This is a genomic window from Streptomyces sp. NPDC039480, from assembly GCF_055597165.1.
In genome coordinates this window covers 514531-571355 of record NZ_JBVITX010000001.1, presented here as the reverse complement: position 1 = coordinate 571355, position 56825 = coordinate 514531, and the positions used below count along the sequence as shown (strand labels likewise).

The 56825-nt window shown below is 71.9% G+C and carries 49 protein-coding genes and 1 pseudogene (2 of these 50 only partly in view); 11 read left to right on the top strand and 39 right to left on the bottom strand.

Annotated features, from left to right (window positions below; translation table 11 throughout):
• The 3 genes in view from glgC to ACZ56E_RS02245 are tightly spaced (at most 48 nt apart) and all read right to left on the bottom strand, a layout consistent with a single transcriptional unit that may run on beyond the window.
• Positions 1-173 carry the start of a glucose-1-phosphate adenylyltransferase gene (glgC, locus tag ACZ56E_RS02255; RefSeq protein ID WP_468607532.1) on the bottom strand. The gene continues 1048 nt to the left of window position 1, outside the view, so the window shows 173 of its 1221 coding nt (coding positions 1-173); it begins with the start codon at positions 171-173; the stop codon falls past the left edge of the window.
• A 29-nt stretch (positions 174-202) separates the two neighbouring features.
• Positions 203-1369, bottom strand: coding sequence for a glycogen synthase (gene glgA / locus ACZ56E_RS02250; RefSeq protein ID WP_471209981.1), 1167 nt, complete (start codon positions 1367-1369; stop codon positions 203-205).
• A gap of 48 nt (positions 1370-1417) precedes the next feature.
• Positions 1418-2173 (bottom strand): (2Fe-2S)-binding protein, encoded by a 756-nt coding sequence (locus tag ACZ56E_RS02245; RefSeq protein ID WP_471209978.1) that lies wholly within the window; start codon positions 2171-2173, stop codon positions 1418-1420.
• A gap of 247 nt (positions 2174-2420) precedes the next feature.
• On the opposite strand from ACZ56E_RS02245, the gene ACZ56E_RS02240 reads away from it, so the two are divergent.
• Positions 2421-3476, top strand: a complete 1056-nt coding sequence (locus ACZ56E_RS02240) for a DMT family transporter (protein ID WP_471209975.1) — start codon at positions 2421-2423, stop codon at positions 3474-3476.
• Positions 3477-3540: 64 nt separating this feature from the next.
• Here the strand turns inward: ACZ56E_RS02240 and ACZ56E_RS02235 are convergent, their stop codons facing one another.
• The 9 genes from ACZ56E_RS02235 to ACZ56E_RS02195 all read right to left on the bottom strand — a co-directional run bounded on the left by ACZ56E_RS02235 (position 3541) and on the right by ACZ56E_RS02195 (position 14839).
• Positions 3541-4827 carry a transglycosylase family protein gene (locus tag ACZ56E_RS02235; protein WP_471209973.1) on the bottom strand — a complete coding sequence of 429 codons (1287 nt, stop codon included), beginning with the start codon at positions 4825-4827 and terminating at the stop codon, positions 3541-3543.
• Positions 4828-4960: 133 nt separating this feature from the next.
• Entirely contained in the window at positions 4961-5941 is a 981-nt protein-coding gene (locus ACZ56E_RS02230) for an acetylxylan esterase (RefSeq protein WP_471209970.1), read from the bottom strand.
• A 646-nt stretch (positions 5942-6587) separates the two neighbouring features.
• Positions 6588-7250, bottom strand: coding sequence for an aspartate/glutamate racemase family protein (locus ACZ56E_RS02225; protein ID WP_471209967.1), 663 nt, complete (start codon positions 7248-7250; stop codon positions 6588-6590).
• Entirely contained in the window at positions 7247-7675 is a 429-nt protein-coding gene (gene panD / locus ACZ56E_RS02220; RefSeq protein WP_471209964.1) for an aspartate 1-decarboxylase, read from the bottom strand. Before panD ends, ACZ56E_RS02225 begins: the two co-directional genes overlap by 4 nt.
• 174 nt (positions 7676-7849) lie before the next feature.
• Positions 7850-8128, bottom strand: a complete 279-nt coding sequence (locus ACZ56E_RS02215; RefSeq protein WP_471209962.1) for a hypothetical protein — start codon at positions 8126-8128, stop codon at positions 7850-7852.
• Positions 8129-8214: 86 nt separating this feature from the next.
• Entirely contained in the window at positions 8215-12636 is a 4422-nt protein-coding gene (locus ACZ56E_RS02210; RefSeq protein ID WP_471209960.1) for a DUF6531 domain-containing protein, read from the bottom strand.
• A 7-nt stretch (positions 12637-12643) separates the two neighbouring features.
• Entirely contained in the window at positions 12644-12955 is a 312-nt protein-coding gene (locus ACZ56E_RS02205; protein WP_471209957.1) for a hypothetical protein, read from the bottom strand.
• An 88-nt stretch (positions 12956-13043) separates the two neighbouring features.
• A complete protein-coding gene (locus ACZ56E_RS02200) occupies positions 13044-14144 on the bottom strand; it encodes a hypothetical protein (RefSeq protein WP_471209955.1) in 1101 nt (366 codons plus the stop codon).
• Positions 14141-14839, bottom strand: a complete 699-nt coding sequence (locus tag ACZ56E_RS02195; protein WP_471209952.1) for a hypothetical protein — start codon at positions 14837-14839, stop codon at positions 14141-14143. Before ACZ56E_RS02195 ends, ACZ56E_RS02200 begins: the two co-directional genes overlap by 4 nt.
• Positions 14840-15212: 373 nt before the next feature.
• Here ACZ56E_RS02195 and ACZ56E_RS02190 point away from each other — a divergent pair, with 373 nt between their 5' ends.
• Positions 15213-15818 carry a dihydrofolate reductase family protein gene (locus ACZ56E_RS02190; protein ID WP_471209949.1) on the top strand — a complete coding sequence of 202 codons (606 nt, stop codon included), beginning with the start codon at positions 15213-15215 and terminating at the stop codon, positions 15816-15818.
• 85 nt (positions 15819-15903) lie between these two features.
• Here ACZ56E_RS02190 and htpG read toward each other — a convergent pair whose 3' ends face one another.
• The 3 genes from htpG to ACZ56E_RS02175 form a co-directional block, all read right to left on the bottom strand.
• A complete protein-coding gene (gene htpG / locus ACZ56E_RS02185; protein WP_471209946.1) occupies positions 15904-17787 on the bottom strand; it encodes a molecular chaperone HtpG in 1884 nt (627 codons plus the stop codon).
• Between the two features lie 136 nt (positions 17788-17923).
• The gene (locus tag ACZ56E_RS02180) at positions 17924-19099 is read right to left on the bottom strand and encodes a spore photoproduct lyase family protein (protein WP_471209944.1); all 1176 of its coding nucleotides are present in this window, start codon (positions 19097-19099) and stop codon (positions 17924-17926) included.
• 210 nt (positions 19100-19309) lie between these two features.
• The gene (locus tag ACZ56E_RS02175; protein WP_471209941.1) at positions 19310-20995 is read right to left on the bottom strand and encodes an amidase family protein; all 1686 of its coding nucleotides are present in this window, start codon (positions 20993-20995) and stop codon (positions 19310-19312) included.
• Between the two features lie 284 nt (positions 20996-21279).
• On the opposite strand from ACZ56E_RS02175, the gene ACZ56E_RS02170 reads away from it, so the two are divergent.
• From ACZ56E_RS02170 to ACZ56E_RS02160, 3 genes are all read left to right on the top strand, one after another.
• On the top strand, positions 21280-22125 hold the full coding sequence (locus ACZ56E_RS02170) for a VOC family protein (protein ID WP_471209938.1): 846 nt from the start codon (positions 21280-21282) through the stop codon (positions 22123-22125).
• 319 nt (positions 22126-22444) lie between these two features.
• Complete coding sequence (locus ACZ56E_RS02165; protein WP_471209937.1) at positions 22445-23584, top strand: baeRF2 domain-containing protein; 1140 nt, start codon at positions 22445-22447, stop codon at positions 23582-23584.
• Between the two features lie 195 nt (positions 23585-23779).
• Positions 23780-24262, top strand: a complete 483-nt coding sequence (locus tag ACZ56E_RS02160; RefSeq protein WP_471211484.1) for an SPW repeat protein — start codon at positions 23780-23782, stop codon at positions 24260-24262.
• A gap of 116 nt (positions 24263-24378) precedes the next feature.
• On the opposite strand, the pseudogene ACZ56E_RS02155 reads toward ACZ56E_RS02160, so the two are convergent.
• Positions 24379-25405: pseudogene (locus ACZ56E_RS02155) on the bottom strand (DNA topoisomerase IB).
• Between the two features lie 207 nt (positions 25406-25612).
• Between ACZ56E_RS02155 and ACZ56E_RS02150 the strand changes: the two are divergent.
• Positions 25613-28150, top strand: a complete 2538-nt coding sequence (locus ACZ56E_RS02150) for an ATP-dependent Clp protease ATP-binding subunit (protein WP_471209934.1) — start codon at positions 25613-25615, stop codon at positions 28148-28150.
• 51 nt (positions 28151-28201) lie between these two features.
• Here ACZ56E_RS02150 and ACZ56E_RS02145 read toward each other — a convergent pair whose 3' ends face one another.
• The 4 genes from ACZ56E_RS02145 to ACZ56E_RS02130 all read right to left on the bottom strand — a co-directional run bounded on the left by ACZ56E_RS02145 (position 28202) and on the right by ACZ56E_RS02130 (position 31429).
• Positions 28202-28471, bottom strand: coding sequence for a DUF6480 family protein (locus ACZ56E_RS02145; RefSeq protein ID WP_471209931.1), 270 nt, complete (start codon positions 28469-28471; stop codon positions 28202-28204).
• Between the two features lie 76 nt (positions 28472-28547).
• A complete protein-coding gene (locus tag ACZ56E_RS02140) occupies positions 28548-29567 on the bottom strand; it encodes a glycosyltransferase family 9 protein (RefSeq protein WP_471209928.1) in 1020 nt (339 codons plus the stop codon).
• Positions 29551-30534 (bottom strand): NAD-dependent epimerase/dehydratase family protein, encoded by a 984-nt coding sequence (locus ACZ56E_RS02135; protein WP_471209925.1) that lies wholly within the window; start codon positions 30532-30534, stop codon positions 29551-29553. Before ACZ56E_RS02135 ends, ACZ56E_RS02140 begins: the two co-directional genes overlap by 17 nt.
• Positions 30535-30682: 148 nt before the next feature.
• Positions 30683-31429 (bottom strand): SDR family oxidoreductase, encoded by a 747-nt coding sequence (locus tag ACZ56E_RS02130; protein ID WP_471209922.1) that lies wholly within the window; start codon positions 31427-31429, stop codon positions 30683-30685.
• Between the two features lie 580 nt (positions 31430-32009).
• On the opposite strand from ACZ56E_RS02130, the gene ACZ56E_RS02125 reads away from it, so the two are divergent.
• The gene (locus ACZ56E_RS02125) at positions 32010-33293 is read left to right on the top strand and encodes an MFS transporter (RefSeq protein WP_471209919.1); all 1284 of its coding nucleotides are present in this window, start codon (positions 32010-32012) and stop codon (positions 33291-33293) included.
• 114 nt (positions 33294-33407) lie between these two features.
• On the opposite strand, the gene ACZ56E_RS02120 is transcribed toward ACZ56E_RS02125, so the two are convergent.
• The 17 genes from ACZ56E_RS02120 to ACZ56E_RS02040 form a co-directional block, all read right to left on the bottom strand.
• Positions 33408-34499, bottom strand: a complete 1092-nt coding sequence (locus tag ACZ56E_RS02120) for a glycosyltransferase family 9 protein (protein WP_471211482.1) — start codon at positions 34497-34499, stop codon at positions 33408-33410.
• On the bottom strand, positions 34496-35914 hold the full coding sequence (rfaE2, locus tag ACZ56E_RS02115) for a D-glycero-beta-D-manno-heptose 1-phosphate adenylyltransferase (protein WP_471209916.1): 1419 nt from the start codon (positions 35912-35914) through the stop codon (positions 34496-34498). Before rfaE2 ends, ACZ56E_RS02120 begins: the two co-directional genes overlap by 4 nt.
• Positions 35911-36561 carry a D-sedoheptulose-7-phosphate isomerase gene (locus tag ACZ56E_RS02110; protein ID WP_471209913.1) on the bottom strand — a complete coding sequence of 217 codons (651 nt, stop codon included), beginning with the start codon at positions 36559-36561 and terminating at the stop codon, positions 35911-35913. Before ACZ56E_RS02110 ends, rfaE2 begins: the two co-directional genes overlap by 4 nt.
• Positions 36562-36709: 148 nt before the next feature.
• The gene (locus ACZ56E_RS02105) at positions 36710-37993 is read right to left on the bottom strand and encodes a glycosyltransferase (RefSeq protein ID WP_471209910.1); all 1284 of its coding nucleotides are present in this window, start codon (positions 37991-37993) and stop codon (positions 36710-36712) included.
• Entirely contained in the window at positions 37990-38955 is a 966-nt protein-coding gene (locus ACZ56E_RS02100; RefSeq protein WP_471209907.1) for a glycosyltransferase, read from the bottom strand. The genes ACZ56E_RS02105 and ACZ56E_RS02100 overlap by 4 nt, the downstream gene beginning before the upstream one ends.
• A complete protein-coding gene (locus ACZ56E_RS02095; RefSeq protein WP_471209906.1) occupies positions 38952-40148 on the bottom strand; it encodes a glycosyltransferase family 9 protein in 1197 nt (398 codons plus the stop codon). The genes ACZ56E_RS02100 and ACZ56E_RS02095 overlap by 4 nt, the downstream gene beginning before the upstream one ends.
• The gene (locus ACZ56E_RS02090) at positions 40145-40846 is read right to left on the bottom strand and encodes an HAD-IIIA family hydrolase (RefSeq protein WP_471209903.1); all 702 of its coding nucleotides are present in this window, start codon (positions 40844-40846) and stop codon (positions 40145-40147) included. The genes ACZ56E_RS02095 and ACZ56E_RS02090 overlap by 4 nt, the downstream gene beginning before the upstream one ends.
• Positions 40843-41937, bottom strand: coding sequence for a glycosyltransferase family 2 protein (locus ACZ56E_RS02085; protein ID WP_471209900.1), 1095 nt, complete (start codon positions 41935-41937; stop codon positions 40843-40845). Before ACZ56E_RS02085 ends, ACZ56E_RS02090 begins: the two co-directional genes overlap by 4 nt.
• Positions 41937-43598: a carbamoyltransferase family protein gene (locus ACZ56E_RS02080; protein WP_471209898.1), complete on the bottom strand. Its 1662-nt coding sequence runs from the start codon at positions 43596-43598 to the stop codon at positions 41937-41939. The genes ACZ56E_RS02085 and ACZ56E_RS02080 overlap by 1 nt, the downstream gene beginning before the upstream one ends.
• 160 nt (positions 43599-43758) lie before the next feature.
• Entirely contained in the window at positions 43759-44721 is a 963-nt protein-coding gene (locus tag ACZ56E_RS02075; protein WP_471209897.1) for an NAD-dependent epimerase/dehydratase family protein, read from the bottom strand.
• Positions 44722-44959: 238 nt separating this feature from the next.
• Positions 44960-45376, bottom strand: a complete 417-nt coding sequence (locus tag ACZ56E_RS02070; RefSeq protein ID WP_471209896.1) for a CBS domain-containing protein — start codon at positions 45374-45376, stop codon at positions 44960-44962.
• A gap of 94 nt (positions 45377-45470) precedes the next feature.
• Positions 45471-45824 carry a DUF6479 family protein gene (locus ACZ56E_RS02065; protein ID WP_471209893.1) on the bottom strand — a complete coding sequence of 118 codons (354 nt, stop codon included), beginning with the start codon at positions 45822-45824 and terminating at the stop codon, positions 45471-45473.
• A 93-nt stretch (positions 45825-45917) separates the two neighbouring features.
• Positions 45918-47117 carry a metallophosphoesterase gene (locus tag ACZ56E_RS02060; RefSeq protein WP_471209890.1) on the bottom strand — a complete coding sequence of 400 codons (1200 nt, stop codon included), beginning with the start codon at positions 47115-47117 and terminating at the stop codon, positions 45918-45920.
• 132 nt (positions 47118-47249) lie between these two features.
• On the bottom strand, positions 47250-49151 hold the full coding sequence (locus ACZ56E_RS02055) for an ABC transporter ATP-binding protein (RefSeq protein ID WP_471209887.1): 1902 nt from the start codon (positions 49149-49151) through the stop codon (positions 47250-47252).
• Positions 49152-49208: 57 nt separating this feature from the next.
• Positions 49209-50066, bottom strand: a complete 858-nt coding sequence (locus ACZ56E_RS02050; RefSeq protein ID WP_471209884.1) for a GNAT family N-acetyltransferase — start codon at positions 50064-50066, stop codon at positions 49209-49211.
• A 72-nt stretch (positions 50067-50138) separates the two neighbouring features.
• Complete coding sequence (locus ACZ56E_RS02045; protein WP_471209881.1) at positions 50139-51455, bottom strand: CynX/NimT family MFS transporter; 1317 nt, start codon at positions 51453-51455, stop codon at positions 50139-50141.
• A complete protein-coding gene (locus tag ACZ56E_RS02040) occupies positions 51448-52257 on the bottom strand; it encodes a FadR/GntR family transcriptional regulator (RefSeq protein WP_471209878.1) in 810 nt (269 codons plus the stop codon). The genes ACZ56E_RS02045 and ACZ56E_RS02040 overlap by 8 nt, the downstream gene beginning before the upstream one ends.
• Before the next feature lie 212 nt (positions 52258-52469).
• Between ACZ56E_RS02040 and ACZ56E_RS02035 the strand changes: the two genes are divergently transcribed.
• Entirely contained in the window at positions 52470-53360 is an 891-nt protein-coding gene (locus ACZ56E_RS02035; RefSeq protein WP_471209875.1) for a glycoside hydrolase family 19 protein, read from the top strand.
• Positions 53361-53426: 66 nt separating this feature from the next.
• Here ACZ56E_RS02035 and ACZ56E_RS02030 read toward each other — a convergent pair whose 3' ends face one another.
• On the bottom strand, positions 53427-53975 hold the full coding sequence (locus ACZ56E_RS02030; protein ID WP_471209872.1) for a TetR/AcrR family transcriptional regulator: 549 nt from the start codon (positions 53973-53975) through the stop codon (positions 53427-53429).
• Between the two features lie 157 nt (positions 53976-54132).
• Here ACZ56E_RS02030 and ACZ56E_RS02025 point away from each other — a divergent pair, with 157 nt between their 5' ends.
• From ACZ56E_RS02025 to ACZ56E_RS02015, 3 genes are all read left to right on the top strand, one after another.
• Positions 54133-54636: a nuclear transport factor 2 family protein gene (locus ACZ56E_RS02025; protein WP_471209869.1), complete on the top strand. Its 504-nt coding sequence runs from the start codon at positions 54133-54135 to the stop codon at positions 54634-54636.
• A gap of 128 nt (positions 54637-54764) precedes the next feature.
• Entirely contained in the window at positions 54765-55181 is a 417-nt protein-coding gene (locus ACZ56E_RS02020; protein ID WP_471209866.1) for a CBS domain-containing protein, read from the top strand.
• A gap of 183 nt (positions 55182-55364) precedes the next feature.
• The gene (locus ACZ56E_RS02015; protein ID WP_471209863.1) at positions 55365-56762 is read left to right on the top strand and encodes an NADP-dependent succinic semialdehyde dehydrogenase; all 1398 of its coding nucleotides are present in this window, start codon (positions 55365-55367) and stop codon (positions 56760-56762) included.
• Between the two features lie 46 nt (positions 56763-56808).
• Here ACZ56E_RS02015 and ACZ56E_RS02010 read toward each other — a convergent pair whose 3' ends face one another.
• Positions 56809-56825 carry the 3' end of a DUF5133 domain-containing protein gene (locus ACZ56E_RS02010; protein WP_471209860.1) on the bottom strand. 211 nt of this gene lie beyond the right edge of the window, so the window shows 17 of its 228 coding nt (coding positions 212-228); its start codon lies off the right edge, out of view; the stop codon is at positions 56809-56811.

The following is a 56825-nucleotide window of genomic DNA, read 5'->3' as shown; positions in this document are numbered from 1 at the left end:
ACGCAGACGCGCAGGATGTCGGCGTTGACGAGGTTGGAGAGCACGAAGTCGACGAGGCGGTAGGTGCCGCCGAACGTGACCGCTGGTTTGGCCCGGTCGGCGGTGAGCGGCTGGAGCCGCTTCCCCTCCCCGCCGGCGAGGACGATTCCGAGCACCGAAGGTCCACCGCGCATCCCAGCCCCCTGATTTGGTCGGCTATCGGCTATCTGTCGGCGTGCAGGATCTTCTCGTACACCTCGACCGTGCGCCGGGCCACCGCTCCCCAGCCGAACTCGCCGAGCGCACGCTCGCGCCCGGCCGCGCCCATCGCCGCGGCCCGTCCCGGGTCGGTCGCCACTTCGTTCAGGAGCAGTCCCAGTTCGCGCTCGAAGCCTTCGGGGTCGCTTTCGTCGTACGGGACGAGTACCCCCGTCGTGCCGTCCCGAACGACTTCCGGGATGCCGCCGACCCGGGAGGCGACGACGGCCGTGCCGCACGCCATCGCCTCCAGGTTGACGATGCCCAGCGGCTCGTACACGGAAGGGCAGACGAACACGGCGGCATGCGTCAGGAGTTGGACGACCTGAGGGCGAGGCAGCATCTCGGGGATCCACTGGACGCCCGCCCGGGTCCTGCTCAGCTCCTCGAAGAGGGTGCGGAATTCGAGGTCGATGCCGGGGGTGTCGGGTGCTCCTGCGCACAGGACGAGCTGGATGTCGGCGTCCAACTTCCGTGCGGCCCGCAGCAGATGGGGCACGCCTTTCTGGCGGGTGATGCGTCCGACGAACAGGACGTACGGCCGTCCCGGGTCGATGCCGAGCCGCTCGATGACGTCGGTGCCGGGGTCGGGGCGGTACAGGTCGGTGTCAATGCCGTTGTGCACGACGTGGACCTTCGCCGGGTCGACGGCCGGATAGCAGGCGAGGATGTCCTCGCGCATCGCGCCGGACACCGCGATCACGGCGTCGGCGGCCTCGGCCGCGGTGCGCTCGGCCCAGCTCGACAGGGTGTATCCGCCGCCCAGTTGCTCGGCCTTCCAGGGGCGCAGCGGCTCCAGGGAGTGCGAGGTCATGACGTGCGGGATGCCGTGCAGCAGCTTGCCGACGTGGCCGGCGAGGCTCGTGTACCAGGTGTGGGAGTGGATGAGCTCGCGGTCGGCGAGCGCCGCCGCCATGGCGAGGTCCACGGAGAAGGTGCGCAGCGCGTCGTTGGCGCCGTCGAGCGCGGGCCACGCGCCGTGCCGCACGAGCCCGTCGGCCGCGCCCTCTCCCCAGCAGTGCACGTCGAGGTCCGTGAGGGACCGCAACTCCCGTGCCAGGAACTCGACATGCACGCCGGCGCCGCCATAGACGTCCGGCGGATACTCCCGGGTGAGCAGGCCCACCTTCACGTAGCACCCTCCGTCGTCCGTCCGATGCCCGGCCGCGCCACCTCATGGTCACCCAGACGCGGCCCCGGGGGAAGACCGCTGCGGCGGGCGGTCGAAGCAGCAGTCGCCGCACAGCCCGCCGCCGGGGCACCGGTAGTAGAGGCAGCAGCTGCGGCGCCGGAACGCCGTGCCGCGCAGGGTGCCGGTGCCGCGCAGGTCGGGGTGGTCGAAGAGCTCGGCGGCCAGGCTCAGGGCCCGCTCACCCACGTCCGGGCGCCCCGATCGCGCGGCCCAGCCGTGCAGTTCGCGGGCCGCACCCGCGAGCGCGGATCCGGCGTTGCCCCACAGCAGCCCGGCGGAGATCCGGTACCGGGCCCGCAACGCCTCGGACAGCGGCGCCAGATGGCCGTACTGCACGACGTCCCGGATGGTCCCGGCATCACCGGGCAGCGGGTCTACGCGGGTCAGCCACAGGTCGTCGGGCGAGGTGCCGTCGGCGTCCCAGCCGAGCAGTTCGGGGTCGAGGTCGGGCACCCGGCCGTACAGTGCGGCGGAGCCGAGCGCCACGGACCAGAGCCGGGCGGCGAGCCCCAGCTGCGCCACGGACACCGCGATGCGGTCCTCCGGGGCGCCGAGCCGCCGCGCGACCTTGTCGACCCGGAAACCGATCGGATCACCGGATTCCGAACCGGTCGGATCACCGGGTTCCGGAACCCTGTACACCGCTGCCAGCGGCCGGACTCCGCGGTCGTGCGCCGGGCTCACGCGCAGGGCGAAGAAACCGCCGACGGAGCCGAGTTCTGCCAGGTCAATGTGGGTGGTCACGGGAGAAGTACAGCAAGCCGCGCGGCGCCGTCCGCCCTCGGGGTGCCCATGGGGGTCACTCTCCGCGCCCAAGAGGTAACCCCTCCTGGGGAGGACACGGCAAAGGCAGTACTCCATCGGCAGTAGGACCAATTGCCTGCTCAGGTACGACGACTTAAAGGGATTCCCGCGTCATCGTTGTCAGTATGGAAGCAGACCGTTCGTCCGGCCGGGATCACCGGGAGCACCGCACCCCGCGGAGCACGTCATGAGTGCTCTGGCGCTTTCCGTGGTGCTGTCCCTCGTCTCAGCCGTGGCGTACGCCGGCGGGGCGATCCTGCAGGAGCGCGTGGCGGCGACGACGCCGGACCAGTACGCGCCGCTGCGCCGCGGCGCCTGGTGGGCCGCGATCGCCCTGAACGGTCTCGGCGCGCTGCTGCACGTGGTGGCGCTCGCCTACGGCCCGCTCAGCCTGGTCCAGCCACTGGGCGCCCTGACCATCGTGTTCGCCCTGCCGATGGCGGCCGTGTTCGTACGGCGCCGGGCCGGGGCCACCGCCTGGCGGGGCGCGCTGATGGCGACGGTGGGGCTCGTCGGGCTCCTGTCGCTCACCTCGACGTCCGACTCGCAGACGCTGGCCGACACGGAGCGCGTCATGCTCGGGCTCGTCACGGGCGGCGGCGTGGTCGCGCTGATGCTGGCGGCGCACGCGGTACACCGGCACCCGGTGGTGCGCAGCGTGCTGCTGGCCTGCGCGGCCGGTGCGGCCTTCGGTATCGCGTCGGTGTTCACGAAGACGGTGGCGGTGGACTGGGACCGCCGCGTCGGGCTCGTCGAGCAGCTGCCCACGCTCGGGGCGATCGCCGTACTCGCGGCGGCCGGTCTGCTGCTCTCGCAGGCCTCTTACCGGGGTGCGGGGCTCGCGGCACCGCTGTCGACGGTGACCGTGGTGAACCCGGTGGTGGCGGCCGCGGTCGGTCTGACCCTCTTCGGAGAATCCTTCCAGCACGGCGCGACGGGCACCGTCCTGGCGCTCGGCAGCGGTGTCGTGGCCGCCTGCGGTCTGATCCTGCTGACGACCGAGCGGATCGCCCGGGAGGCGGCGAGCAGCACCCCCGTGGCCGAGGGCGGCCCGGTGGCGCGGGGCGGCCCGTCCGCGCCGCGGCCGGACGCCGCCGAGACCGCGGCGGACGCGGGGGACGACCCTGGCCCCGGCCCGTGCCCCGCCGACGCGCTGCCCGCGGTGCCCTCGCAGCAGCCGACGGCGGCCCACCGCAGGACGCGCCCGCGGCAGCCGAGGCGCCGCGAGCGCATGGTGTCCTGACGGTTTGGGTCGGGACGGGGCGTGTGAGGCCCGCACGGAGCGTGTCAGACCGACACGCCGCGTGTCAGATCCGTACGCCGCGTGCCCGCAGGTAGGCGAGCGGGTCGATGTCGGAACCGAAGCCGGGCCCCGTCCGCACCTCGAAGTGCAGATGCGGGCCCGTGCTGTTCCCGGTGGAGCCTGAGCGGCCGATGCGCTGTCCGGCGCCGACCTGCTGCCCCGCCTTCACGGAGAGCGCCGACAGGTGCCCGTACTGGCTGTACTTGCCGTCGGTGTGGCGGATGACCACCTGGTAGCCGTAGCTGCCGCCCCAGCCCGCGGAGACGACCCGGCCCGTCGCGACGGCCTTCACGGCCGTCCCGGTGGGCACGGCGAAGTCGACGCCCGTGTGGTAGCCCTTCGACCAGGAGCGGCCCGCGGCGCGGTACGGCGTGCTGGGTGAGGCGGCGACGGGGGCGGAGGCGCCGGACGTGGCCCGCTCCGCCTGCGGGGCCGTGGCCCGCTGCTTCTCGCGCTTCTTCTGGGCGGCCGCCTTGTCGGCCGCCTGCTTTTCGGCGGCCCTCTTCTCGGCGGCTTTTCTCTCGGCGGCTTTTCTCTCGGCCGCCTTCCTCTCGGCCGCCCTGCTCTCGGTGGCCTTCCGGTCCTCCGCAGCCTTCTCCGGGGCCCGCCCCTTGGTGCCGCCGCCCTGACCGTGGACGGAGAGGCGCTGCCCCGGTGTGATCAGGTCGGGGTCGCCGCCGATGACGCGCCGGTTGGCTTCGTACAGGCGCTGCCAGCCGCCCCGGACCCGGCGTTCTTCGGCGATGCCGGAGAGGGTGTCGCCGTGGATCACGGTGTACATCTCGGCGCTGCCCGCGGTGGACTGCGGGGTCGTCTCGGGCTTGACGTCCCTGACGTGGCGTCCGGGCCGCTCGGGCTTGCTCGGGGCCTTGGCCGGTGCCGCCTTGCCGGGGCTGACGTCGGGTGTGCCGCCGCCCCGGGTGAGGCCGGCCTTCGCCGAGCAGACCGGCCAGGCGCCGGGGCCCTGCGCGTCGAGGACCTTCTCGGCGACGGCTATCTGCTGGGCCTTGGTGGCGCGGTCGGCCCGCGAGGCATAGGCCGTGCCGCCGTACGCCTCCCAGGTGGACTGCTTGAACTGGAGGCCGCCGTAGTAGCCGTTGCCGGTGTTGATGCTCCAGTTGTTGCTGGACTCGCAGGCCGCCACCTTGTTCCAGGTGTCGACGTCGGCGGCGCCCGCGGTGCCCGTGACGGTCAGCGGGAGCGCCATGCCCGCGCCGCCCGCCGTGACGGTCAGCGACGCACGGTTGATGCGGTTCGGCTGATACCGGCGATGCCGGCCCCGTACGGCCATTGGGAGCCCCCTCGGACACACGTCATCACGGATTGCACACGGCGGACACACGACAAGCCCGCAAGTTAGCCGGTCGGCCAATCCGTGACAAGGGCGTGGAGCCGAGGGGGAGTTGAACAGCCGGTGGTACTCGTCAGCCCCTCAAGTGCTCCTGAAGCCACCGGAGTTGCACGCCCTGCTGGTAGGGGCCGCCACCCTCGTGATCGTTGAAGGCGTACACCTCCATCGAACGCTCGCTCCCCGCATACGTGTTGAAGGCGGCGAACACCGTGGACGGCGGGCAGGTCAGATCCTGCAGGGCCGCGGAGAAGAGGGCGGGCGCCCGCCCCCGGGCGGCGAAGTGGACGCCGTCGAAGTACGACAGGGTCTGGAAGACACGTTCCGGGCCGTCCCTGCGGGCCTTCAGGTAGGACGCGATCTCGCTGTAGGGGGGCCGGTCCGTGAGGGTCGTCGCGCGCGGGAAGTCGCAGAGGAAGGGGACGTCGGGCAGTACGGCGGCCAGGTCCGGCACGAGTCCGCCGACGGCGAGGGCGAGTCCGCCGCCCTGGCTGACGCCGAGCACGGCGACCCGTGCGGCGTCCACGAGCGGATGGGCGCGGGCGGCCTCGACGGCGCGCACCGCGTCGACGTACAGGCGCCGGTAGTAGTAGTCGTGCGGGTCCTCGATGCCGCGCGTCATGAAGCCGGGGTGCGCGGGTCCGCTGCCCACCGGGTCCGGGGTGTCGCCCTGCGCCCATCCCCCGCTGCCCTGCCCGCGGGTGTCCATCACGAAGTGCGCGAAGCCGGCCGCGGCCCACAGCAGGTGCATGTGGGGCAGGCCGCGGCCGCCGCCGTACCCGATGTACTCGACGACGGCGGGCAGCGGCTCGCCGTCCTCGGCGCCGGCGGGCAGAACCAGCCACCCCTTGATGGGATGGCCCCCGAACCCGGCATACGTGACATCGAAGACCCGCACGCCGGTCAGCGGCAGCTCCACCGCCTCGAACCGCACGTCCAGCTCGTGCTCCCGCGCCTCCAGCAACGTCTTCTCCCAGAAGGCGTCGAAGTCGTCGGGCTCGGGCACGTCGGGGCGGTATCGGCGCAGTTCATCAAGGGGCAGGTCGAACTGTGGCACGGGCGACTCCTCCTGGGCTCATGTCCTGGGAGGGTTCACGCTATGCCAGCGGATCTCCGCCCGACAGGGAGTATTCCCGGCCAGGGGGTGTGAGGGTGGGGCTGCTGCCGGGGGGGCGGTCGGGAGGGCCGGTAGGGAGCACCGGCGCGGGGTGAGGCCCGGGCGGGAGCGGGGTGAGGCCCGGGCGGGAACGCGGGCGGGCGCAGGCCCATCGGCCCACGCCCACCCGCGCGCCCACCCTCTGCGCTTGTCTGCGCTGGTCTGTGCTCAGCGCATCGGGCCCGGCTGGGGCTCCGGCGCCGGGTCGGGGCCCGGCGGCTGCGGGACCGGGGACGGCGGTGGCTCCGGGCTGGGCCGGGGCTCGGGGTTCGGCACGGGGTCCGGGTTCGGGAAGGGCCGCCCCGGCTCCGTCGGCGGCACCGGGTCAGGGTCCGGGAAGGGCCTGACCGGCCCCGGCTTCGGTGCGGGATCGGGGAACGGTTGAGTCATTGCACTCCTCCAGCCAGTGGTACGCCAGCGGCTCCTCCCCGCGTACCCGACACCCCCGGACCCAAGCCTTCCACGGTTCCCCGCCCCGCGCCCGCGACCACCCGCCACCCGGGTCGACCCCAGGCAGGGCCCCAGCCGTGCCCCGCCGCTCCGGTGCCTAGCCGACGGCCAGCGCGGCCGCCGCTGCGAGCCCGGGGCGGGGACTGGACAGCACCGGCACCCGCGCCCGCACATCCGGGACGAGCCTCTCCGCCCCCGCCATGGAGGCCTGCGCCAGCACGATGGCATCGGCGTCGCGCACCCCGCGCACCGCCTGGGCGACACCCTCGGCGTACCCCTCGGAGTCCCCGGCCTCGAACCGCGCCCACACTCCGTCGACCACCTCGGCCCGCACCGACACGTCCCGCCCGGCGCGCCGAGCCTCCTCCTCGACCAGCGCCGAGGTCGGCCCGACCGTGGACGCGACCGTGGCGAGGACGACGACCCGGGGTCCCGCGGCGACGGCCGCGGCCGCCATGGGCCGGTCGACCCGCACGACGGGAACCCCGACGTCGGCGCCCACGGTCTCGGCGATACCCCCGATGGTGGAGCAGGTGCACAGCACGGCGGCGGCCCCGCCCTCCGCGGCCCGCAGGAGGGCGACCCGCACGTCGGCGGCGACCGCGTCCGGCCCTTCCTTCCGCGCCCGCGCCAAAAGCTCCTCCACCACGTGGTGGCGCAGCCCGAGCTCCGGGTGCTCGGCGTCCCGCAGCTCCTCGAAGACGGGGACGTGAACGGACGACGTGTGGAGGAGCCCCAGCGTCACCGGGCGGCGGATCACGCGGAGGCCGCCCGGCTGAGCGGATTGCGCACCATGTCGGCCCCGCCGGGCACCGGCTCAGCCGCGTCGTCGCCGAGAGCCACCACACGGTTGCCCCCGTCGACGTGCACGACACGCGGCCGCAAGGCCCTGGCCTCGGCGTCCTCGACCTGGGCGTAGCTGATGATGATCACCTTGTCGCCGGGGTGCACGAGGTGGGCGGCCGCGCCGTTGATCCCGATGACACCGCTCCCCCGCTCACCCTCGATCGTGTACGTCTCCAGACGCGCACCGTTGGTGACATCGACGATGTGGACGAGCTCACCGGCCAGCAGATCGGCGGCGTCGAGCAACTCCGCATCGATGGTCACGGACCCCACATAGTGCAGGTCGGCCTGGGTCACCGTGGCACGGTGGATCTTGGACTTGAACATGGTACGCAGCACTTTGGACTCCTCGACGACGGCTCCCCGCCAGCTTTCTGCAGGTCAGGGGCACCGTTTACTGTACAGCGGCACGCCTTTCGATAGAAGATTTTCTGCGCACATCGAGGTCCTGCAGACGCTGCATCTGTGCACAGCACGTGGGTGTTGGACAGCCCATTGCTGGCCGGTTACGCGCTAGGAGCAGGAGAGAATCTTCTGCCTCTCTGTAGCGTAGTCGCGCAACGCCTGCGGCTCGTGGTCGTAATAGGCTTCCCAGAACCCTCTGCGGTTCCATGATTCCGGACACAGAGAGAAGGATCCGTCAGCGAGCTGGAAATAGCCCCAGTTCGGCGGCATCGCGGAAGACGTCACGGTGAATACTCTGCAGTCGAAGAGCGCGGAGTCCTCCCCCTCGATGAATTCGAGACGGAAGTTCGCACTCCTGCCACTGGAAGAGAAGACTTCGAGCACCACATACTCTCTGCCTTCTCTCAGTGCATCTACGCCTTGCAGGATTTGGGTGTCCGTAGTTTGCGGGGGTGTGAATCGAACGCGCACTTTCATCCCCTTCTGTTCATGACGGCCTTGTAGTCCCAGTTGAGCACTCTACCCGTCACGGGATTGTAATAGTAATGCACCTGAAAATCGCCGTATGGTGACTGATGCGTTCTTGTCGAGTACTTTCCCCAGTCGCTCAGCTTACTTCCATCCGCGGTGAGGAGGCCGGGCAGGGCGGGGTTCGAGAGTTTTTCAGCAGGCATGGCCAGGCGTGATTCTGCGATCGCTTGCGGAGTCAGCCAGCCGTCCTTGTTGAAAATCGATGACCCCGATTCCCGACGCAGTTGTTCGGCTAGACGCTGCCCCTCGGCCGACCCGAGTATGAAGTTCTCTTCTGTCCCCTTGCCTTCCTTGCCTGTCACGTTCAGACATCTCGGTGCCAGACCCAACGGGTCGGACCAGGTGTGCGGGTTATCGACGTAGGTCGCCGGATTCGGAGCCGGGCCCAGGCCGAGAGGGTCGGAGGTGAGATAGCGGGCCGTCTGGGGGTCGTAGTGACGGAAGTAGTTGTAATGGAGACCTGTTTCCGGGTCGTAGTACTGGCCCGGGAAGCGCAGCGGTGTATACGCCGAGCTGTCCGCCGCCCACGTTGTCGTGCCCCACAGCGCGGAGCGCATGCGCCAGGCTATTTCACCCTGCTCGTCGACGAGTTCACTCGGTGTGCCGACCAGATCCGTGACGATGGCGAAGAACCGTTGGTCGATCTCTTCCTGGGGCGCCTCGACCGCGGTGATGCGCTCCGTCTGGGCAACCGGGCGCAGCCCGCGGTGATCCCAGGTGGTGACGATCGGGTTCGGCTGCCCCTCAGACACGGTCTGCTGCTCGCAGAGCGTCGTGCCATCCCAGGTAAAGGTCGTCTGTTCGAGGACGGCCTCCCCATCTGGAGCAAGACGCTGTTTGGCGATACGGCGCCCCAGGGGGTCGTACTTGTAGCGCCAGACCGTGCCCTCGGGTGTGGTGACGGAGGTGAGGCGGTCTTCGGCGTCCCAGGTGTAGCGCCAGGTGTCCGGCTTTCGGGAGAGCCGGGTCTTCTGGCGTAGGACGGGGCGCCCTTGGCCGTCGTACTCGTAGCGGACGCTTCCGGCACGGGTGATGCGTGTGCCGGCGTAGACGCGAGGGCCAGTGGCCTCATGCCCGGGATGTGTTGTGGGCCAGTCGGCTTCGGTCTGATTGCCCGCTGCGTCGTACGTATAGGTTTCGGTCCAGTCTTGAGCGCTGACGGCGGTGACCCGACCGGCCGTGTCGAGATCGAAGCGGCGAGAGCCGTTCAACCTGTCATCGAGGCCCCGGAGGTTGCCGTCGGGTCGGTAGGTGTAGGAGCGGCTCTGGAGGGGGCGGGAGCCTCTGCCGGTGACGGACTGCTCTGTGAGGCGGCCGAGTTCGTCGAAGGTATGCCCAAGGGTGAGCGTGTCCCCCAGGCGGCAGGCGATTTCCCGGCCGGCCACGTCGTGCTCGAAGCACAGGGTGCGGCCCGATGCGGTCAGCTGGGTGCTGCGGCCGGCCAAGTCGTAGGACCAGGTGCTGGTCGCGCCTGTCGGCGTGGTGCGAGATGTTCGACGTCCGAGCTCGTCGTAAGTGAAGCCCATAGTGCGTCCGTTGACCGTCTCGGAGAGGAGGAGGCCAACAGGGCTGCGATCGAAGGTGACTGACGCGTCCGGGCCGACTGCCTGAACGAGCTGGTCCGTGAGGTCGTAGGCGAAGGTGGTGACCTCGCCATCAGCATCCTTGTGGGTGACCTGCCCAAGCTCGTTGTAGTCGTAACGGAGGCTCTGGCCAATGCTATTGGTGAGGGAGGTGATGTGTCCTGCCGCGTCATAGGCATACAGCAGAGTTCGGTCGTCGAAGTCACTCTCAGCCACCAGGCGACCGGCCGGATCGTGAGCGTAAGACCAGGTCAGTCCCTGAGGATTGGTCACCTGGCTGAGGCGCAGTTCAGTGTCGTGGGTGAAGGCGTAGCGAACACCGTCCGGGCCTGTGCGGGCGGTCAGTACGTCAAAGGGGCCGTACTCGAAACGGGAGGTTCCCCCGAGTGCGTCGGTGCGGCTGACGCAGTTGCCTTCGCCGTCGTACGTCCACGACTCACTGCTGCCGTCGGCGGTGGTCCGGTGAGCGATCTTCCCTTCGACCGTCCATCGGACATGCGTGGTGTTGCCGAGGGGGTCGATCACGGCGGTTGGCCGGCCGAAGGCGTCGCGCTCATAGGACGTGGTCGCGCCGAGCGGGTCGGTGATCTCAAGTGCAAGACCGGCGCGATTGCTGCGTACCCGGGTGGTGCTGCCGAGGGCGTCGATGACCGACGTCAGATGGCCCGCTGTGTTGTAGGTGAAACGAGTGGTGGCGCCGGTCGGGTCGATGACCGTGGTGCGGTTGCCCCGCTCGTCGTACTCCTGGCACCAGACAGAGCCGTCCGGGCTGGTCACCGATGTCGGCAGGCCGAGGGTGTTGTAGGCGAAGGTGGCCTCGCGGTTGTCCGGGCGGACAACGGACGCCATTCGGCCGTGGTCGTCGTAGGTGTAGCGAGTGGTGTGGCCGAGTGGGTCGGTGACAGCCGTCAGCCGGTGGTCGCTGTCCCACTCCTGGCATGTTGTGTTGCCGAGTGGATCGGTCTGGCGGACGATCCGGTGGGCCGCGTTGTACTCGTATCGAGTGCTGTGGCCCTGCGAGTTGGTAACCGTCGTGACGCGGAGGACATCGTCGTAGGTGAGAGAGCCTGTGAGATAGCCGCCGCTGCCCTCGGTGCGGATGACACGGCCCAGCTCATCGTAGATGTAGCGGTAGGTGGTGTCGTTGCGATCGGTCCAGGAGGTGATCCTGCCCGTCTCGTCATAGCCGAACCGCATGGGCAGTCCGGAGGAGTTGGTCACCGCGATGAGCTGGCCTGCCTCGTCGTAGCCGTAGGAGACCAGCAGCGTCCCGCGACCGTTCGGGCGCTCTGGGTCGAGCAGGCGCAGAGCGGCGATGCGGGCCCGGTCGGGGTGACGGTCGAGGGCGATGCGGTAGCCGCCGGAGTGGGAGACCTCGGTAGGAAAGCCGTCGTCCGCGTAATGGAGTGTGATGCGGTGGCCGTTGCGGTCGATGACGGCCTGCAAGGGCAGATCCACGGCGTCGCCGTCATCGGTTGGCTGCGGGGTGTGGAAGACGTACGCGAGTCCGGACTCCGGATCGGTCAATCGAAGAGCGCCATCTGTTTCGGTGTCCCAGGTCATCGTCGGCGCTGTGCCCGTTTCGGCGTGGACGGGCTCCGCCGCGTCGGAATCGAGAAGCGGGTACTTGAATCGGGTGCCATCGGGTGCGGCGTACGTGATGCCGTCGTCGGCGGCCTGCAGGCGCTGGTCGAGAGTCGAGGCCCAGGACGGGCCGAACCAGCCACCCCACCGGTACGACGAAAGGTGGGTTCGCTCCAGGACCAGCGGCAGGATGCCGGGGAACTGAGCATCGGTTTGCTGCAGCAGCATGGTGCCGGTGGCGACGTCGACAGGGTCCAGATCAAGCTTCTTTTCTGCCGCACGGATCGCGGCTGCCAGCTTCTCTGCCTGGCCGGGCCGCAGCTTGAGTCTGGAGAGGTCGACGGCGCCGAGTTTCGTTGCTCGGGCGAGCTTGGCGAGTTCGCTGGGCTTGAGCTTGCCCAAACCCTTGCCGAGGACCTTCCCCAGGGCGCCCGCCCCGACGCCGAAGGCAGCACCGGTGGCCAGCAACTCCGCCATCTTGCCCGGGTCCTTGAAGGCGCCAGGATCTTGCAGGGCGGCATCGAAGGCAGCGAACTTCATGCCGTCGCCCGCGAGTTTGCCGGCCTTGGCGATGGTCTTGATCTCCCCGAGAGCCTTCAGTGCCCGCTCCAGGCCGCGGATCGCCTCCATCACGGTGCGGATGACCCGCGCCATGCGGGAACCGGACTTCTCGATCCGGGCGACCAAAACCCCTACCCTCGCGGCCCGTGCACCGGCCGCGAGGTTCCCGGCGATCACGGAAAGGCCGCCGGTCAGCACCGACAGGGCCAGGCTCGCGATCTCGAACTCGGCAATCTCCGCGAGGAGCACGCCGATCTCGGTGAGGAGATCGTGGGCCTCGTCGGCGAAATCATCCAGGGCCTTGGCCCCGGTGCGCAGCGAGTCGGCCATGTCAGTGGCCTGCGTACGGGTGGTCTCGGCCCGCTTGTAGAGGGCCTTGGCGGCCTTGCCCTCCCACTCCAGGTCCTTGAGCGCAACGTCGGCGGCGTGCGCGGCGGCGTCAAGACCCTTCGCCAGGGCCCGCCACTGCTTGGCTATCTCGCGAATGCCGTCGGGGTCGACGAGCGGATCGGTGATGCCGAGGAATTCCAGACCGCTGGCAAGCGTGTCACCGAAGGCGTGATTGGCCTTGTTTATCCAATGCAGCGGGTTGAGATCTCCGGCGTCGAGGTCGCCGGGGATGATGTCGAAGCCCATGTACGGATCAGCCCTTCTTGGCGCGGGCCGCTGCGCTCAGCAGGATGTCCAGCAGGTCGAAGGCATCGGAGACGTCGCCCATGAACTTCGCCTCGTCCTCCCACTCCTTGTGCAGGTTCTTCGTGAGCCTGGCGATGGTGTCCATGCCGTCCTGGATGTCGCCCTTGGCGCTCATCAGCGAGCCCAGCACGCCGAAGGCGGACAGGTCGTGCGAAGCGGCCTTGAAGTCGTGCAGCGGCTTGCGGGTATGGTCATCGACCCTGCCGAGCGCGGTGGCCGCCTTGTGCAGGGATTCCGCATCCTTCTTCAGGTCCGACATACGTGTCCGCCCCCGTGGGTCGAGATGGTTCTACGTGCTGTGTGCTACTCGCTGAGGTGTGCGGACCGGACCGGCCTACAGCTCCGACTCAGCGGTTGATGGACTGGATCTCCTGGACCGTCATGTTCTGGGTCGTCTCGAAGGTGCCGTCCGGCAGATCGCCCTTCGCGCCGCCTGTGCCCTCCCAGGAGATCTCCCAGGTGATCGACGCCTTCAGCTCGTACTGCTCACCGCTCGTGGCGCGGAGATACTGGATCCCGCACGGCGGCTCCTGCCCGGCATTGCCCTTCTTGTACGGGGCGCCAATGGAGCCATCCTCATTCACCGGGCAGTCGCCGGAAGAGGGGAAGGTCTTCGCTTCGTCGGTGCCCGGCTCCAGATGGAGGGCGACGGGCTTGGCTGTGGTCACCGCATACAGGCCGGTGCCCGGCAGGTCAGCGCGGACCTTGACGTCCTTGAAGGTGGCTTTGTCCAGCCACGTCCAGGTGGGCAGGTTGACCGTCGACTTGCCCTCAGGCTTCAGCTCGATCTCAGTGTCCGGAACTCTGATCTTGTCGTACGCGAAAGCGGCGAGAGTCTCAGGAGTGGGAGCGTTCTTGTCCTTGGGGATGGTGCCCTCGTCCTGCCAGAACATGATCCGCCCGCAGTCCCACGCCTTGGAGTCCTGGTACATGCCCTCGCGGACCGTGCTGCGCCAGAACATGCCCTTCTTGCCGAGGTTGTACTTCTTGTAGCCGTCGGCCGTGGTGTCCCCGGGGAGGTTCTGGTCGAAGTTGTTGTCCGCCTTGCCCTTCTCGTAGTGGTCCACCCACAGGCCGTTGCTCCACCACACGTGGGCGTTCACCAGCCCGCCCTCACCGGTCGCGACCGCGTCCTTGAGCTGCTTCGGAGAGAACACCGGCTCGTACCAGCAGGCCGGCGGCTCCCAGTTGGGGTCCACGGACTTCAGCTCGCCCACCGACGCCTTCGCGGTCTGGCCGCCGGGGTACGTGAGCTTGATCTTCGAGTTGGACACCGATGCCATCAGGTCCTTGCCCGAGGCATCCCCTTTCACGGACTCATGTGTCCCTCCGCCTGCCGGTGACTCCTTCCCGCCGTCGCCGATGGCGAGTGCCGGCGAGGGGAACAAGGCGGCTCCTGCGGCGAGCAGAGCCAAGGTCCCCTCGACGGAACGCCGCAGGAGTGTCATCGGCTGCAGCCTCCCTCGTCGGTCTCCACGGTTGAGGTCTGCCAGACACCCTGGGCGTTCTTGTCCAGGCGCGTGCGGTACTGGATCTTGGGGTTCTCACCTTCTGGCGTACCTGCGACCTTGCCGGTCTTGAGATTCCGGGTGTAGCCCTTGGCCTCGTCAACGCAGTAGAAGAGGACGCCGAACCCTTCATTGCTCACGTGCACTTGGGGATCGAAGACGCGGACGCTTCCCTTGAGGGTGAGATCTTTGTACGTCTTCACCCACTCGGCTCCGGATGTGCGGGCCGTTCCCGTGGTGTAGAACTTCATGGCGCTGAACTGCGGATCGCCCGCCAGGATGGCGGCATATCCGGCTCGTAGGCGGCTCTTCCCATCGTCCAGGATGGCTTGCAGCTTCGGATCGCTGTTCGTCCAGCCTTCGAAGTTCGCCTGGAACGTCTTGGGCAATTTGATCTCCGGCCGCTTGGCCCCGTCCGTCGACGCGGACGGCGAAGACGAAGCAGACTTCCCGCTGCCCGTGTCAGCGCCGGCGATCTTGTCGTTGTCCTTGCTGTCATTCGAGCTGCCACAAGCGGTCAGCAACAGGGCCGCGGATGCGGTGAGCGCGGCCGCGACGAGCCGGGTCGAGCGAGTCACTGTTGTCTCCGGTGAGGTGAAGGTTAACTCAAGCGAAGCAACGCTATCTGTGACCACTTGGTGACGATGAGGGTGGGTCGGGCTTCGACTGAGACGCACACCAGTGCTGACCTGCCACCTACTACTCCTGCTCAGACGCGAACCCGCAATCGCAATCGTTCGGCCAGCGGCAACCGGGACGTCTCCGGATCGCCAGCGAAGGCGAAGGCGAAGGCGATCACACCCGCACCGCGCCGGGCCCCTGCCGGGCAGCACATCGGCAGGAATCGACCCGGCAAGTAGGCCCCGCCGTGCAGACCGATGGCAAAGGCCAACGTGGGATGGCCGACGAAGCAGGGGGCGCGCCTTTGGCCCCGGGCCGCGGTGCAGCCGATGAGTTTGGGGCTTCCGGGCAGTCAAAGCTCATGACACCTCAGGAAAGGACAGTGCCATGTCGGAGCTTCTCGTCGACTTCATCACCTCCCTCGACGGCTACGCATCGGGAGAGGGATGGCCCGGGTTCTGGGGTCTGGAGGGCCCGGAGTACCTCGCGTGGCTCGGCGAACAGCCCGAGGCCACCTACCTGATGGGAGCGAAGACCTACCGTCTGATGTCGGGGTTCGCCGCGGGCGAGGTCCCGGACGGCCAGGACGAGTTCAGGCCCGAGGAAGAGGCGTCCGTCGACGAGCTCACGCGGGCGTCCAAGGTGGTGTTCTCCTCCTCCCTGGAGGAGCCGCTGACGTGGGCCAACTCCACACTCGTCCGCGACGACGCCGTCGAGGCGGTCCGCGCCATGAAGTCGAGCGGCTCGGGGCTCCTCAGCACGATCGGTAGCCTCAGCCTGTGCCGGTCCCTGCTGCGAGCCGGACTCGTCGACCGCTTCCGGGTCGTGATGTTCCCGGTGATCACCGGGGCCACGGGCGATGAACGCATCTACGACGGCTATCCGGACGTCGCCCTCGAGATGATCGAACACCGCACCTTCGACGGCCGCACCCAACTGGTCGAGTACAAGCCCCGCGTGCTCGAGCACCCACCGCTCGTCGTCCCGGCGTGACGCCGTAAGTAGGGCGTTTACGGCACGACTGCCGCGCGTACATCCGTACGCGCGGCAGTCGTCACAAAGACGCCGAGCGCCTGGCTCAGATCGTCTTGCTGAGGCGGTCCGCCAGCAGGGCCGCGAAGCGTGCCGGGTCGGCCAGGTCGCCGCCCTCGGCGAGCAGCGCCGTGCCGTACAGCAGCTCGGCCGTCCCGCTCAGCTCCGGGTCGTCGGGCCGCTTGTCGTGCGCCGTCTTGACCGCGCCGACCAGCGGGTGCTTCGGGTTCAGCTCCAGGATGCGCTTGACCGGCGGGAGCTCCTGGCCCATCGCCTTGTACATCTTCTCCAGGGCCGGCGTGAGGCCGTCCGTGTCGCTGACCAGGCACGCCGGTGAGCTGGTGAGCCGGGTCGTCAGGCGCACCTCCTTGACGTCGTCGAGCGTTTCGTTGAGCCAGGCGAGGACGGCCGCGTACTCCCCGGCCTCCTCCTCAGACGGCTCCTCCTCGGAGGGCAGGTCCACCGCGCCGCGGGCGATGGACTGGAACTCCGTGCCCGCGTACTCTCGGACCGCCTCGACCCAGATCTCGTCCACCGGATCGGTGAGCAGCAGAACCTCGTACCCCTTGGCCCGGAAGGCCTCCATGTGCGGGGAGTTCTCGATCTGCGCGCGGCTGTCGCCGGTCATGAAGTAGATCTTGTCCTGGCCCTCCGGCATCCGGTCGAGGTAGTCGGCCAGTGTGGTGAGCTCCTCGCCTGCGGTGGAGGCGAAGGACGCGATGTCCAGAATCGCCTTGTGGTCCTCCGTCCGGTCGAGGAGACCCTCCTTCACGGCGGGCCCGAACTCGCGCCAGAAGGTGCGGTACTTCTCGGCGTCCTTGCTCATCAGGTCCTTGATGGACGCCAGGATCTTCTTCGCCAGGCGGCGGCGGATGAGCTGGATGTGCCGGTCCTGCTGGAGGATCTCGCGGGAGATGTTCAGCGACAGGTCGGCGGCGTCCACGACGCCCTTGACGAAGCGCAGGTGGTCGGGGAGCAGCTCGCGGCTGTCGTCCAGGATGAAGACGCGCTTGACGTACAGCTGGAGGCCGTGGCGGGCGTCGCGCTGGTAGAGGTCGTGCGGGGCCCGCGACGGCAGGAACAGGAGGGCCTCGTACTCGAAAGTGCCCTCGGCCCGCATCTGGATGATGTCGAGCGGGTCCGTCCAGTCATGGCTGATGTGCCGGTAGAACTCCCCGTACTCCTCGTCGCTCACCTCGGAGCGCGGGCGGGCCCAGAGCGCCTTCATCGAGTTGAGGGTGGAGTCCCCCATCCGGACGGGGAAGGAGATGAAGTCCGAGTACCTCTTGACGATCTCCCGGATCTTGCCTTCATCGGTGTAGTCGTAGAGTGCGTCCTCCTCGTCGGCGGGCCGCAGGTGCACGTGGACCGACGTGCCTTCCGGGGCGTCCTCGACGGTCTCGATCGTGTACGTGCCGTCGCCGTCCGACTCCCAGCGCACCCCGGTCGGCTCACCGGCCTTGCGGGTGAGCAGGGTGACCTTGTCGGCGACCATGAACACGGAGTAGAAGCCGACGCCGAACTGGCCGATCAACTCGGCCGATTCCGCCTTCTCCTGGTTCCCGGCCTTCCCGTCCTGCCCGTCCTTCCCCTGCTTCCCTCTGTTCTCCTTGAGTCGGCGCAGCGTCTCTGCCGTGCCGGACTTGGCGATGGTGCCGATCAGCCCCACGACCTCGTCGCGCGTCATGCCGATGCCGTTGTCCCGCACGGTCAGCGTGCGGGCCTCCTTGTCGGCCTCGATCTCGATGTGCGGGTCGTCCGTCTTGAGGCTGTCGTCCCGCAGGCCGGCCAGGCGCCGCTTGTCCAGGGCATCAGAGGCGTTGGAGATGAGTTCGCGAAGGAAGATGTCCTTGTTCGAGTAGATCGAGTGGACCATCAGCTCCAGCAACTGCCGCGCCTCGGCCTGGAACTCCAGCGTCTCGGTACTCATGACTTCCCTTCTGATCGGGTGGACGGTCGGTCTGTGCGACGCCCATATTTTCCGCCACCATTTTCGGTGGTGGTGCGCGGGTCTCGGCAGAGGGCGTCTCGACTCAGAAGGCGTACCGGATCAGAAGGTGTACGGATCAGAAGGCGTACCGGACGTGCAGCCATGGGGTGTGCGTCGCCAGCAGTTCTCGGAAGCGCGTCAGGGAGCGCTGTTTGACGTCCAGGGAGTAGCGCACGTTCAGAGCGCCGTTCTGTGAACGCTTGGTCTCCTGGATGTCCGGCTGCCACAGCACGTCCTCGGCGCGGGGGTGCCATCCCAGGTTGACCTCGTGGAGCGCCTGGTTGTGGGTCAGCATGATGACCTCGGCCGCCGCCTGCTCCTTCACCCGGGCGGGCAGTACGTCGTCGAGGTGGGTGAGCAGATCGGCCCAGTCCCGCTCCCATCCCGGGCGCAGGACGACGGGCGACAGGTTGAAGTGGACCTCGTAACCGGCGTCGAGGAAGTCCGCGGCCGCGGCGATCCGCTCGGCGACCGGGCTGGTGCGGATGTCCAGCAGCCGGGCGTCGTCGGCCGGCATGACCGAGAAGCGCACCCGGGTCCGCCCCCGCGGGTCGAGTGCGAGCAGGTCGGGATTGACGAACTTGGTCGCGAAGGAGGCCTTCGCCGTCGGCATGCCCCGGAACGCGGCGACGAGGTCGGCGGTGTTGTCGCTGACCAGGGCGTCGACGGAGCAGTCGCCGTTCTCGCCGATGTCGTAGACCCACGCCTGCGGGTCGCACTGGTTGGGCGTCGTCTTGGGGCCCTGGGCCCGCACGTGGCGCCGGACGTGCGCCACGATCGCCTCGATGTTGGTGAAGAGGGTGATGGGGTTGGCGTAACCCTTGCGGCGAGGGACGTAGCAGTAGGCGCAGGCCATCGCGCAGCCGTTGGAGGGCCCCGGCGCGATCCAGTCGGCCGATCTGCCGTTGGGGCGGGTCACGAGCCGCTGCTTGACTCCGAGGACGAGCGTCTCGGTCTTGACGCGGACCCACCGGGCGACGTTGCCGTCGTTCCCGTGCAGAGAGGGGATGCGCCAGTGGCTGTCCACCTCGGTCACCCGCACCCCCGGCAACCGGGCGATGATCTGCCGGCCGCGCGGCGAATCGAGGGCTGCCGGCTCCGCGTAGACCTCGCGCACGTCGAGCAGCCGGCGCGCCTGCGGGCTGTCCCGGAACGTCCCGTGCGCCGCCGGGGCCGGAGGTTCGTCCGGCCATGCGAACAGCGCCGGCTGCTCGGGCTCTCCCGGGGCGGGGCCTGACACCGGCTGATCCATGGAGTGTTCCTCTCCGCGCGGGCGCTGCACGGCCGACCGGTGTACGCAGGGCCCGGCACGTGTCCGGAGGGCCCTGCCGGTGTTCGCGAGGCCCTACCGGTGTTCGCGGGGCCCTGCCGGTGTTCGCAGGGCCCCGCCAGTATCCGCAAAGGCTGACGCTCAGATCAAAGCGCACGCCGACGCGGCCGTGCCGCCCACACGCCGGGCGCCCTAGTGGCGGGGCTGTACGCCGGGCGGCGCGCCGGCCTCCACCGTCGGCAGGTAGCGCGGTGCCCGCCAGGCGTTCAGGCGGTGCTCCACCGCGGCCCCCAGGGACAGCAGCTTGGTGTCCTGGCGGTCGCCGGCCATCAGGAGCACGCCCACCGGCAGTTCGCCGACCGAGCCCGCGGGCACCGAGAGGGACGGGTATCCGGCGACGGCCGCGGGGGTCGAGGACGGGATGACGTCGTTGTCGCCGCGCGCGCAGTCGGTCGTCCAGGCGGGCGGGTTCGTGGGTGCGGCGATGGCGTCCAGGCGGTGGGTGGCCATTGTCTCGTCGAGGGAACGCCGGGAGAGGTCCTTCAATTCGGCCCGCATCGCCCGGTACCCGGGGTCGGTGGTGGGCGGTGCGACGAGGGCCTGCTCGAACAGTTCCTGGCCTGCGAAGCAGGTCTGCTCCGCGGGGTGGGAGCGGTTGAACTCGATCAGCTCGGCGAGGTTCCGGGGGCCTTCGCGCGTGCCGAGGTAGGCGTCGATGTCCCGGTGGAACTCGCTGAGCAGGGCCGGGAATTCGAGTTCGGCGAGCCGCGCCTGGTAGGGCGGTGTCACCTCGACGACCTCGGCACCGGCCTCGCGCAGCTTCTTCGCCGTACGGGTCATCACCGCGTCCACGTCGGGGCCGAGCGACGGCAGACGCCACAGGCCGATGCGCTTGCCGCGCAGGCCGTTCCGCTTGTCGTCCAGACCCAGCCGCTTGTCGTCCAGTCCCGTCCGCTCGCCGTGCGGACCGATCCGCTCGCCGTGCGGGCCGGCCGGGCGGTCGCCATCCGCGCGCGGGCCCTTGCCGCCGCTCAGTACGGAGAAGGTGAGCGCGGTGTCGATCACGTTCCGCGCCATCGGCCCTGCCGTGTCCTGCTCGGCGGAGATCGGCACCACGCCCGACTGGCTGACCAGGCCGAGGCTGGGCTTGTGGCCGACGACGCCGTTCATCCCGGCCGGGCACACGATGGAGCCGTCCGTCTCGGTGCCGATGGCCACCTGGGACAACGACGCGGCGAGTGCGGCGGCGGAACCCGACGAGGAACCGCACGGGTTCCGGTCGAGGACGTACGGGTTGTTCGTCTGCCCGCCCACCGCCGACCACCCCGAGGTCGGCTTCGCCGCTCGGAAGTTGGCCCACTCGGAGAGGTTGGCCTTGCCGAGGATCACCGCGCCCGCCTTGCGCAACCGGGTCACCAGGACCGCGTCCGTCCTCGGCGGGCTCCCGGCGAGGGCGAGCGACCCGGCCGTCGTCGGCATGTCACGGGTGTTCACGTTGTCCTTGAGGAGGACGGGGATGCCGTCCAGCGGCCCGAGGGGCTCGCCCCGCCGGTGCCTGGCATCGCTGGCGGCCGCCTGGCGCAGGGCCGTCGGGCTGGTGCGCAGCACCGCGTGGATCTTGGGGTCGACCTTGTCGATCCGCCGCAGATAGGCCCGGGTCAGCGCCGACGAGGTCAGCGAGCCGCGTGCCATGCGCGTCTGTAACTCCGGGATGGTCACGGTGTCGAGGTCGAACCCGAGCCCGGAAGGCGACCCGGGTGACGGTGACGAACGGTCGGTGCCGGGCTCGGCTGCTTGCGCGCCCGCATGCGGTACGCCGGTCAGAAGGGACCCCGCGACAAGGGCGGCGGTCATTGCGGCAACACTTCTCTTCCCCATGCGGCCCAGCCGACTACACGGGCAGCATCCGGCGCAAGGGTGCGAGGCACGGCGGCGAGACCTCCCCCACGTACCGGCAAGACCTCTCCGCACACCGGCCAGCCCTCCCCACCCGGCCCAGGCCCACCCCCATCGCCACCAGCCATGCCGAGTAGCATGACAAACGCCGGGAATCCGGGCATATGCACCGGCTCAGCGGCCCGGCACGACAAGAACGCACGAGAGCGGCTCCCCGGGCAGACCGGTCCGCTGCCGCACCCCTCCCCACCTGGATGTTGAGTGCGATGACCCATCACAGATCAGCCACCCCCACCGCACGCGCGACGACGAGCAGCGAGGTCGTCGGGGCACCCTGCTGGGCGACCCTCCTGACGCACGACCTGACGGCCGCCGAGTCCTTCTACGGCGCGGTCTTCGGCTGGACGTTCCGCCCCGCCCCGCTCGGCGAGGACTTCCGCGTCGCCGTGCACGAGGGCAAACCCGTCGCGGGCATCGGCTCCCTCGCCTCCGCGCTGCGGGTTCCCGTCGCGTGGACGCCCTACTTCGCGGTCGAGGACGCCGACGAGACGGCCGCGCGCATCCGTGAGCGCTGCGCCACCGTCGCCGTGGGACCGCTCCGCTTCCCGGTGGGCCGCGGAGCACTCGCGGCCGACCGGGACGGGGCCGTCTTCGGCATCTGGGAGGGCCGGCTCGTCTCCGACTGGCACGCCTGGCGCGCGCAAGCGCCCGTCTGGCTGCGGCTGCGCTCACCGGACGCCTTCGAGGCGGCCATCTTCTACGGCCAGGTCCTCGACTGGGCCTGCGGGCGGCCCGGTTGCTGCGACGTCGACTACGAGAACGACGAAGTCGTCCTGAGCCAGGAGGGCACGGTGCTCGCCCGGCTCCGCTCCGGCGCCGTCGAGGCGGCCCGCGACCCGGTCGACCTGCCCCGCTGGGAAGTCCACTTCACGGTCGACGATCCCGAGGCCACGGTGCGTACGGCGGTCCGCCACGGCGGGTCCGTGGTGCGCCGCGACGACGCCGGGGAGGGCCCCGCCATCACCCTCTGCGACCCCGAGGGCGGCATCCTCACCGTGACCCGGCGGGCAGTGCCGCGTGGCCCGTCAGGGCCCGTGGCCCAAGGGAAATGAGTCCTGAAGCGGCGCACGGGTTCCGCGCGTATTCTGGTGGACAAGAACGCACGGTTCCGCCGCCTGCGGCGGCGACAAGCCCCACCTTGCGGCCCGCCCCTCCCCCAGGGCCCGTCTCGCTTCTCTTGGCAAGTGGGAAGTTTGCTCCCTTTTGCGCCAGGGGACCCGCAGAGCCAGGAGGTGATCGCCATGCCTGAACCCGGCAGCAAGAAGTACGGCACCCGGTGTGCGCGACGCTCGGGAAACGAGCCCACCGACTGAACAGACGAACCCGAACGTGGGCCGGTCGCGGAACGCGGCCCACAAGGAGCGAGTCACCATGCGTCTTTCTTTTCTGCAACCACTCCTGGACCGGCCCGGCCCCTGGGCGACGGTGTACTTCGACCCCGGTCAGGCGGACGAGTCGGGCGCCAAGCGCCGTGAACTGTCCGTACGGGAGGTATGCCGGACCCTGGAAAAGGAGGGTGCGGACGAGGCCACCGTCACGGCGGTCCGCGACAACCTGACGGCGCTCTCACCCGCCGACGATCCGGCGGGACGCGTCGTCTTCGCCACCGGCGGCGAGATCGTGCTCAGCCACCGGCTGTCCCGGCGGCCCCAGGGCGAGTTCGCCTGCTGGGCCCCGCTGCCGCGGCTCACGCCCCTGCTGGAGCTGTGCGGCCAGGACCCCGTGAGCCTCGTCGCCTACATCGACCGCACCGGCGCCGACTTCGAACTGCGGGCCGCGGCAGGACCGCAGGACTCCGGGCACGTGGAGGGGCAGCAGTGGCCGGTGCACCGCACCGCCACCGCCGACTGGTCCGAACGGCACTTCCAGCTCAAGGTGGAGAACACCTGGGAGCGCAACGCCGCGGAGATCGCAGAGGCGCTGACCGAGGCCTACGAGGAGTCCGGCGCCGACCTCGTGGTGCTGGTCGGCGACCCCCGCGAGCGGCCGGCCGTGCGCGACAAGCTGCCGGAGGCCGTGCGTGCCGTGACGGTCGAGACGGAGCACGGCGGCCGCGCCGCCGGTTCCGGCTCCGCGGCACTGGAAGAAGCCATCGAGAACGCCTGCCAGGAGCATCTGCACCGGCGCGTCGACGACGCGCTCGACCGCTTCCGTGCGGGCCGCGTCGGCACCGACCGGCCCACCGACGCCGTGGAGGGCGTGCCCGCCGTGGTGGACGCCGCGCGCGAGCACCGCATCGACACGCTCCTGGTCCGGCCGGACGGGCCCGATCTGCACCGCGAGATGTGGGCGGGCGCCGACCCGGACCAGGTGGCGGTACGGCGGACCGACGCCGAGGCGCTCGGCGACGGCTCCCCCGTCTCCGTACGCGCCGACGACGCGCTGCTGCGTTCGGCGGCGGCCACGTCCGCCGACGTGCTGATCATCCCGTTCGAGGAGGTGAGCGACGACATCCCGGCAGGAGGACTCGGCGCCCTGCTGCGCTGGACGTACGAACCGAGTACGGCCTGACAGCCGAGTCCGGCCGCCTGACCCCACCGGTTACACGTGGCCCATCGGTACACGCGGCACCGTCCGCACCAAAGAACCACCTAGTTGGAGGTGGACGCAGTGACAACGTCCCCCAGGTCCCCGTCCGGAATGCCGTCCGGAGCCCCGTCGTCGATGTCCGGAGCCCACGCCCCCATGGCCGGGGCGCCGTCCTCCATGGACACTCACCCCGACATCGTCGACATGCGCGCCCGTCACGAGAACGCCGAGCGCGCGGCAAGCACACCCAAGGTGCAGGCCATCGACGCACTGGCCTTCCTCACCGGTCTCTACCTGGCCGCCTCTCCCTGGATCGCGGGCTTCAACCAGTTCACGCGGCTGTCGATCGTCAACCTGATCGTCGGCATCGCGTACGCGCTCCTGATGAGCGGCGGCTTCGGCCGGGCCTACGAGCGCACCCACGGCATGGCGTGGGCCGCGTGCGCGCTGGGCGTCTGGACGATCGTCGCGCCATGGGTCATCGCGGGTGACGCCACCACCACGAGGACCGTGGTGAGCAACGTCATCACCGGTGCCGTGGCCACCCTCCTCGCCCTGGCCGCCGGCGCGGCCGCCCGGGCGGGCGAGAAGTCCGATGCGTCACACGGAAGGAACAGCGGGAAAGGCAGGAGGGGCATGAGCCGCGCCGGTCACGACTGACCGGCCGGCCATGACCGACCGGCCGGTCCTCCACCGCCGGCCGGTCGCCCCCTCCACGATCGCGCCCCGCGGCACACCTGCCGCGGGGCGCGGTCGTGCTCTCGCGGACAGCAGCCTCACGTGAGCAGCCGCAGTACCGCCTCCTCGATGGCCCCTTGGGTCGCCGGGCGGCCGAACGTGGCGCCGTCGCCGAGGCGGTCCAGGGCGTCGGCGATCGTGCGGCCCTCTTCGAAGAGCTCGACGACGCGCGGGTTGATGTACGAGGCACGGCAGACGGCAGGGGTGTTGCCGAGGTACTCGCTGACCTCGCGGACCGCCCGCGTGACGGCGCGTTTGCGCGCCGTCCGTGACTCGTCGGCGACCTGCACCGACACCGCGAGGGGCGACCGCCGCAAGGACGGTGGCGTGCCAGACGCGGAAGTCCTTCGCGGTGATGTCGGTGCCCGCGCGGTCCCGCAGGTAGTCGTTGAGTTCGGCGGCGTGCAGCTCGTGCCAGGCGCCGCCCTGCCAGTAGGCGAACAGCCGCGGGCCCGCCGTGTCGCGGCGCAGCAGGGCGCGCAGGACCTTGCAGGCGGGCGGGTCGACGAGCGCGCGCGTCTGCGTCTTGGAGTACTTCGCCGGATACGTGACGCAGACCTCGCCGCTCCGGCAGGAGACGTGCTCCTTCAGCAGGGTCGTCAGGCCGTAGGTGCCGTTGTCCCGGCGGTAGGACTCGTTGCCGATGCGGAAGAAGCCGAGGTCGAGGAGGCGGGCGGCGCAGGCGAGGACGCGTTCACGGCTGAGGCCGCGGCCCGCGAGGTCCGCCGTCACGTGCGCGCGCACGTCGGGGAGTGCGGCGGCGACCTCCAGGACGTGTTCGTGTTTCGCCGCCTCCTGCCGCTCACGGAACCGCGGGTGGTACAGGTACTGGCGTCTGCCGGCGGCGTCGGTGCCCACGGCCTGGAGGTGTCCGTTGGGCCACGGGCAGATCCAGACGTCCCGCCAGGCCGGCGGGATGACGAGCCGCCGCAGGCGCTCCTTCTCCGCGGGGTCGGTGACGGGGCGGCCCGAGGCATCCGTATAGCGGAACCCGCGTCCCGAGCGGACGCGGGTGATCCCGGGCCCGTCGATGTGGCTCGTTCTCAGTCGCCGCTTCTCACCCATGTCCCAGGAGTGCCCCCAAAGCGTGGCGGCAGGCTTCGGAGCAGCCCGTTCGGCGGAGCGTGCCGCGGGCACGCCGGGCCGCCACGGGCGACGATCGGGGAGCGGGACGCCAGGAGTGACGAGGGTGACGACTGGGAACCCGAAGCGGGCACGACACGATCAGGCACGAGGCTGTCCCGGCGGGCCGGGACACCGGAACGGACGGCTATGAGCAGCGGTTTCATCGGGCCCGAGGGATTCGGGCAGGACCCCTTCGGGGAGCTCTTCGCGCGGTTCCTCGGCAGCGGGCGACGGCAGATCGACATCGGCAGGCTGATGAGCGGTCCCGCGCGGGAGCTGGTGGCCGCGGCGGCCGCGTACGCGGCGGAGCACGGCAAGAGCAATCTCGACACGGAGCATCTGCTGCGGGCGGCGCTGACCATCGAGCCGACCCGCGGTCTTGTCGCGCGTTCCGGGGCCGATCCCGAGCAGATCGCCGAGGAGATCGACCGGCACTCCGCGGAGACCGAGGGTGCCGTGCCCACCCAGGCGGTGGCGCTCACCCCGGCCGTCAAGCGGGCGCTGCTCGACGCGCACGAGGTGGCCCGGGCGGTCGGCGCCGGGTACATCGGGCCCGAGCACATCGTCATGGCGCTGGCCGCCAACCCGGACTCGGCGGCGGGCCACATCCTCAACGCGGCGCGCTTCGACCCCGGCCCCGCCCCGCAGCCGCAGCAGGGCCGTCCTGGCCCCGCCGAGCAGCGGCAGAGCGGTGGCGCCGCCACGGCCACCGGCACGCCCACGCTCGACCGGTTCGGACGGGATCTGACCGCGCGGGCCGCGGAGGGCGGCGTGGACCCGGTGATCGGCCGTGAGGAGGAGATCGAGCAGACCATCGAGGTGCTCTCCCGGCGCGGCAAGAACAACCCGGTGCTCATCGGTGACGCGGGCGTCGGCAAGACCGCCGTCGTGGAGGGCCTGGCCCAGCGGATCGCCGACGGCGACGTGCCGGACACCCTCGCGGAGCGGCGCGTCATCGCGCTGGACCTGGCGGGAGTGGTGGCGGGCACCCGGTACCGCGGTGACTTCGAGGAGCGGCTGAACGGCATCATCGAGGAGGTCCGCGCCCACTCGGACGAGCTGATCGTCTTCATCGACGAGCTGCACACCGTGGTGGGGGCCGGCGGCGGCGGTTCCGAGGGCGGGTCGATGGACGCGGGCAACATGCTCAAGCCCGCGCTTGCCAGGGGCGAACTGCACGTCATCGGGGCGACCACTCTGGAGGAGTACCGGCGGTACATCGAGAAGGACGCGGCGCTCGCCCGCCGCTTCCAGCCGATCCTGGTGGCGGAGCCGACGGCGGCGGACGCGGTGGAGATCCTGCGCGGCCTGCGCGACCGCTACGAGGCCCACCATCAGGTGCGCTACTCCGACGAGGCGCTGCTCGCCGCCGTGGAGCTGTCCGACCGCTATCTGACCGAGCGTTTCCTGCCGGACAAGGCGATCGACCTGATGGACCAGGCGGGGGCCCGGGTGCGGCTGCGGGCCAGCACGAAGGGCACGGACGTACGGGCGCTGGAACGCGAGGCGGAGCAGCTGGCCAGGGACAAGGACCAGGCGGTGGCGGCGGAGCAGTACGAGCGGGCCACCGAGCTGCGGGACCGCATCAACGATCTGGTAAGGAAGATCGGGGCGGGCCGGGACCGCGAGCCGGGTGACGGGCAGATCGTCGAGGTGACGTCCGAGGACATCGCCGAGGTGGTGTCCCGGCAGACGGGCATCCCGGTCAGCACGCTCACGCAGGAGGAGCGGGACCGGCTGCTGGGCCTCGAGGAGCACCTGCACGAGCGGGTCGTCGGACAGGAGGAGGCGGTCAGCGCCGTGGCGGAGGCGGTCCTGCGCTCACGCTCCGGCCTGTCGAGCCCCGACCGGCCCATCGGGAGTTTCCTCTTCCTCGGCCCCACGGGCGTCGGCAAGACGGAGTTGGCGCGGGCGCTGGCCGAGGCGCTGTTCGGCAGTGAGGAGCGGATGGTCCGCCTCGACATGAGCGAGTTCCAGGAGCGGCACACCGTCAGCAGGCTCGTCGGGGCGCCGCCCGGTTACGTGGGCCACGAGGAGGCGGGACAGCTCACCGAGGCCGTACGCCGTCATCCGTACTCGCTGCTGCTGCTCGACGAGGTGGAGAAGGCCCACCCCGACGTCTTCAACACCCTGCTCCAGGTACTGGACGACGGTCGGCTGACGGACGCTCAGGGCCGGACGGTGAACTTCACCAACACCGTCATCGTGATGACGAGCAATCTCGGCTCCGAGGCGCTCACGGGGCGCGGCGCGACCCTCGGCTTCCGGGCCGACGGGTCGGAGGCCGACGAGGAGGCGCGGCGCGAGCAGGTGCTGCGGCCGTTGCGCGAGCACTTCAGGCCCGAGTTCCTCAACCGCGTCGACGAGATCGTCATCTTCCGGCGGCTGTCGGGCGAGCAGCTGCGGCAGGTCACGGATCTGCTGCTCGAGGAGACCCGGCGCAGGCTGCACGCGCAGGACGTCGCCATCGAGTTCACCACCGAGGCGGTGGACTGGCTCGCGCGGCGGGGTCACCAGCCGGAGTACGGTGCGCGTCCGCTGCGCCGCACGATCCAGCGCGAGGTGGACAACCGGCTCTCCAGGCTGCTCCTTGACGGCAAGCTCACCGCGGGCGGCCGGGTCCTGGTGGAGGTCGCGGACGACGCACTGACCATGCGGGTCACGGCGGGTACGGGGGCGGAGTGACGGCCCTGCCGCCCGCCCATGCCCATGCCTTGCCGCCCGCCCTTTTCCGCGTCACAGCAGCAGCACGATCGCGTAGACGAGGAAGAACGCGGCGATCAGCAGCCCCAGGCCGATGATCAGGGCCAGCGGCCCCTTCCCCCAGCCCTTGGGAGGGTTGTGCGTCTCCTCGGGCCCCGCACCCGACATGCTGCTCTCGGCGGGCGGGGTCTCCCCCGGCGGCACGCTGCCGCCGGGTTCCAGTCCTGGGGCGTTCCGCGGGTCGGGGTCCGGCTCCGGCTCTCGGGGGTCGGAACCCGGGTCCGGTTTGTGGGAAGGACTCATGTGATCCAAGTTCCCATGACTTTCCCGGGTCCACCTTGTCGGTGACGATCGCGTGGGGCCGTTCGGGGAGGTTCCGTCACATGCTCTGCTTCAGAAGTTTCCGCACCGCGCGCACCACGTCGTCCGGCGGTGCCGCGGTCGTGCCCGGGCGGCCGGTGTCCGCGCCCGGATCGTCCTGGTCCCCGAGGAGCACGCCGGGCACGCCGTAGGGGCTCCGCCGTTCCGCGGGCACGTCCTGGGGGCCGACGGAGACGACCGGGGTGCCGGTCGCGGCGGCGAGGTGGGCCGGGCCGGTGTCGCCCGCGATCACGACGTCGGCCGCGCGCAGGACGCCGGCCAGGGTCCGCAGGTCCGTGCGGCCGCCGAGGTCGACGGCCGTGTCGCCGCTGACCCGCCGGGTCAGGGCGGACTCCTCCGGCCCGCCGGTCACGACGACGCGGTGGCCCGCGTCGGCGAGCAGGGCGACCGTCTCGGCCGCGCGTCCGGCGTCCCAGGCGCGGGCGGGTGCCGCGGTGCCGGGGTGCAGGACGACGTACGGGCCGTTGCCGGTGAGGCCCGTCGTGTCGGGCGCCGGGAGCACGCGGAGCCGGCCGTCGTCGCCGGCCCGGGGTGAGAAGCCGAGGGCCGCGGCCGTGTCGAGCGCCGCTTCGGCGTCGTGCCGGCCGGGCAGCCGCCGGTGGTGTACGTCGATGAGGCTGCCCGCGTGGTCGGCGCTGTCGGCCCCGATACGCGGGACCTGGGCCATGCGCAGCAACAGCGCGATGGGCAGCGGGCTCTGCTCGAAGGACGTGACGACGAGGGCGACGTCGTACGCCGCGTCCCTCATGCGCGTCAGGAGGCCCTCGACGTCCGCCTCGTCCACCGAGGGCGGCCGGTCCCCCTCCCAGGGCGCCTCCCAGACGAGGATGTCGTCGACGTGGGGCAGCAGTCCGGCGGCGGGCGCGCCGCGCGGCCCGCAGAGCATCGCCACGTGGTCGGCCCTGGTCGCGACGGCGCGGACGGCGGGCCCTGCCAGGAGGACACCGCTCATGCCGTCCAGGCAGACGACGAGCGCCTTCGCCACGTTCCCCCGCGGGTCGTCACCAGGAGCACGCATGGCGTGCGCCTCCCTCGGCACTCGGCACGCCTTGTCCGCCGTTCTGGAAGTGCGAGATGGTGCGCTTGAGACCGTCGTCCAGGGAGACCTTGGGCGTCCAGCCGAAGAGTTCGTGGGCGAAGCCGGTGGCGGGCGCGGGGAGCTCCGGTGGTTCGGGGGTGTCGGCGAGCGGCCCGGTGAACTCCAGGTGTGCGTCGGAGCCGGTCAGGTCCAGCACCCGACGGGCGATCTCCGCCAGGGTCGGCCCGGGGTCGCCGCCGATGTCGACGGGCCGCACGGAGCGGCTCGCGGCGACCAGGAGCACACCGTCGACCGTGTCGTCGACGTAGCACAGCGAGGGCGTACCGCCGCCGTCCCCGGGCACGGTCACCGGTCCCCCGCTCAGCGCTTGCCGGATCAGGGAGGGAATCAGCCGGCCTTCGGCCAGGTCCATGCGCGGGCCGTACGCGGGGAAGACGCGCACGATGCCCGCGTCCGCCTCCCTGGCGCTGACGTACGCGGTGGTCAGCGCCTCCGAGAAGCGCTGGGTCTCGTCGGCGGAACCGGACGGGTCGCCATGGACGGGGCAGGTGGACGCCAGGAGGAACCGTGCCCCGTCGCGCTCGGCGACGGCCAGGGCGTTGCGGGCGCCGAGGCTGCCGGCGTCCAGCGTCTCCAGGGGGCGCGCGGCCGCCGCCGACGCGGGACACGCGAAGTGCACCACCAGGTCATACGGGCCGGGGAGGGCGTCGGCGCAGCCCGGCCGCGCGAGGTCGAGCCGGACGGTCCGGAAACCGGGCCGATCCGCGAGGTGCTCCACGTTCCCGGGCGATCCGCTCGGCACGTCGTCCACGCAGTCGACCGCCACGCCCGCGTCGAGCAGCCGTTCGCACACGTGCGAGCCGAGGAAGCCGGCTCCCGCGGTGACCATGGCCCTCTCCCACGGAGGCGGTGGCTGCGGCGCCATGGAGAACATCGTCGGCGTCATGGGCTGAACCTTCCTTCCGCTTCCGGGGCGGGCAGCGCCTCGGGTGCCCACCGGGGCGGCTTTCGGGGCGGGCAGCGACTCAGGTACCCACCCGGGCGGCTTTCGGACACGGACGTCCGTCACTCCCCCGCGGCCGCGAGCGGGCCCCTCAGGGCCAGGACGGTTCCCTGCGCGGTACGACGACCAGTTCGCCCACCACGCTGCCCGCCGGGACCGACAGGGCGTACAGGACCGTGTCGGCGACGATGTCCGGGCTCTGCAGCATGGTCACGTCGGCGTCCGGGAAGCGCTCCATGATGAACGGGGTCTCCATGCCGCCCGCGATGATCCCGGTGACGCCGATCCCCACGCAGTCGCGCTGGGCCTCCTTGAACAGCGTGTGGGTGAACGCGCGCAGACCCGACTTGCCCGCCGCGTAGGGCCCCGCCTCGGTCCAGGTCCGGTTCGCGGCGGTGGACAGGATGTTCACGATGTGGCCGCCGCCGTGGGCGATCATGCGCCGGTACGTCTCCAGGCACAGGTACATCGGCCCGAGCAGGTTGGTCTCGACGACCCGTGTGACCTCGTCGGCCGTCAGGTGCTCGATCGGCTTGGAGACGTCCACGGCGGCGTTGTTCACCAGGATGTCGAGGGGCCGGCCCGCCTCGTCCAGGTCACGGAAGGCGGCGGCGACTCCCGGGGCGTCCCGCACGTCCATCTCCAGGAACCGGGCGTCGAGGCCATCGGCGGTGAGCTCGTCGCACAGCTCGACGGCCATTTCCTTGCGGACGTCGGCGACCAGGACCGTCGCGCCCGCCGCCGCCAGCCTCCTGGCGATCGAGGCGCCGAGGCCCCTGGCCGAACCGGTCACGAGAGCCTGCTTGCCGTGGAGGTCGACCTGCGGTGCGCCGCCCATGCCTGTGCCTTCCGTCGTTCGCGTTGACGGCGGTGCGCTCAGCGACCGCCCCGCTTCTCACTGTGACGGCCGCAGGAGAGTCCGGCACCTCGGGGCGGATGCCGGGCGGGCGGCGCGCGGCTGTGGCGCCTGTCACGCGCGGAGGGCCCGGAGGCGGGGTCGCTGGGGCGCCGGAAGACCGTGTGAGCAAGCACACCAGAAGCGCCAAATCCCTTGCGGGGCTACGGGGTTGGGGCCGTTCGGCATCGGGTTCGGCAGAGCCGTCCCAGAGCGCGGCGAACCGGTCTGCCACCATGGTCATCGCCGTACTTCCGGAGCGTCCACGCGCCACCTCGCGCACCCCGCCGACGCCCCTCCCGCAGCGCGGCGCCCCCCGACAGATCCGGTGGAGTGACCGCGCAGTGCTGCCGGTGTTCCGAGCTCCCGCCGAGACCTCCGCCTGAGTCCGTCCCGCCGGTCTCACCCCGAGTCTTCGAGTGCCTCTGTGTCTTCCTCCCCCTCCTCTCCTGCCCCGTCGGTATCCGCCTATGCCTCCGCGTCCGCGTCCCGGTCGCCGTGGCGGTCCCTGCGGTACCGGAGCATGCGCTGGTGGTCCGTCGCCAACTTCGTGTCGAACGCCGGCACCTGGATGCAGCTCACCGTGCAGAACCTGCTGGTCCTGCAGATCACCGGCTCCGCCGCCGCCACCGGTCTCTCCATGTCCGTGCAGGCCGCGCCCGCGCTGCTGATGAGCCTGGTGGGCGGTGCCGCCGTCGACCGCTGGCCGCGCAAGCTCACCGCCTCCGTCAGCCAGGCGCTGCTCGGCGCCGTCGCCTTCACGACGGCCGTCCTCGTGGCGACCGGCGGGCTCGATCTGACGATCCTCATGGTCCTCGCGGGCGTCACCGGCATCATCGCCACGGTCGACGGACCCGCGTGTGCGCTCCTCGGCAACGACCTCGTGCCGCCGGAGGACGTGCCCTCCGCCATCGGCGTGGGCTCGCTCGTCCACAGCGCGGGCCGGCTCGCCGGTGCCGCGCTCGGCGGTGTCACGGTCGGTTTCCTCGGTACGGCCGCCGCGTACGCCGCCAACGGAGTGTCGTTCCTCTTCGTCGCCTCCGTGATCCCCTTCCTCCGTCCCGCGTACGGGGCGGTGCGCCAGGCCGGGGCCGACAGGGCCGTCGCTCCCGTGCCGACAGGACCGGCGCCGACCGGGCCCGCGCCGGTGGGCGAGCACATGACCGTCCGGCAGGGCCTCGCGTACTTCATGCGGCGGCCCCGGCTCGTGGCCCTGGCGGGTGTGACCGGTGTCAGCGCGGTCTTCGGGCGCAACTACAACCTCACGCTGGCGGTGCTCGTCACCGGGCCGCTCGCCGGCGGCGCCGGGTCGTTCGGCACGGTCTCGACCGTCCTCGCCGTCGGCGGCATCATCGGCGCGGTCCTCGGCGCCCGGCTGCGGAAACCGTCCGTGCGGCTCGTGGGCACGCTGGCCGCCGCGGGCGCGCTGCTCCAGGTCGTGGCGGGCTTCTCCCCATCCTTCGCCGTGCTGCTGGTCCTCGTCCTGCCGATGGCCGTCGTCGAGTCGGTCTCCGACACAGCGGGGACGACGGTCCTTCAGACCGATCCGCCCGCCCATCTGCGGGGCCGGGTGCTCGGCGTGTGGGGCAGCATCAGCACCGCCTGGGGCCTGGGTGGGCCGCCCGCGCTCGGCCTCCTCATGGAACTGGCCGGCGCACGCGGTGCCCTGGTCTCCGGCGGCCTGATCATCGCCGGTTCCATCGGGGCGGGTTTCCTGCTGCGCAGGCGCAGGAGCGCCGAGCCCGTACTCCTGCGCAAGAACGCGCGCGACGTCACACCTCAGCCCGCTCTGCAGACGGCGGCCTGACCCGCCCGGCGACGGGTTCCCCTACGGGGAAGCTGTAGCGGCTTCTCGTCTGCCCCGCTCGGTTGATCGCCGGGTGCGGCGGCTCTGTGGTTGCTCGCGCAGTTCCCCGCGCCCCTAGGAGGGCGCTCCGCGCCCGTCAGGGGCACCCGGCACAGGAGCCCTCACCACAACCCCTGCCGCCGACTGATCCGGCTCCGGCAAGGACGCCACCGCGGCGAGCACCTCCTCCGGTGTGATTCGGAGCAGGCGTTCGTCCGGCTGCGCGCCGTGGGCGTCGCCCGGGCGGGGGGCGTCGTCGGCGTCCGGGTGCCACAGCGCCCGGTGACGGGGGGTCGTGGGTGGACCCCACAGGCGAGGGGCCACGGGGCCGAAGAGGACGACCGAAGGGGTGCCGAGGGCCGTTCCCAGGTGGGCCAGGCCCGTGTCGCCCACGATGACGCAGCGGGCGTGGGCCACCAGCGCCGTCAGCCGGTCGAACGGCACATCCGCGGCGCCGCCCAGCACCGCGTCCGCCGGCAGCCCCGCGTGCGTCGCCACGTACCGCGCCGTCGGCTCCTCCCCCGCCCCGGCCGTCACCACGACCTGGTGTCCGCGGGCGGCAAGCTCGCGGGCCACGGCGGCGAAGCGCTCCGGGGGCCAGCGGCGGGCGCCGGCATCGGCGCCCGGGTGGACGACGACCGCGCCGGGGGCCGGCGACGGCGTCTCGGGCAACGGGATGCGTACGTCCGCGGGGTCCGCGTCGATGCCGTACCAGGACAGCAACCGGCACCACCGGTCCCGCTCGTGCTCGTCGTCCCGCCATGCGGGCCCCTCGATGCCGGGCGTGTCCGGATGCGCGTACGCCATGAGCCGTCGGGGCCGCAGGCGTTGGAGCAGCAGGTGGCTCGGGGGGCCGTTGCCATGCAGGTCGACGGCGACGTCGGGGGCCGGGCCCGCCCATGGCAGGGCGGAGGGCACCGCCCGGCCCGGGGCCGACACGGGCAGCAGCCGGTCCACCAGACCGGTGGCCAGGGCGGGGCCGGTCAGCCGCTCGGGCGCGGCCAGCACGAGCTCGTGGGTCGGCAGCCGCCGGCGCAGAGCGCGCAGCGCCGGTACGACGGTCAGCAGGTCCCCGAGGCCCAGCGCGCGCAGCACCAGCACACGAGGGCGGTCCGATGTCGAAGCGTCGGGCCTCTGCGGTCGCTTGGTCTCCGCGGTCACGTTCAGGGGCACCTCTCGGCTGAGGGCTCGGCCGGCCGGGTCGGGGTCGCTGCCGCGGCGGCCCGGCGGGCCAGCAGGGTGGTGGAGCGGCCGTCGAGGTACGGCAGGACGACGGGCTGCCCGCCCCACGCGCGCAGGGTCTCGGCCTCGGGCAGGTCCTGGACGGAGTAGTCGCCGCCCTTGACCCACACGTCGGGCCGGAGCTTGCCGAGCAATGCCTGCGGGGTGTCCTCCTCGAAGACGGCCACGGCGTCGACACTGCCGAGCGCCTCGAGGACGCGGACACGGTCCGCCTCCTTGTTGAGAGGGCGCCCAGAGCCTTTGCGGCGGGTGATCGACGCGTCGGAGTTGAGGCAGACGATCAGGCAGTCGCCGATGCGCCGGGCGCTTTCCAACAGGCCGACGTGCCCCGCGTGCAGGAGGTCGAAGCAGCCGCCGGTCGCCACCACGGTGCCGCCGCGCGCCCGCACCTGTTCCGCGAGGGCGAACGCGTCGGTGCGGGGCTCGTCGTCGGCACGGTCGGGTGGCGTCGTCCGCCACAGGGACGGGTTCGTGGCGCCGCCCGCGGAGACGAAGGCGGCGGCCTCCGCGACGGCCCGCTGCAGGGCCTCCTCCGGGAGTGCCCCGTCGGCGAGGGCGGCGGCCGTGGCGGCGGCGAAGCAGTCACCGGCGCCGCACGGGTCGCCGCTCGCGCGGTAGGGCGCCGGGATGAGCATCGGCGTACCGGAGCCGGGTCGGGTGAGGAGCACGCCGCGCTCGCCGAGGGTGACGGCGACCCCGGCGACCTGCCATCGGACCGCCAGCTCCACGCCCCGCCCCGCGTACGCGCGCAGCGTCTCGTCGCCGCGAGGGCACAGGGCACGGGTCTCCGCCGCGTTCGGGGTGACGAGCCGCGCGCCCGGTACGGGCGTGTCGCCCTTGGGGTGGGGGTCCCACACCAGCGGGGTGCGCGGGGTGACGGCCGCCAGGTGTTCGCGTACGGCGCTCGCGGTGTGCCGGCCGTAGTCCGCGACCAGGACCGCGTGGGCCCCGGCCAGCGCGTCGCGCACCGCGGCGTCGGGCTCTCCCGGCGTGCCGCCGCCCCGGTCGAAGCGCACCAGCGGGCGGCCGGACGCGAGGACGCGTGTCTTCACCGGCAGGGTGCCGTTCAGCGGCAGCTCCACCAGCCTCACCCGGCCGCTGAGTTCGCGCCGCACCGCTTCGCTCGCGGGGTCGTCGCCGAGTGCGGTCACCAGGGTCACGGCACGGCCGCCGCGTGCCGCGAGCGCGGCGGCGAGACCCGCGCCGCCGGGGTGGCGCCGGTCGACGGTGACGTCGACGACGGGCGCGGGGGCGTCCGGGGAGAGCCGGGTGGCGACTCCTTCGATGTCCTCGTCGAGCAGGACGTCCCCGACGACGACGAGCGGCTTCGGCGCGGTCACGAGAGGTTCCCGTTGACGGGGACCGCGTTGCGGGGCGCGATGCGTCCCGCGCCGGCCACGACGGTTTCGGAGAGTGCCGCGTCGAAGGCTTCGCACAGCAGGTGGACGGCGACGAGGTGCGCTTCCTGCACGGTCGCCGTGGTGTCGCCCTCGATGTACAGGACCTCGTCGGCGGCCTCGCCCACCGGGTTCGGGCCGGGGCCGGTGAGCGCCCAGACGCGCAGTCCCGCGGCGCGGCCCGCGACCGCCGCCGTGATCAGGTTGGCGCTGCGGCCTGACGTGGACAGCAGGACGAGGATGTCGCCGGGCCGGCCGTGGGCGGAGACCTGGCGGGCGTACACGTGGTCGAAGCCGTAGTCGTTGCCGATGGCGGTCATGCTGGACGTCTCGGCGTGCAGGGAGATGGCGGAGTACGCGGGCCGTTCGTGCCGGTAGCGGCCCACGAGTTCGGCGGTCAGGTGCTGGGCCTGGGCGGCGCTTCCGCCGTTGCCCGCGGCGAGGAGCCGGCTCCCGGCGGGCAGTGCGGCGGCGAGCCTGCCGCCCCAGTCCGCGAGCCGGCCGAGGCCGTCCCGGCGCAGCCGGCCGAGCGCTTGCTCCAGTGACCGGCAGTGCAGCTGCGCGGCGTCGAGTGCAGGGGATTCGCTCATGCTGGTCGGGCGTGCGGCGTCGCTGAGGACGCCGGGGGCCCGCACCTCCTTCGGGTGTCGGTGCAGCGCGGTCGGCCGGCGGAGACCGGCGGCGGTCGGGAGCGCCCGCGGTGACCGGCACCGGCCACCGGGCTGTCCGGTGCGTGCCTCACACCGCTCCGACCCCTGTCACGAGGGACTTGGCGTCGAGGACTTCGCAGTAGGCCGCCTCGGTGGCCGCCGCGACCTGCCCCCAGCCGTACCGGCGCAGGACCCTGCGCCGCCCCGCCTCGCCGCTCGCCTCGCGCAGCGCGGGGTCGGCGAGGAGTTCGGCGACGGCGCGGGCCAGGGCCTCGGGGTCGCGGGGCGGCACGAGGCGGCCGGTGGCCGGGTCGGCGACCGTGTCCAGCTGTCCGCCGACGGCGCTGGCGACGACCGGTCTGCCGCACGCCATCGCCTCCAGCGGCACGATGCCGAACGGTTCGTAGTCCGCGGGGCACAGCACGACGTCGGCCGCGCGCAGCAGCGCCGGCACGTCGCCGCTCGGTACGCCGCCGGTGAAGCGGACCCGGTCGGCGACGCCCGTCTCGCGGGCGAGCGCGCGCAGCCTGCGGACCTCGGGGTCGTCGGCGAGCCGGTCGGCGGGCGGGCCGCCGACCACGACGAGCTCGGTCTCGGGCAGCCGGGCCAGCGCGGCGACGGAGACAGCCGCGCCCTTGCGCGGGACGAGACGGCCCAGCTGGAGCAGCTGGTGCCGCTGGGCGCCGCGTTCGGCGACCGGCCCCCGCGGGGTGAAGAGTTCGGTGTCGACGCCGCACGGCACGATGCCGACCTTGGCGGCGGGGACGCCCATCCTGCCCAGTTCGGCGACCTCGTCGCGGCAGGTGGCGATGATCCGGTCGCAGCCGAGGCCCACCTCCGTCTCCAGCGCGATCCGCCGGGGCGGGCTGGGGTCGGCGAGCTGCTGATGGCGTCGCTTCACCGTGCCGAGTGCGTGATACGTGTGCAGCAGGGGCAGGCCGACTTCGCGTGTGGCCCGCAGCGAGGCGAGCCCGGACATCCAGAAGTGCGAGTGGACCACGTCGGGCGGGCGGCCGTGCCAGACCCGCGCCAGGTAGCGGCCGAACTCGTCCATGTGGGGCAGGAGTTCGTCCTTGGGTATCTGCTCGGGCGGGCCCGCGGGCACGTGGTGCACCTGTACTCCGGCGCGCAGCGCGACGCGTTCGGGCAGGTCGGGTGCGTCCCTGCGGGTGTGGACGGTCACCCGGTGGCCGCGGTCGGCGAGCGCGCCGGCGAGGCAGGCCACGTGCACGTTCTGGCCGCCCGCGTCGACGCCGCCGAGGGCGGCGAGCGGGCTCGCGTGTTCCGAGACGAGTGCGATCGACAGCACGCCGGGGCCGACGGGTTCGGCGCCGAGGACGCCGGAGTCGAGGGGGCCGAGGGTCGAGGTCATGAGATCGCCTCCGTCAGCACGCGCTCCCAGTCGTCGAGGAAGCGCTTGAGTCCGTACCTTTCGAGAGCGGCCTGGCGGGCGCGTGCGCCGTCCTCGGCCGCGGCCTCCGGTTCGTGCAGGTAGTGCCGGGCGGCCTGCGCCAGGACCTCGGGGCGGGTGGAGAGGGTGCCCGTGCCGCGCGGCACGGCCTCGACCGCCTCCGTGGTGGCGAGCGCCACGACCGGCATGCCCAGGTGCATGGCCTCCAGCAGGGAGAGGCCGAGGGACGTCCAGCGCACCGGGTGCAGATACAGGCGGCGCTCGGCGAGCGCCGCGTGCAGTTCGCTCTGCGGGAGGTCAGCGGTGCGGCAGCGGTCCTCGGGGAGGCCCAGGTGCTCGGCCAGGCCCTCGGTCCGCATGCCGAAGACATCGAGAGGGGCCGCTGCGCTCAGGTCGGGGAGGAGGTCGGTGCCGGTGTGGCGGCCGCGGCGCACCGGTTCGTTGACGACCACGGCGGCCCGGGCGATGCGGCCGGTGTACTGGTGGCCGGGGTCGACGATGCCGTGCTCGATCACCTCGGTGCGTGCGGTGCCGTTGTCCCAGAACAGCCGGTTGAAGTGCGTGACGTGGACGAGTGTGAGGTCGTCGCGGTCGGCGCACGGGTGCCGGGTGTCGGGTACGTCGCCGTCCGGTGCGTTGTGTTCCAGGTACACGGCGGGCACGTCGCGCCCGGGACGCCGGCCGCCGAGCCAGCGCTCGGCCAGCTCGGGTTCGTGCGGCCGCTGGAAGAGGACGAGGTCGACCTCTGCGTCACGCAGTTCTTCGGGTGTGATCTCGCGCACCGAGTCGGGCCAGGCGAAGGTACGGGCTCGGCCGAGGCCGTCGGGGCCTCGGTCCGGTGTGACGGGAACGAGGTAGGTGTGTGGCCCCTGCACGAACGAGGTCGTCCAGGAGCCGTGCACGTGCCACAGCAGGATGTTCATACGGTCGCTCCTCGTTCGGTTCCGGGCGTGCGGCCCTTTCCGGTCGGCGGGCGGGACAGGGCGGTCACCGGTCGCGGGCGGGTCCGGCGGTCGGTGGTGCCGTCGGTGCCGGTGTCGGAGTCGGCGGCAACAAAGGCGCCGGAAGCACGGACGGCATCAGAAGCACCTGCGGCATCGGAGGTCAGTGCCGCCACAGCGGCGAGCACCTCCGCGTCGCCGACACCGTCGAGGCAGGGGTGGCCGGGCACCGGGCAGGTCCGCGCCCTGCTGTCCGCGCACCGCGCGCGCTGGTCGCCGAGCAGCACGTGGCGTACGCCGTACGGGCCCCAGCGCTCGGCCGGCACCACCGGCGCGAACAGGCTGGCGACGGGGGTGCCCACGGCGGCGGCGAGGTGCCCGGGCCCGGTGTTGCCGACCACCGCCACCCGTGCCGCCGCGAGCACGCCCGCCAGTTGCCGCAGGTCGGTTGCTCCGCCGAGGTCGAGGCCGTGCCGTCCGGCGACCTCCGCGGTCAGTTCGCGCTCCCCCGGCCCGCCGGTGACCACGACCCGGTGCCCGGCGGAGGCGAGGGCCGCCACGGCACGGCGTGCCCGGTCAGGGCTCCAGGCGCGGGCCGGTACGGCGGCTCCCGGGTGGACCACCACATACGGTTCGCCCCCGGTGAGGGACGTGGTGTCGGGCGGTGTCGTCACGCGCAGGGCCCCGTCGTCGCCGGGCGGCAGCGCGAAGCCCGCGGCTTCGGCGAGGTCCAGGGCGGCCTGGGCCTCGTGGCGGTGGGGCAGCCGGTGGTGGCGCAGGTCTAGGAGGGCGCCCGGATAGTCCTCGCTGTCGGCGGCCGTCCACGCGACCCCGGCGAGCTTCAGGAGCAGCGCGACGGGCAACGGGCTCTGGTGGTAGGAGACGAGGATCAGGGCCCGGTCGAAACGACCTGCCGTCACCGTGTTGAGCATCTGACGCGTCGCCTCCCGCGACACCTGCGCGGGTTCCAGGCCCACCCACGGCGCGTCGTACACCAGCACGTCGTCCACGCCGGGCAGCAGCTCGCCCGCGGGGACGCCCTGCGGCCCGCAGAGCAGCGCGGTGTACGAGGAGCCGGCCGCCACGGCACGCACGGCGGGCCCGGCAAGAAGTACGTCGCCCGCGCTGTCGAGACGTACGACGAGGGTGCGCGGAAGGGACGGGGTGCCGGTCATCGCCGCTCCCCCTCCCCTGTGCCTGCCCCGGGCGCGCCGACGGCCGCTGCCCGGCGGGCCGTACCCCTCGGGCCGAGGGCGAGGCGGACCGCGGTGAGCAGGTCGGGCGCCACGGTGTCGGCCGCGTCGATCTCTTCGGCACGCGTGACCGGGGTGGGGACCAGGACGCCGCGGGCTCCGGCGGCGCGGGCGGCGTCCGTGTCGGCTCCGATGTCGCCGATGACGGTGGTGCGGCCGACGGGGACGCCCAGTCGCTCGCACGCGGCGAGCACCAGGCCGGGCGCCGGTTTGCGGCAGCCGCAGCCGTCGCCGGGGCCGTGCGGACAGATGGCCCAGACGGCGAACGGTCCGAGGAGGCCCTCCACGCGCCGCCGCACCGCGTCGACCTGGGCGCGGGTCAGCAGGCCGCGGGCCACGCCCGACTGGTTGCTGACGACGCCGACCGGGATGCCCGCCGCCCGGGCGGCCCGGACGGCGGCGCGCGCGGTCGGCGCGAGCCGTACCAGCGCGGGGTCGCCGTTGTAGGGCACGTCCTCGACGAGGGTGCCGTCGCGGTCGAAGAGGATCGCCGCGGGGCGGTCCGGGTGATCGCCGTGCGGGGCCGACACCGCCCCTCGGGGGCCGTCGATCAGCCAGGGGCCTTCGCGCCCGCACGCGATGGTGGCCGTGCGCGGGGTTTCCGGAGGGCGCCGGCTCATCGGCGCACCCGTTCCTCGTGGGCCGGCCGGACCGGCGGGGGCGAGCCGTGGCCGGGCGCGGCCGGGTGCGGGCCGAGCTGTTCGACGCTGCGGTGTACGACCTGTCCGCGCAGCCAGTGCCAGACGGCGGCGGGCGGGATGAGCACGCTGGTCAGCGCCATGGCGGTGACTTCCTCCCGGTTCCGCGGGCCGGGCAGGATCCGGGCGAGGGCGAACTCGGCGGTGCCGGCCAGCCAGCCGGCGGCGCAGACGGTGGCGGCCCCGGGTCTGCGGAGCGCGGCGCAGGCGAGGGTTCCCGCGGCCGCCGCGGTCACCGCGATGTGGCGGCGCAGCCGGCCGCGGGGCGCGGCGGCGCGGGCCCACCAGTCGGGTCCGTGCAGCCGTGTCATGAGGACGTCGTCCGCGTTCCCGGCCTGCACGCGCACGGAGACCCAGCGGTCGGCGGGGCGTACCGGATGTGCCGTGGTGCGTGTGCCCGCGTCGACCGTCCAGCCCGCGGCGAGGACCCGCAGCGCGAGGTCGGCGTCTTCCCTGAAGGCGCGCCGGAACCGCTCGTCGAAGCCGCCGACGGCCTCCAGCGCCTCGCGGCGGTACGCCATGTCGGCGGTGATCCACCGGGCGGTGGCGAGCCCCGCCGTGTTGCGTTCCCAGTCCGTGGGTCTGCGGTGCTCGGGGAGCGGTACGTCGATGTGGGCGGTGACCGCCGCGTCGCGCGGGGCCGCCGCCGCGAGGTCGAGTGCGAGGTCGTCGCACCAGGTGGGGCCGGGGACGACGTCGTCGTCGAGGAAGACGATCCACGGCACGCGCCCGGCCGCCCGCCACCCCGTGTTGCGGGCCGCGGCGGGCCCGCGGGCCTTGCCCTTCACCACGGTGGTGACGGGGCTCAGGGACGCCGGGACCTCGACGCGCAGCGGGGTCGTGCCGTCCGTTCCGGGCCGGTCGTCGACGAGGATCACCCGGTCCGGTGCGGGTCCCGCGGCAGCGGCGAGCGCGCGCAGGGTCACGTGCAGGCTCGGCCGGCCGAGGGTCGGGACGACGACGGCGTACGTGCCTTCGGGCGTGTTTCCGCTCCGCTTCCTGTCCGCGGCCATCAGGCACCGCCGCCTTCCGAGCCGCGGAAGAGGTCCTGGCGGCGGATCGCGTACGGGCCGATGGCCAGCAGGTCGACGGGTGAGGAGCCGAAGCACTCCAGCGCGTCGCGCGGGTCGTCCACCATGGGGCGGCCCGCCGTGTTGAGGCTGGTGTTGACCACGACCGGCAGCCCGGTGAGCTTCTCGAACTCGCCGAGCATGCGGGCGACCAGGGGTTCCTGGGCCGGGTCCACGGTCTGGATGCGGGCCGTCCCGTCGACGTGGACGACCGCGGGGATCCGGTCCCGCCAGGGCTCCGCCACGTCGTGCACGAAGAGCATGTACGGGCTGGGCATCGGCCCGTCGAAGATTTCCGGGGCGCGGTCGGCGAGGACCATGGGGGCGACGGGCCGGAACTGTTCGCGGCCCTTGACGTCGTTGAGGCGTTCCAGGTTGCCCGCGTGCCCGGGGTGGGCCATGAGCGAGCGGTGGCCGAGGGCCCGGGGGCCGTACTCGGACCGGCCCTGGAACCAGGCGACGATCCGGTTCTCCGCCAGCGCCCGCGCGACCGTAGCGGCGATGTCCGCGGGCCGCTCGAAGGTCACGGCGGCGGTCTTCAGCCAGGCGCCGAGTTCGGCGTCCGACCAGTCGCGGCCCAGGTCGGCGCCGGTCATGGGTTCAGGTGTGACGCCCTCGCCCGCGGTGAGGAGCAGCGCGCCGCCCAGTGCCGTGCCCGCGTCGCCCGCCGCGGGCTGCACCCACACCTGGGAGAAGGGGCCTTCGCGGGCGATCCTGGAGTTGGCGACGCAGTTCAGCGCGACGCCGCCGGCGAGGGTGAGCACGCGGTGGTGCGTCTTGCCGTGCAGCCAGCGCGCCAGGTCGAGCAGGGTCTCTTCGAGGACGGCCTGAGCGCTGGCGGCCACGTCCGCGTGGTCCTGGGTCCACGGTTCGTCCGCGCCGCGCGGCGGGCACAGCTCGTGCCACGGCACGGCGGTCGCGCGGAACCCTCCGTCGCCCGTCGGGTACACGTGCCGGCGCAGCTCCGGGAGCATGCGCGGGGTGCCGTGGGAGGCGAGGGCCATCACCTTGAACTCGTCGGAGGAGCGCAGGAATCCGAGGTGCTCGGTGAGCTCTTCGTAGACGAGGCCGAGGGAGTGCGGCAGGTCCTGGGCGTACAGCGGCTCCAGCTTGTCGCGGACGCGTCGTGCGGCGAGGTGCGAGGCGCGCTCGCCGCGGCCGTCGAGCACCAGGACGGAGGAGTCCTCCGCGTCCGGCGCGGCGAAGGCGCTCGACGCGGCGTGGGCCATGTGGTGCGGTACGAAGCGGACGATGCCCGGATCGAGGCCGGGCAGCGCGGTCTTGAGGAAGTTCGGGGCCTCGCGGGCGTAGGTCTGGCGCAGGTGGTCCCAGGGGTCGTCGAGGCCCATGGACTCGGCGGGCCTGGCGAGTCGGGGGTCGTAGGAGTAAGCGACCGCGTCGAGGTCCTCGGGCCGTAGGCCGGCCCTGCTCAGGCACCAGGCGGCGGCCTGTTCGGGCAGTTCCCAGGCCGAGAACGGCAGGGGCCGTTTGCCGTGTTTGCGCCGGGAGAACCGCTCCTCCTCGGCGGCGGCGACGGTCCTGCCGTCGATCACGAGGGCGGCGGCGGGGTCGTGGAAGAGGGCGTTGATTCCGAGGACGCGCATGGGGTGTCCGAGATTCTGTCGGCGGTCCTTGGCCCGTGTCCGGTGCCGCGGTCGTGGGCGCGTGGGCGCACGGGTGACAGCGGTACGGGACCATGACCAAGCTGGTCTGGGCAGGCGGGTCTCCCGCGAGGGGCGGCGCGGCGGGCGCGCGGCGCGGCGGTCAGTGGGCCGCTGTGGCGCGGAACCAGTCGATGGTGCGCCGCAGACCTTCCTCGGCGGTGACTTCCGGTTCCCAGCCGAGTTTGTCGCGGGCCAGGGTGATGTCCGGGCAGCGCACGGCGGGGTCGTCGGTCGGCCGGTCGATGAAGCGGATCTCCGAGCGGGAGCCGGTGAGTTCGATGACCAGGCGCGCCAGTTCGAGCATCGTGATCTCGGTGGGGTTGCCGATGTTGACCGGGCCGCGCATGCCGTGGGCGGCCGCCGCGAGGATGCCGCGCACGGTGTCGTCGACATAGCAGAGCGAGCGGGTCTGGTTGCCGTCGCCGGTGACGGTGAGCGGCTCGCCGTCGAGCGCCTGGCGGACGAAGGTCGGCACGGCCCTGCCGTCGTGGCCGCGCATGCGGGGGCCGTAGGTGTTGAAGAGGCGCACGATGCCGGTGTCGGTGCCTTCGGCGTCGGCGTGTGCGGTGGTCAGGGCCTCGCCGAACCGCTTCGCCTCGTCGTACACGCTGCGCGGTCCGACCGGGTTGACGTGGCCCCAGTACCGCTCGTCCTGGGGGTTCTGCTCCGGGTCTCCGTAGACCTCAGAGGTCGAGGCGAGCAGGAAGCGGGCGTCGGACCTGTGGGCGAGTTCCAGGGCGTGGCGTGTTCCGAGGCTGCCGGTGTCCAGGGTGTGCAGGGGGAGCCGCAGGTAGTCGGCGGGCGACGCCGGGGAGGCGAAGTGGAGGACGAGGTCGACGGGCCGCTCCACGGTGAGTCCCTCGGCGACGTTGGCCTGTATGAGCCGGAAGCCGGGCCGGTCGAGAAGTGGCGTCAGGTTCTCGGGCCGCCCTGTGCTGAAGTCGTCGACGCAGGTCACAGCGGTGCCTGCGGCCAGCAGGGCGGTGCAGAGATGCGAACCGACGAAGCCTCCGCCGCCGGTGACGACGGCGTGCTCCCACTTTCCTGACAGAGCTGTGGTCATCCAGGACTCCTCCGTGCGCGGGGACGGCGTGCCCGATGCGGTGCCGGCCGCCGGTCGCCGGCGGCTTCCGGGGCCGCCGAGTTCTCGATCAGCCTCTGTCAGGTGAGTGCGGACGGCTCGGTGGTGTACGGCATACGGGTGACATTGGTCGGGCCGTCGACCACGCGAAATGCCCGCCCGCGACGCCGGTGGCGGCGTCGCGGGCGGGCATCGGGAACGCGGGGCCCGGCTTCCGTGGTCAGTCGGAGGAGAGGGCTTCGAGGAGCTGTCCCACGGACGGGTCGGGGAGGCTGCGGGCCACGTCGGCCTGGGCGACGACGCCGACGAGGTCGTGGCCGTCGATCACCGGCAGTCTGCGGACCTTGTGGGACGTCATCGTGCGCATGATCTCGTCGGCGTCGTCGTCCGCGCCGATGGTGACGGCCTCGCCCTGGGCGAGCTCGCCGGCCTTGGTGTCGGCCGGGTCCTTGCCCCGGCCGAGGACCTTCACGACGATGTCGCGGTCCGTCAGCATGCCCTTGAGCCGGTTGTCGGTGCCGCAGATGGGCAGCGCCCCGACGCCGAGCTCGGTCATCTTCCGGGCGGCGAGCAGCACGCTTTCTTCGGCGCCGATGCACTCCGCGCCGCCGGTCATGATGTCTCTGGCGGTGGTCATGTCACTCCGTGGGTCGGTCCGCTGTGGGGGCAGCCCTATGGGTTCCCGGGAGCGGCACGGGGTGTATCGCCGCCGTACGGGTCTTTCTGCAGAGTCAGCCGAGGCCGCCGCTGCCGAAGCTGCCGCTGTTGCCCTTCCTGTGGTCCTCCGGGTCCTGGGAGGGGCTGGGGTGCGTGCCGGGCTTGCCGTATCCGCCGTTGAGCTCGTGCGGCAGGAGACGGCCGCCGTCGTGCGGCATCTCGTCCGCCTCGCGGTACTCCCGCTCCTCCCGCACCGGTCCGTCGTACGGCCGCTTCGGCTGCTCTTCGGGGGTCGGCGTCCGCGTCTCACGCGCCTGGGCGCGCCGGCCCCAGAAGAAGGCGGCCAGGAGCACGCCGGCCACGACGATGCCGGCGACCCACATCAGCAGGGCCACGGTGTGCGGGACAGCCAGTTCCATTGGTTCCATACAGGGGATGTACCCGCCCTGCCCGAAAAATAGCTTAAATCGCCCTTTTCGCGGCTTTAGCCCAGTTTTGCCCCACTAACCCCTCCTCACCTGCTACTCCACGGGTGTGGCCGTGCGCATGCGGTGGGCGAGGCGGGCCCTGCGCGTGGCGACGTCGACCGTGTACGCCTCGACGGTCATCGCCCGCTCGGACACCTTCAGCACCATGAAGCCGTGCTCGGAGAAGTTCTGCCAGGTCGACGGATGGTTGAAATGGGCCTTTCCGTCGCCGGCCTTTCCGGCTGCGCCGCAGACGATCTGCCGGGTGCCGCCGGTGCGGGCGGTGGGCTCCAGGATCTGCAGCGTGTGGTCGTGCCCGGACAGGATCAGGTCGGCGCGTCCGCACACCACCTCCTCGTACAGCTCCTTGAGGTGGATGCCGCTGGTGTAGTGGCCGATCACGAAACCGTCGTACGAACCGGCGCTGCCGTGCTTGCCGTTGTTCAGGTACGGGTGGTGGCCGAGCACGATCTTCCAGCGCGCCCGCGACGCCTTGAGCGCGCCGTCCAGCCACTCGCGCTGCGCGCGCATGTAGGGGCCGTTCCACCGGTAGTGCGGGTCGAGCTGAGCGACGTACGACGAGACGGGGTTGGTGTCGAGGGCGAAGAACTCCACCACCGGGTCGCTCCCGGCCGCGGCGGGCAGCGCGACGTTGTAGTAGCGGCTCGGCATGTACCAGCGGGGCGATCCCTTGGCGTAGGCGACCTCCCGGTCGCCGCGCGACGGGTCGCCGCCGCTGCCCGGTATCAGGCCGGAGCAGTCGTGGTTGCCGAGGACCATCAGCCACGGCATGTCCACACCGGAGTTGGGGTCCTCGAACTTGGTGCGGAACTCCGAGTCGTCGGCGGACTCGGGGCCGTTCTCGTAAATGTTGTCGCCGAGGCCGACCGCGAGGCCGATGCCTTCGGCGCGGCACACCTCGCGGGCGGCGGCGGCCACCGCGTGCTGGGCCTCCTCGCCGGTGCCGGCGTCACCGGTGAGGAGCACCGCGTACTCCCCCGCCCTATTCGGGGTGGTCGGGAAGGGGAACTTGTCGGTGCGGGAGGCCGCCGCCGCGGGGGTCTGCGCCGCGCCCGGCAGCACGGTCAGCGCGGCCGCGCCCGCCACCACACCGCCCAGCACGGTCCTGCGGCGCGGCGCCCGCATCTCCCTGACCCGCTCCCCCACCGGCCCTTCGGCGAGCGCCGGGTCGGCCCGCAGCCACTGGTCCTCCGTCAGGTCCGCGCCCGGTGGTATCAACTCGTCATCGCACATGGAGGGTTTCTCTCACGGGAGCGCGTGCGGTTGGTGGGGAACCAATGAACTCCTGGTGGACGAATGGACACGGGCTCGTGGCCCGCGATGCGGCGGCCCGACCGCAGGCCGCCGCCGCTGCCCACCCGGCCCTTACGCCGCCGTCACGACCTCCGCCGGGTCCACCGGCTCGGTGCCCTTGGCGAACTGCGTCCGGTACAGCTCCGCGTACCGTCCGTCGAGGGCCAACAGCTCGTCGTGCGTGCCGCGTTCGACGATCTGGCCCGCCTCGACGACGAGGATCTGGTCGGCGGAGCGGATCGTGGACAGCCGGTGCGCGATCACCACGGCGGTACGGCCTTCGAGCGCCTCGGCCAGCGCCTCCTGCACGGCGGCCTCGGAGGTGTTGTCCAGGTGGGCCGTCGCCTCGTCGAGGATGACGACGCGCTGCCCGGCGAGGAGCAGCCGTGCGATGGTCATCCGCTGCCGTTCACCTCCGGAGAGGCGGTATCCGCGCTCGCCGACCACGGTGTCCAGGCCGTCGGGCAGCGAGCGTACGAGGTCTTCGAGGCGGGCCCGCCGCAGCACGTCCCACAGCTCGTCCTCACTCGCGCCGGGCCGGGCGAGGAGCAGGTTGTCGCGGACGGACTCGTGGAAGAGGTGGCCGTCCTGCGTCACCATGCCGAGGGTGGCCCGCATCGAGTCGGCGGACAGGTCGCGCACATCGACGCCCCCGATCCGGACGGTTCCCTCGTCGGTGTCGTACAGGCGCGGCAGCAGCTGCGCGATGGTGGACTTGCCCGCTCCGGAGGAGCCGACGAGCGCGATGGTCTGGCCGGGCTCGGCGCGGAAGGACAGTCCGTGCAGGACTTCGTCGCCGCCGCGGGTGTCGAGCGAGGCGACCTCTTCGAGGGAGGCGAGGGAGACCTTGTCGGCGGACGGGTAGCCGAACCGGACGTCGTCGAACTCGATGGCGACGGGCCCGTCGGGCACCGGCACCGGCTCGGCCTTCTCCTCGATGAGCGGCTTCAGGTCGAGCACCTCGAAGACCCGCTCGAAGCTGACGAGCGCGCTCATCACCTCGACACGCGCCCCGGCCAGCGAGGTCAGCGGTGCGTAGAGCCGGGTGAGCAGCAGGGCCAGCGCGACGACGTCGCCCGCGGCCAGCGTCCCTTCCAGCGCGTAGTACCCGCCGAGGCCGTAGACGAGTGCCAGCGCGAGGGCCGACACCAGGGTGAGCGCGGTGATGAACGCGGACTGCGCCATGGCGGTCCGTACGCCGATGTCCCGTACCCTGCGGGCCCGCGCGGCGAACTCCGCGGACTCGTCGGCGGGCCGGCCGAAGAGCTTGATGAGGGTGGCGCCCGGCGCCGAGAAGCGCTCGGTCATGCGGGTGCCCATCGCGGCGTTGTGGTGCGCCGCCTCGCGCTGGAGTCTGGCCATGCGGGAGCCCATGCGGCGTGCGGGCACGACGAAGACGGGCAGCAGCACCAGCGCGAGGAGGGTGATCTGCCAGGAGAGCGTCAGCATGACGACGAGGGTCAGCAGCAGCGTGACGATGTTCCCGACGACGCCGGACAGGGTGTTGCTGAACGCGCGCTGGGCGCCGACCACGTCGTTGTTGAGGCGGCTGACCAGGGCGCCCGTGCGGGTGCGGGTGAAGAAGGCGACGGGCATCCGCTGTACGTGGTCGAAGACGGCGGTCCGCAGATCGAGGATGAGTCCTTCGCCGAGGTTCGCCGAAAGCCAGCGGCTCAGCAGCCCGAGGCCGGCCTCGGCGAGTGCGATCACGGCGATGAGCACGGCGTACCGCACGACGGTCGACGAGTCGGAGCCCTTGACGATGGCCGTGACAACATGCCCCGCGAGGACGGGAGTTGCCACGGCGAGCAGTGCGGTGAGGACGCTCAGCAGCACGAACTGCCAGATGCGTCGGCGGTGGGGACGGGCGAAGGCGCCGATGCGGCGCAGCGTGGCCCGGGCGAAGGGGCGGCGGTCCTGCTGCGCGGTCATGACGCTGTACATCTGCGTCCACGCGGTCGTTTCCATGCTCATACCGAAAGGTTAGAACCTCAACTAAACTTGAGGTCAAGCCTCGACCGCCGCTTTCACCTAGCCGAGTTCGAGCGAGGTGACGCCGAAGACCCGGCGCTCCGCGTACTCCCTGACCGGTCCCGTGTACATGCGGGCGGTGTCGAAGGTGGGTTTCATGCCGCGCGCCTCGGCGAGCGCCACCGCCTCCGGGTTGGTCTCGGGCACGTCCATCGCGACGGGCGCGCCGTTCGTCTCCGCGGCCAGCGCGTCCAGGAGCGCCTCGGCGTCGGCGCGGGTGTCGGCGAACAGCGGTCCGACGCGCAGGGCGTCGCGGCCGGGGCGGAGCACTCCGTACCCGGTCAGTCGGCCGTCGACGATGCGGGCGAGTGCGCGGTGGCCGGGGGCGGCGAGCCAGGACTCCAGGAAGCGCGGCCGGTCGGCGGGCAGACATCCGCTGTCGTACGCGAGGAGCGCCCGCAGGCCCGCGGCTTCGACGGGGCGCACATGCCGGTCGGGCGCGTCGGGCGCGGGGAGTGGGCCGAGGTAGCGCATTGTGCCGTGCCGCCACTCGAAGCCGGAGCGGCGGTAGTTGTCCTGCTGGGCGGGGACGCCGTCCAGGCCGACGGTCCTGCCGCCGGCGTGCGCGAGCCCCGCCCGCCAGGTGGCGAGCCCCAGGCCGTGGCCGCGCCGGTCGGGGCGGACCAGGTAGAAGCCCAGGAAGGCGTAGCTGTCGCCGTAGTTGACCACGGAGACCGCGGAGACCGGCTCGCCGTCGAGGCGCCCCAGGAAGAACCCGTCGGGGTCCTGTGCGAAGAACGAGGGGGCGTCGCGGAGGCCGGGGTTCCAGCCCTCGTCCGCCGCCCAGCCCGTCACCACTCGCCAGTCGTCGGGCGTCGCCCGTGAGATCGTGAGCCGCCCGGGGGCCGAGTCCGTCATCGCTGCACCCTTCTCGATCCGACACGGCGGGCCGTGGAGGACCGCGCCGGATGCATCCTGCCCGACCCGGTGTCAGCCGATGCCCGCCACGTGCCGGTCGCGTGCGGCGCCGAGCCCGGCCACGACCTGCGGCACCAGCAGGACGAGCAGGAGGACGAGCGGCACGGTCCAGCTGTGCGAGACGTCGTGGACGGCGCCCAGGAGGGTCGGCCCGGTGGCGGCGAGGATGTACCCGAAACACTGCGACATGCTGGAGAGCTGCGCCGCGTGCCGGGCGTCGGGCGCCCGCTGCACGATGAAGAGCAGCGCCAGGCTGATGGCCGCGCCCTGCCCGAGGCCGAGCAGCGTCATCCACAGATAGGCGCCGCCGACCGGTTCGACGAGCAGTCCGGCGAAGCCGAGCGCGCACAGGACGGCGCCGAGCGCGGCGAGAGTGCCGGAGCGCAGCCTGCGGCCGACGATCACCGGGGCCAGGAAGGAGCCCGCGATGCCGAGCAGCGAGGAGAAGGAGAGCATCCAGCCCGCGTCGCCCGCGTCCATCCCCGCGTCCTGGAAGACGGTCGGCAGCCAGGCGGCGGCCGCGTAGTAGTTGAGGGACTGCAGGCCCATGTACGCGGTGACCTGCCAGGCCAGCGGGGAGCGCCACAGGCCGCGTACGGGATGTGCGGCCTGCCGTGCCGCCGCGGCACCCACCCGTGTGCGCGACCTGATTTGCGGCAGCCACACGAGCAGCGCGACGACCGCGAGGGCGCCCCAACAGGCCAGCGTGGTACGCCAGTTCATGCCGCTCGCCTGTTGCACGGGCAGCGTCACACCGGCGGCGAGCGCCGCGCCGCCGAACAGCGACATCGAGTACAGGCCGGTCATCAGACCCGCCCTCGCGGGGAAGTCACGCTTGATGAGCCCGGGCAGCAGGACGTTGGCGACGGCGATGCCCGCGCCGATGACGACGGTGCCCGCGAAGAGCGCGACGACCGAGTCGAGCATGCGCAGGGCCGTGCCCGCGCAGATCAGCACCATGGTGCCGAGCAGCGAACGCTCCATGCCGAGGCTGCGGCCGAGCCGCGGGGCGACGGGCGCGAGCAGACCGAAACAGAGCAGCGGAAGCGCGGTGAGCAGGCTGGTCGCGGCGGCCGACATGCCGCTGTCGTCGCGGATGGTGTCGGCGAGCGGCGAGACGGCGACGAGGGCGGGACGCAGGTTGAGCGCGAGGAGCACGACCCCGAGGGCGAGGTAGAGGGCGCCGCGTCGGGTCATCGGGGACGTCGTTGCGGGGCTCGGTGGAGCCGCGGGGTTCGGGGGAACCTCGGGGTTCGGTGAGGCCGGGGCCGCCGTGGTGGTGGTGCTGCCGGGCGCGGGCTCGCCGGGCGACGGTGCCGCCTCACTCATGTGCTGCTCCTGGTTCGTTCTTGTCGGCGCCGGAGGCGGTGTCGGGGTCGGTGTCCGGCGCGGTGTGGGGGTCGGTGTCCGGCGCGGTGTGGTCGGTGTCGGGGTCGCCGGGCGGGTGGTCCCGCAGCGCGGCCATGCCCTCGTCGAGGTGGGCGAGGACCGCGGCCTCCGCGGCCTCGGGATCCCGGGCTTCGATGGCGTCGACGATCGCCTCGTGGCCCGCGAGCTGGTGGCGCACCGAGTCCGGGACGGGTGCGCCGATGACGGACTGCACCGTGGAGCGCAGGGCGTCACTGAGGTGTCCGTACAGCTCGGCGAGGACACTGTTGTGCGCCGCGTCGGCGACCGTCCGGTGGAAGGCCATGTCCGCGTCGACGAACGCGGCCACGTTTCCGCTCTCCCACGCGAGGGTGCGCTCGGCGAGAGCGGCCCGCAGCGTCGCCAGGTCCTCGTCCGTGCGGCGCTCCGCCGCGTACCTCGCGGCGTCCCGCTCCAGGCTGGCGCGGACTTCGTACGCCTCCAGGACGCCGGCCCTGCGCACCCTGCGCTGCACGGCCGCACCGAAGTCGCTGCTCGCCCGGACATAGGTGCCGTCGCCCTGCCGGGGCTCCAGCATGCCGGTGTGCACGAGGGCGCGGACCGCCTCCCTGACGGTGTTGCGCCCCACGGCGAGCTGCTCCACGAGCAGCGGTTCGGCCGGGATCTTCTCGCCGACCCGCCACTCCCCGTCGGCGATCAGGCTCTCCATCTGGGCGATGACGAGGTCGACGAGGCTGGTCCGGGCGGCGCTGCGCAACGGCATCGGTCGGCACCTTCTCTTCTCTCGGGCTCTTCTCTCGGACTTCTCTCGGGCGTGGAGACATGGGAACATCCCATGTTTTCGGCTGTCAAACGAGGCTTTACCTTCCACCTCTGGTCTAGACCTTGACAGGTTCAGACCATTTTCGCTTGGGTTCGTGGGACCCCTGGAGGCGCGGCCCCCCGCAAACCGCGCCGCCCGTAAGGAGAGTTGGCATGATCCGACGCTTCACCAGCTTCGCGGCCGCGCTCGCCGCGCTCGGCGCGCTGATCGTCCTCGGCCCGGCCGCCACCACGGCGTCCGCCGCCGAGTGCGCCGCGCCCTGGAGCTCCTCGTCCGTCTACACGGGCGGCAAGTCGGCCTCGTACAACGGACACAACTGGACCGCCAAGTGGTGGACCCAGAACGAGACGCCGGGCCGCTCCGACGTCTGGGCCGACCAGGGCACCTGCGGCGGCGGGACGGACCCGGGCAACCCCGACCCGTCCGGCTTCGTCGTCAGCGAGGCCCAGTTCAACCAGATGTTCCCGAGCCGGAACCCCTTCTACACGTACAAGGGCCTGACCGACGCGCTCAAGTCCTACCCGGGCTTCGCGAACACCGGCAGCGACACCGTCAAGCGCCAGGAGGCGGCGGCGTTCCTCGCCAACGTCAGCCATGAGACGGGCGGCCTGAAGTACGTGGTCGAACAGAACCAGAACAACTACCCGCACTACTGCGACAAGACCCAGCCCTACGGCTGCCCGGCGGGACAGGCCGCCTACTACGGCCGCGGCCCGATCCAGCTGAGCTGGAACTTCAACTACAAGGCGGCGGGCGACGCCCTCGGCATCGACCTGCTCAACAACCCCTACCTGGTCGAGCAGAAGCCGGCCATCGCCTGGCAGACGGGCCTCTGGTACTGGAACACCCAGAGCGGCCCCGGCAAGATGACCCCGCACAACGCCATGGTCAACGGCGCCGGATTCGGCGAGACCATCCGCGCCATCAACGGCACCCTGGAGTGCAACGGCGGCAACCCCGCCCAGGTCCAGAGCCGCATCGACCGCTACAAGGCCTTCACCCAGCTCCTGGGCACCACCCCGGGCGCGAACCTGAGCTGCTGACCCACGACTGACCTCGAGTTGCCGGTACGGCCCGGGCGGGTCCCCTTCCACGGGGCCCGCCCGGCGCTACGCCCCCAGCAACCGGGCCGCGCCGGCCCGGGCCTGGCGCGCCGGTTCGGGTGAGCCGGAGATCGCGGCGGCCGTCATGGCGCCTTCCGCGAGCAGGACCAGGGGACCGACGACCGACTCCGGCTCCCCGGTCTCCGCCACCAGCCCGGCCACGTACTCCGCGAACGCCTCCTTGTGCGCCCGGACGGTGTCGGCCACCGCGGGGTCGACGGCGCCGAGCTCCCCGTACGCGTTGATGAAGGCGCAGCCGCGGAAGTCCGGTTCGGTGAACCAGTCGTACAGCCAGTCGTAGACCGCGAGGACGCGCTCCCGGCCCTCGGGGCTGCCCTCCACATGGGCGGCGAGGCGAGCCCGCCAGCGGCGGTCGCGTCGGTCCAGACAGGCCCGGATCAGCTCCGACTTGGCGGGGAAGACCTTATAGAGCCGCTTGAGCGAGACACCCGACGCGGTGCGGACCTGGTCCATGCCGACGGCCTGGATGCCGCGCTCGTAGAAGAGCCGTTCGGCGACGTCGAGGACTCTGACTTCCGCTTCCGCGTGATCCATGGAGGCTTCCCACCGGTCGAGAACGTGCGTTCTCCCACAGTACTACGCACTGCGGCAGCCCGGCACCATTGCGCGAGAACGGCCGTTCTCCTATCGTGGCGAGCCCGACGGAGAACGCTCGTTCTCCGTACCGACCTCAGCAAGGAGCACCCCCTCCATGGACGCGATCTCAGCCACGGCAGCCACGGCGACCACACCCACCCGTCCCCCCGCCCCGCCCTTCACCCGCGAGAGCGCGATCGAGAAGGTGCGCCTCGCCGAGGACGGCTGGAACAGCCGCGACCCCGAGAGGGTGGCCCTCGCCTACAGCGAGGACTCCCGCTGGCGCAACCGCGCGGAGTTCGTCACGGGATGCGAGGCCATCGTCGGCTTCCTGTCCCGCAAGTGGGCCCGTGAGCTCGACTACCGGCTCATCAAAGAGCTGTGGGCGCACGACAGCCACCGCATCGCGGTGCGCTTCGCCTACGAGTGGCACGACGACTCGGGCAACTGGTTCCGCTCGTACGGCAACGAGAACTGGGAGTTCGACGACAGCGGCCTGATGCACACCCGCCACGCCTGCATCAACGACCTCCCCATCCGGGAATCCGACCGCCTGTACCACTGGCCTCTCGGCCGCCGTCCCGACGACCACCCCGGCCTCACCGACCTCGGTCTCTGAGCGGCCGAAAGCACTGCCGGGGCCGGGTGTTTCCCCCTCGCACACTGGGCACCCGGTCGGCGACAACGGCCCGGTCCACCGCGTGGACGACGAGGCCGAACGGTACGCCGACCGCCAAGGAGATCCACATGACCACCGCACGCGAGATCATGACGCCGGGCGCGGAGTGCGCCGGAGCCGAGGAGACCGTGCTCCAGGCGGCCACCAAGATCACCGAGCTGGGCGTCGGTGCCCTCCCCATCTGCGGGACCGACAACCGCCTCAAGGGCGTCATCACCGACCGGGACATCGTGGTGAAGGTCCTGGGCAAGGGCAAGGACCCCTCGAAGGTCCTCGTGAAGGAGCTCGCGCAGGCCGAGGCCGTCACCATCGGCGCGGACGACAGCGTCGACGAGGTCTTCGCGACCATGACGTCGCACAAAGTACGCCGGCTCCCCGTGATCGACGGGCGCTCCCTGGTGGGCATGGTCGCGCTCGCCGACGCCGCCCGTGCCCTGACCGACCCCAAGGCGGGCCAGCTCCTGGAGGCACTCTCCACGGAGTGACCACCCCGCCTCTCCGATCGATCACCTCGCCGTGGGGCGGGCAGCCGCCCCACGGCACCGGGCGGCCCTCTCCGGCATGCCACCGCACACGGGTCGCCCTACGGTGGACATTCCGGGGCCGCGCCGCTCGGCGCCACACCGCCCCGGCCCCGCCGGGCCCCGGGCACCCCGAGGAGGAACCGCATGCCCATCGCCACGGTCGACCCGGCCACCGGTGAGACCCTCGAAACGTTCGAGCCGCTGTCCGCCGCCGAGATCCAGCAACGCCTCGCGACGGCGGAGTCCGCGTACGCCCACCACCGCACCACCGGCTTCGCCGAGCGCGCTCGGCTCCTCAACCGCGCCGCCGACCTCCTGGAGGAGGACGCCGCGGACGTCGCCCGCACCATGACGACCGAGATGGGCAAGCCGGTGAAGGCCGCGAAGGCGGAGGCCGCGAAGTGCGTCAAGGCCATGCGCTGGTACGCGGAGCGCGCCGAGGGGCTGCTCGCGGACGAACAGCCCGCCCAGGACGACGTGTCCGACTCCGGCGCGTCCCGGGCCGTCGTCCACTACCGCCCCCTCGGCGTCGTCCTGGCCGTGATGCCGTGGAACTTCCCGGTCTGGCAGGTCATCCGCTTCGCCGCCCCCGCCCTCATGGCGGGCAACGTCGCCCTGCTCAAACACGCGTCGAACGTGCCGAGGACCGCCCTCTACCTCGAAGACCTCTTCCGCCGCGCCGGCTATCCGGAAGGCTGCTTCCAGACGCTGCTGATCGGCTCGGGCGAGGTCGAGGACATCCTGCGCGACCGGCGGGTGGCCGCGGCGACGCTCACCGGCAGCGAGCCCGCGGGACGCTCGGTGGCGTCCGTCGCGAGCGACGAGATCAAGAAGACCGTGCTGGAACTCGGCGGCAGCGACCCCTATCTGGTGCTGCCCAGCGCCGACGTCGAGGGGGCTGCCGCGACCGCCGTGACCGCCCGGGTCCAGAACAACGGCCAGTCCTGCATCGCCGCCAAGCGCTTCATCGTGCACACCGATGTCTACGACGCCTTCCGCGAGCGGTTCGTCGCCGGTATGCGGGAGCTGACCGTGGGCAACCCGATGGACGAGGGCACCGATGTGGGCCCGCTGTCGAGCGAGCAGGGCCGCGCGGATCTGGAGGAGCTCGTCGAGGACGCGCTGAACCGGGGTGCCACCGCGCTCTGCGGCGGCGAGCGGCCCAAGGAGCAGGAGCGGGGCTGGTACTACTCCCCGACCGTCCTGGCGGACGTCACTCCAGAGATGAGGATTCACCAGGAGGAGACGTTCGGTCCTGTGGCCACGCTCTACCGCGTCGCGGACCTGGACGAGGCCGTGGAGCTGGCCAACGACACACCCTTCGGCCTGAGTTCGAACGTGTGGACCCGCGACGACGCCGACATGGCGCGGTGCGTACGCGATCTCCAGGCGGGCGGCGTCTTCTTCAACGGCATGACCGCCTCCCACCCGGGCCTGCCCTTCGGCGGCATCAAACGCTCCGGCTACGGACGGGAGCTGGCGGGCCACGGCATCCGCGAGTTCTGCAACGCCACGACCGTCTGGTACGGCGCCGCGGAGTGAACCAAGCGGTCCCGGGGTGCCGGCGGGCGCCCCGGGACGATGCCCCTCACGCCGACAGCAGCG

Excerpts from the sequence above, each read along its gene's own strand:
- ACZ56E_RS02240 (WP_471209975.1), top strand. The coding sequence starts at position 2,421 with ATGAGTGCTCTGGCGCTTTCCGTGGTGCTGTCCCTCGTCTCAGCCGTG.
- ACZ56E_RS02235 (WP_471209973.1), bottom strand. The coding sequence starts at position 4,827 with ATGGCCGTACGGGGCCGGCATCGCCGGTATCAGCCGAACCGCATCAAC.
- ACZ56E_RS02210 (WP_471209960.1), bottom strand. The coding sequence starts at position 12,636 with ATGGGCTTCGACATCATCCCCGGCGACCTCGACGCCGGAGATCTCAAC.
- ACZ56E_RS02205 (WP_471209957.1), bottom strand. The coding sequence starts at position 12,955 with ATGTCGGACCTGAAGAAGGATGCGGAATCCCTGCACAAGGCGGCCACC.
- ACZ56E_RS02200 (WP_471209955.1), bottom strand. The coding sequence starts at position 14,144 with ATGACACTCCTGCGGCGTTCCGTCGAGGGGACCTTGGCTCTGCTCGCC.
- ACZ56E_RS02190 (WP_471209949.1), top strand. The coding sequence starts at position 15,213 with ATGTCGGAGCTTCTCGTCGACTTCATCACCTCCCTCGACGGCTACGCA.
- htpG (WP_471209946.1), bottom strand. The coding sequence starts at position 17,787 with ATGAGTACCGAGACGCTGGAGTTCCAGGCCGAGGCGCGGCAGTTGCTG.
- ACZ56E_RS02180 (WP_471209944.1), bottom strand. The coding sequence starts at position 19,099 with ATGGATCAGCCGGTGTCAGGCCCCGCCCCGGGAGAGCCCGAGCAGCCG.
- ACZ56E_RS02175 (WP_471209941.1), bottom strand. The coding sequence starts at position 20,995 with ATGGGGAAGAGAAGTGTTGCCGCAATGACCGCCGCCCTTGTCGCGGGG.
- ACZ56E_RS02170 (WP_471209938.1), top strand. The coding sequence starts at position 21,280 with ATGACCCATCACAGATCAGCCACCCCCACCGCACGCGCGACGACGAGC.
- ACZ56E_RS02165 (WP_471209937.1), top strand. The coding sequence starts at position 22,445 with ATGCGTCTTTCTTTTCTGCAACCACTCCTGGACCGGCCCGGCCCCTGG.
- ACZ56E_RS02160 (WP_471211484.1), top strand. The coding sequence starts at position 23,780 with ATGGACACTCACCCCGACATCGTCGACATGCGCGCCCGTCACGAGAAC.
- ACZ56E_RS02150 (WP_471209934.1), top strand. The coding sequence starts at position 25,613 with ATGAGCAGCGGTTTCATCGGGCCCGAGGGATTCGGGCAGGACCCCTTC.
- ACZ56E_RS02145 (WP_471209931.1), bottom strand. The coding sequence starts at position 28,471 with ATGAGTCCTTCCCACAAACCGGACCCGGGTTCCGACCCCCGAGAGCCG.
- ACZ56E_RS02140 (WP_471209928.1), bottom strand. The coding sequence starts at position 29,567 with ATGCGTGCTCCTGGTGACGACCCGCGGGGGAACGTGGCGAAGGCGCTC.
- ACZ56E_RS02135 (WP_471209925.1), bottom strand. The coding sequence starts at position 30,534 with ATGACGCCGACGATGTTCTCCATGGCGCCGCAGCCACCGCCTCCGTGG.
- ACZ56E_RS02130 (WP_471209922.1), bottom strand. The coding sequence starts at position 31,429 with ATGGGCGGCGCACCGCAGGTCGACCTCCACGGCAAGCAGGCTCTCGTG.
- ACZ56E_RS02125 (WP_471209919.1), top strand. The coding sequence starts at position 32,010 with ATGCGCTGGTGGTCCGTCGCCAACTTCGTGTCGAACGCCGGCACCTGG.
- ACZ56E_RS02110 (WP_471209913.1), bottom strand. The coding sequence starts at position 36,561 with ATGAGCGAATCCCCTGCACTCGACGCCGCGCAGCTGCACTGCCGGTCA.
- ACZ56E_RS02105 (WP_471209910.1), bottom strand. The coding sequence starts at position 37,993 with ATGACCTCGACCCTCGGCCCCCTCGACTCCGGCGTCCTCGGCGCCGAA.
- ACZ56E_RS02100 (WP_471209907.1), bottom strand. The coding sequence starts at position 38,955 with ATGAACATCCTGCTGTGGCACGTGCACGGCTCCTGGACGACCTCGTTC.
- ACZ56E_RS02095 (WP_471209906.1), bottom strand. The coding sequence starts at position 40,148 with ATGACCGGCACCCCGTCCCTTCCGCGCACCCTCGTCGTACGTCTCGAC.
- ACZ56E_RS02090 (WP_471209903.1), bottom strand. The coding sequence starts at position 40,846 with ATGAGCCGGCGCCCTCCGGAAACCCCGCGCACGGCCACCATCGCGTGC.
- ACZ56E_RS02085 (WP_471209900.1), bottom strand. The coding sequence starts at position 41,937 with ATGGCCGCGGACAGGAAGCGGAGCGGAAACACGCCCGAAGGCACGTAC.
- ACZ56E_RS02080 (WP_471209898.1), bottom strand. The coding sequence starts at position 43,598 with ATGCGCGTCCTCGGAATCAACGCCCTCTTCCACGACCCCGCCGCCGCC.
- ACZ56E_RS02075 (WP_471209897.1), bottom strand. The coding sequence starts at position 44,721 with ATGACCACAGCTCTGTCAGGAAAGTGGGAGCACGCCGTCGTCACCGGC.
- ACZ56E_RS02070 (WP_471209896.1), bottom strand. The coding sequence starts at position 45,376 with ATGACCACCGCCAGAGACATCATGACCGGCGGCGCGGAGTGCATCGGC.
- ACZ56E_RS02065 (WP_471209893.1), bottom strand. The coding sequence starts at position 45,824 with ATGGAACCAATGGAACTGGCTGTCCCGCACACCGTGGCCCTGCTGATG.
- ACZ56E_RS02060 (WP_471209890.1), bottom strand. The coding sequence starts at position 47,117 with ATGTGCGATGACGAGTTGATACCACCGGGCGCGGACCTGACGGAGGAC.
- ACZ56E_RS02055 (WP_471209887.1), bottom strand. The coding sequence starts at position 49,151 with ATGAGCATGGAAACGACCGCGTGGACGCAGATGTACAGCGTCATGACC.
- ACZ56E_RS02050 (WP_471209884.1), bottom strand. The coding sequence starts at position 50,066 with ATGACGGACTCGGCCCCCGGGCGGCTCACGATCTCACGGGCGACGCCC.
- ACZ56E_RS02045 (WP_471209881.1), bottom strand. The coding sequence starts at position 51,455 with ATGAGTGAGGCGGCACCGTCGCCCGGCGAGCCCGCGCCCGGCAGCACC.
- ACZ56E_RS02040 (WP_471209878.1), bottom strand. The coding sequence starts at position 52,257 with ATGCCGTTGCGCAGCGCCGCCCGGACCAGCCTCGTCGACCTCGTCATC.
- ACZ56E_RS02035 (WP_471209875.1), top strand. The coding sequence starts at position 52,470 with ATGATCCGACGCTTCACCAGCTTCGCGGCCGCGCTCGCCGCGCTCGGC.
- ACZ56E_RS02030 (WP_471209872.1), bottom strand. The coding sequence starts at position 53,975 with ATGGATCACGCGGAAGCGGAAGTCAGAGTCCTCGACGTCGCCGAACGG.
- ACZ56E_RS02025 (WP_471209869.1), top strand. The coding sequence starts at position 54,133 with ATGGACGCGATCTCAGCCACGGCAGCCACGGCGACCACACCCACCCGT.
- ACZ56E_RS02020 (WP_471209866.1), top strand. The coding sequence starts at position 54,765 with ATGACCACCGCACGCGAGATCATGACGCCGGGCGCGGAGTGCGCCGGA.
- ACZ56E_RS02015 (WP_471209863.1), top strand. The coding sequence starts at position 55,365 with ATGCCCATCGCCACGGTCGACCCGGCCACCGGTGAGACCCTCGAAACG.